The sequence below is a fragment of the Ruegeria sp. SATB027 genome, assembly GCF_059613825.1.
Map to the genome: position 1 here is coordinate 1 of NZ_JBXWTH010000097.1, position 57,671 is coordinate 57,671.

Annotated in this window: 44 protein-coding genes and 1 pseudogene (1 of these 45 running past the window's edge); 9 read left to right on the plus strand and 36 right to left on the minus strand. The window is 61.4% G+C overall.

The features are described 5' to 3' along the window. The 10 genes from AC2FPW_RS22225 to AC2FPW_RS22270 form a co-directional block, all read right to left on the minus strand. Nucleotides 1–2,111, minus strand: a 2,111-nt coding sequence (locus tag AC2FPW_RS22225; protein WP_496815446.1) for a UvrD-helicase domain-containing protein, incomplete at its 3' end; no start/stop codon positions are given. Further along, a complete protein-coding gene (locus AC2FPW_RS22230; protein ID WP_496815448.1) occupies nt 2,108–8,512 on the minus strand; it encodes a DEAD/DEAH box helicase in 6,405 nt (2,134 codons plus the stop codon). The genes AC2FPW_RS22230 and AC2FPW_RS22225, both read right to left, overlap by 4 nt. Nucleotides 8,513–8,538: 26 nt before the next feature. Further along, nucleotides 8,539–9,387 (minus strand): M78 family metallopeptidase domain-containing protein, encoded by an 849-nt coding sequence (locus tag AC2FPW_RS22235; protein WP_496815449.1) that lies wholly within the window; start codon nt 9,385–9,387, stop codon nt 8,539–8,541. Further along, nucleotides 9,384–14,357: an Eco57I restriction-modification methylase domain-containing protein gene (locus AC2FPW_RS22240; protein WP_496815450.1), complete on the minus strand. Its 4,974-nt coding sequence runs from the start codon at nt 14,355–14,357 to the stop codon at nt 9,384–9,386. Before AC2FPW_RS22240 ends, AC2FPW_RS22235 begins: the two co-directional genes overlap by 4 nt. Beyond that, nucleotides 14,311–17,262, minus strand: coding sequence for a DEAD/DEAH box helicase (locus tag AC2FPW_RS22245; RefSeq protein ID WP_496810141.1), 2,952 nt, complete (start codon nt 17,260–17,262; stop codon nt 14,311–14,313). The genes AC2FPW_RS22240 and AC2FPW_RS22245 overlap by 47 nt, the downstream gene beginning before the upstream one ends. Further along, nucleotides 17,263–18,120 carry a BrxR family helix-turn-helix transcriptional regulator gene (locus AC2FPW_RS22250; protein ID WP_496815452.1) on the minus strand — a complete coding sequence of 286 codons (858 nt, stop codon included), beginning with the start codon at nt 18,118–18,120 and terminating at the stop codon, nt 17,263–17,265. 183 nt (nt 18,121–18,303) lie between these two features. Further along, entirely contained in the window at nt 18,304–18,570 is a 267-nt protein-coding gene (locus AC2FPW_RS22255; protein WP_244691431.1) for a WGR domain-containing protein, read from the minus strand. A gap of 84 nt (nt 18,571–18,654) precedes the next feature. Continuing rightward, a complete protein-coding gene (locus AC2FPW_RS22260; RefSeq protein WP_496815454.1) occupies nt 18,655–19,587 on the minus strand; it encodes a DUF2493 domain-containing protein in 933 nt (310 codons plus the stop codon). Between the two features lie 363 nt (nt 19,588–19,950). Next, nucleotides 19,951–20,982: a DUF7146 domain-containing protein gene (locus AC2FPW_RS22265; RefSeq protein ID WP_484174381.1), complete on the minus strand. Its 1,032-nt coding sequence runs from the start codon at nt 20,980–20,982 to the stop codon at nt 19,951–19,953. Between the two features lie 3 nt (nt 20,983–20,985). Then, complete coding sequence (locus AC2FPW_RS22270; protein ID WP_496815456.1) at nt 20,986–25,356, minus strand: strawberry notch-like NTP hydrolase domain-containing protein; 4,371 nt, start codon at nt 25,354–25,356, stop codon at nt 20,986–20,988. A 177-nt stretch (nt 25,357–25,533) separates the two neighbouring features. Here AC2FPW_RS22270 and AC2FPW_RS22275 point away from each other — a divergent pair, with 177 nt between their 5' ends. After that, the gene (locus AC2FPW_RS22275) at nt 25,534–25,830 is read left to right on the plus strand and encodes a hypothetical protein (protein WP_496815458.1); all 297 of its coding nucleotides are present in this window, start codon (nt 25,534–25,536) and stop codon (nt 25,828–25,830) included. Nucleotides 25,831–26,050: 220 nt separating this feature from the next. Here AC2FPW_RS22275 and AC2FPW_RS22280 read toward each other — a convergent pair whose 3' ends face one another. The 9 genes from AC2FPW_RS22280 to AC2FPW_RS22320 form a co-directional block, all read right to left on the minus strand. Beyond that, nucleotides 26,051–26,752: an RES family NAD+ phosphorylase gene (locus AC2FPW_RS22280; protein WP_496815459.1), complete on the minus strand. Its 702-nt coding sequence runs from the start codon at nt 26,750–26,752 to the stop codon at nt 26,051–26,053. Beyond that, nucleotides 26,749–27,150, minus strand: coding sequence for an MbcA/ParS/Xre antitoxin family protein (locus AC2FPW_RS22285; protein ID WP_028095451.1), 402 nt, complete (start codon nt 27,148–27,150; stop codon nt 26,749–26,751). The genes AC2FPW_RS22280 and AC2FPW_RS22285 overlap by 4 nt, the downstream gene beginning before the upstream one ends. Before the next feature lie 65 nt (nt 27,151–27,215). Next, a complete protein-coding gene (locus AC2FPW_RS22290) occupies nt 27,216–27,860 on the minus strand; it encodes a DUF8835 domain-containing pootine (protein ID WP_496815461.1) in 645 nt (214 codons plus the stop codon). Further along, a complete protein-coding gene (locus tag AC2FPW_RS22295; protein WP_496815462.1) occupies nt 27,853–28,272 on the minus strand; it encodes a hypothetical protein in 420 nt (139 codons plus the stop codon). Before AC2FPW_RS22295 ends, AC2FPW_RS22290 begins: the two co-directional genes overlap by 8 nt. 270 nt (nt 28,273–28,542) lie before the next feature. Then, on the minus strand, nt 28,543–28,920 hold the full coding sequence (locus AC2FPW_RS22300) for a DUF6915 family protein (protein WP_496815464.1): 378 nt from the start codon (nt 28,918–28,920) through the stop codon (nt 28,543–28,545). A 10-nt stretch (nt 28,921–28,930) separates the two neighbouring features. Further along, nucleotides 28,931–29,422: a DUF6878 family protein gene (locus AC2FPW_RS22305; protein WP_496815466.1), complete on the minus strand. Its 492-nt coding sequence runs from the start codon at nt 29,420–29,422 to the stop codon at nt 28,931–28,933. A 97-nt stretch (nt 29,423–29,519) separates the two neighbouring features. Then, nucleotides 29,520–30,038 (minus strand): DNA repair protein RadC, encoded by a 519-nt coding sequence (locus AC2FPW_RS22310; RefSeq protein ID WP_496815467.1) that lies wholly within the window; start codon nt 30,036–30,038, stop codon nt 29,520–29,522. A 97-nt stretch (nt 30,039–30,135) separates the two neighbouring features. Further along, nucleotides 30,136–30,636, minus strand: a complete 501-nt coding sequence (locus AC2FPW_RS22315) for a hypothetical protein (RefSeq protein WP_496815469.1) — start codon at nt 30,634–30,636, stop codon at nt 30,136–30,138. A 93-nt stretch (nt 30,637–30,729) separates the two neighbouring features. Then, the gene (locus AC2FPW_RS22320; RefSeq protein WP_496815470.1) at nt 30,730–31,929 is read right to left on the minus strand and encodes a DUF932 domain-containing protein; all 1,200 of its coding nucleotides are present in this window, start codon (nt 31,927–31,929) and stop codon (nt 30,730–30,732) included. 303 nt (nt 31,930–32,232) lie between these two features. Here AC2FPW_RS22320 and AC2FPW_RS22325 point away from each other — a divergent pair, with 303 nt between their 5' ends. Further along, nucleotides 32,233–33,372: a hypothetical protein gene (locus tag AC2FPW_RS22325; protein WP_234988888.1), complete on the plus strand. Its 1,140-nt coding sequence runs from the start codon at nt 32,233–32,235 to the stop codon at nt 33,370–33,372. 139 nt (nt 33,373–33,511) lie between these two features. Here the strand turns inward: AC2FPW_RS22325 and AC2FPW_RS22330 are convergent, their stop codons facing one another. The 9 genes from AC2FPW_RS22330 to AC2FPW_RS22370 form a co-directional block, all read right to left on the minus strand. Further along, on the minus strand, nt 33,512–33,916 hold the full coding sequence (locus AC2FPW_RS22330; protein WP_167646890.1) for a single-stranded DNA-binding protein: 405 nt from the start codon (nt 33,914–33,916) through the stop codon (nt 33,512–33,514). A 726-nt stretch (nt 33,917–34,642) separates the two neighbouring features. After that, the gene (locus AC2FPW_RS22335; RefSeq protein WP_496815472.1) at nt 34,643–36,088 is read right to left on the minus strand and encodes a hypothetical protein; all 1,446 of its coding nucleotides are present in this window, start codon (nt 36,086–36,088) and stop codon (nt 34,643–34,645) included. Between the two features lie 239 nt (nt 36,089–36,327). Further along, complete coding sequence (locus AC2FPW_RS22340) at nt 36,328–36,492, minus strand: hypothetical protein (RefSeq protein ID WP_009574204.1); 165 nt, start codon at nt 36,490–36,492, stop codon at nt 36,328–36,330. Nucleotides 36,493–36,879: 387 nt separating this feature from the next. Beyond that, on the minus strand, nt 36,880–37,353 hold the full coding sequence (locus tag AC2FPW_RS22345; protein ID WP_496815473.1) for a UCP036055 family protein: 474 nt from the start codon (nt 37,351–37,353) through the stop codon (nt 36,880–36,882). Nucleotides 37,354–37,452: 99 nt separating this feature from the next. Beyond that, nucleotides 37,453–39,621, minus strand: a complete 2,169-nt coding sequence (locus AC2FPW_RS22350) for a ParB/RepB/Spo0J family partition protein (RefSeq protein WP_496815474.1) — start codon at nt 39,619–39,621, stop codon at nt 37,453–37,455. Nucleotides 39,622–39,801: 180 nt separating this feature from the next. After that, nucleotides 39,802–41,013, minus strand: a complete 1,212-nt coding sequence (gene repC, locus AC2FPW_RS22355; RefSeq protein WP_496815476.1) for a plasmid replication protein RepC — start codon at nt 41,011–41,013, stop codon at nt 39,802–39,804. 213 nt (nt 41,014–41,226) lie between these two features. Next, nucleotides 41,227–42,156, minus strand: a complete 930-nt coding sequence (gene repB / locus AC2FPW_RS22360; RefSeq protein WP_496815477.1) for a plasmid partitioning protein RepB — start codon at nt 42,154–42,156, stop codon at nt 41,227–41,229. Beyond that, complete coding sequence (gene repA, locus AC2FPW_RS22365; RefSeq protein ID WP_496815479.1) at nt 42,140–43,345, minus strand: plasmid partitioning protein RepA; 1,206 nt, start codon at nt 43,343–43,345, stop codon at nt 42,140–42,142. The genes repB and repA overlap by 17 nt, the downstream gene beginning before the upstream one ends. 134 nt (nt 43,346–43,479) lie before the next feature. Then, a complete protein-coding gene (locus AC2FPW_RS22370; RefSeq protein WP_496815481.1) occupies nt 43,480–44,361 on the minus strand; it encodes a recombinase family protein in 882 nt (293 codons plus the stop codon). A 237-nt stretch (nt 44,362–44,598) separates the two neighbouring features. Between AC2FPW_RS22370 and AC2FPW_RS22375 the strand changes: the two genes are divergently transcribed. Next, the gene (locus AC2FPW_RS22375) at nt 44,599–45,834 is read left to right on the plus strand and encodes a helix-turn-helix domain-containing protein (RefSeq protein ID WP_496815482.1); all 1,236 of its coding nucleotides are present in this window, start codon (nt 44,599–44,601) and stop codon (nt 45,832–45,834) included. An 18-nt stretch (nt 45,835–45,852) separates the two neighbouring features. Here AC2FPW_RS22375 and AC2FPW_RS22380 read toward each other — a convergent pair whose 3' ends face one another. From AC2FPW_RS22380 to AC2FPW_RS22400, 5 genes are all read right to left on the minus strand, one after another. Then, complete coding sequence (locus AC2FPW_RS22380) at nt 45,853–46,161, minus strand: hypothetical protein (protein ID WP_496815483.1); 309 nt, start codon at nt 46,159–46,161, stop codon at nt 45,853–45,855. Nucleotides 46,162–46,234: 73 nt separating this feature from the next. Further along, nucleotides 46,235–47,257 (minus strand): serine hydrolase domain-containing protein, encoded by a 1,023-nt coding sequence (locus AC2FPW_RS22385; RefSeq protein ID WP_496815485.1) that lies wholly within the window; start codon nt 47,255–47,257, stop codon nt 46,235–46,237. Next, nucleotides 47,250–47,423: a hypothetical protein gene (locus tag AC2FPW_RS22390; protein ID WP_496815486.1), complete on the minus strand. Its 174-nt coding sequence runs from the start codon at nt 47,421–47,423 to the stop codon at nt 47,250–47,252. Before AC2FPW_RS22390 ends, AC2FPW_RS22385 begins: the two co-directional genes overlap by 8 nt. Further along, nucleotides 47,404–47,634 (minus strand): helix-turn-helix domain-containing protein, encoded by a 231-nt coding sequence (locus AC2FPW_RS22395; RefSeq protein ID WP_496815488.1) that lies wholly within the window; start codon nt 47,632–47,634, stop codon nt 47,404–47,406. Before AC2FPW_RS22395 ends, AC2FPW_RS22390 begins: the two co-directional genes overlap by 20 nt. Next, nucleotides 47,634–48,164, minus strand: a complete 531-nt coding sequence (locus tag AC2FPW_RS22400) for a hypothetical protein (RefSeq protein WP_496815489.1) — start codon at nt 48,162–48,164, stop codon at nt 47,634–47,636. The genes AC2FPW_RS22395 and AC2FPW_RS22400 overlap by 1 nt, the downstream gene beginning before the upstream one ends. A 147-nt stretch (nt 48,165–48,311) precedes the next feature. Between AC2FPW_RS22400 and AC2FPW_RS22405 the strand changes: the two genes are divergently transcribed. Continuing rightward, a complete protein-coding gene (locus AC2FPW_RS22405; protein ID WP_496815491.1) occupies nt 48,312–49,460 on the plus strand; it encodes a serine hydrolase domain-containing protein in 1,149 nt (382 codons plus the stop codon). 261 nt (nt 49,461–49,721) lie between these two features. On the opposite strand, the gene AC2FPW_RS22410 is transcribed toward AC2FPW_RS22405, so the two are convergent. Next, nucleotides 49,722–50,606, minus strand: a complete 885-nt coding sequence (locus AC2FPW_RS22410) for a LysR family transcriptional regulator (RefSeq protein ID WP_496815493.1) — start codon at nt 50,604–50,606, stop codon at nt 49,722–49,724. Nucleotides 50,607–50,717: 111 nt separating this feature from the next. Between AC2FPW_RS22410 and AC2FPW_RS22415 the strand changes: the two genes are divergently transcribed. Further along, on the plus strand, nt 50,718–51,758 hold the full coding sequence (locus tag AC2FPW_RS22415; protein WP_496815494.1) for an NAD(P)-dependent alcohol dehydrogenase: 1,041 nt from the start codon (nt 50,718–50,720) through the stop codon (nt 51,756–51,758). Nucleotides 51,759–51,830: 72 nt separating this feature from the next. On the opposite strand, the gene AC2FPW_RS22420 is transcribed toward AC2FPW_RS22415, so the two are convergent. Further along, complete coding sequence (locus AC2FPW_RS22420) at nt 51,831–52,661, minus strand: penicillin-binding transpeptidase domain-containing protein (RefSeq protein WP_496815496.1); 831 nt, start codon at nt 52,659–52,661, stop codon at nt 51,831–51,833. A gap of 118 nt (nt 52,662–52,779) precedes the next feature. Here AC2FPW_RS22420 and AC2FPW_RS22425 point away from each other — a divergent pair, with 118 nt between their 5' ends. The 4 genes and pseudogenes from AC2FPW_RS22425 (at nt 52,780) to AC2FPW_RS22440 (ending at nt 57,447) form a co-directional block, all read left to right on the plus strand. After that, the gene (locus AC2FPW_RS22425; RefSeq protein WP_496815497.1) at nt 52,780–53,718 is read left to right on the plus strand and encodes a LysR family transcriptional regulator; all 939 of its coding nucleotides are present in this window, start codon (nt 52,780–52,782) and stop codon (nt 53,716–53,718) included. A 426-nt stretch (nt 53,719–54,144) separates the two neighbouring features. Further along, nucleotides 54,145–55,779 carry a TnsB C-terminal domain-containing protein gene (locus AC2FPW_RS22430; protein ID WP_496815499.1) on the plus strand — a complete coding sequence of 545 codons (1,635 nt, stop codon included), beginning with the start codon at nt 54,145–54,147 and terminating at the stop codon, nt 55,777–55,779. 1 nt (nt 55,780) lies between these two features. Then, nucleotides 55,781–56,659, plus strand: a pseudogene (locus tag AC2FPW_RS22435) (TniB family NTP-binding protein). Next, nucleotides 56,656–57,447 (plus strand): TniQ family protein, encoded by a 792-nt coding sequence (locus AC2FPW_RS22440; RefSeq protein WP_496815501.1) that lies wholly within the window; start codon nt 56,656–56,658, stop codon nt 57,445–57,447. Before AC2FPW_RS22435 ends, AC2FPW_RS22440 begins: the two are co-directional and overlap by 4 nt. Here the strand turns inward: AC2FPW_RS22440 and AC2FPW_RS22445 are convergent. After that, nucleotides 57,444–57,671, minus strand: partial view of a hypothetical protein gene (locus tag AC2FPW_RS22445; protein WP_496815502.1) — the 3' portion only. Its footprint extends 174 nt past the window's final position; the window shows 228 of its 402 coding nt (coding positions 175–402); its start codon lies beyond the right edge, outside the window; it ends in the stop codon at nt 57,444–57,446. The genes AC2FPW_RS22440 and AC2FPW_RS22445 overlap by 4 nt on opposite strands.

The following is a 57,671-nucleotide window of genomic DNA, read 5'->3' on the forward strand; positions in this document are numbered from 1 at the left end:
CGCGTCGCTGCAACGTGCAAAAGCGACTGATATTGGGTAACGATATCTTCTCGGTCGGCAGCGTCCACAGCTGCCTTCAAGGCGCCTGGCGGTGGGAAGGCTGAGTCAGACACGAATGGGATAGCTACTGCGAAGAACTCAAGTCCCTTAGCGCGGTGCATGGTCGTGACACGTACCCCCGGGATTGATCGATCATCCGCACCAGCTTGGAGAGTCACTGTCTCGATGCCACCCGCGCGCAAGGCTTCACTCACCCGATCTACGTCCGATCGACGAGCACAGAGAACACCAACGTCTGACAAATGCATGTCATCGGAGGGGAGAGCTCGCACCCAAGACGCAACACCCTTGAGCTCCTCCTCTTCGGAGGCGCATCCTACCAGGTTCGGTGATACTCCATGCAGAAGGCTCACATAGCCGCGTAGCGTGTCACTTCCCTCATCGAGATCATCCACGCTTACACCCTCAAGAACGGATACGGCCCAAGCTCGAATCTCCTGGGTCGTTCGATAATTCAGGCGTAGTCGCCGAGACCTTCCGCGCACATTGATGCCGCAGGAAGCCATGCTGGCTCTGCGCCCGTAAATTCTCTGGTGCGCATCCCCGACTATGAAGAGAGAATTGCTATCCCCGGACGGCGTCTCCGGCACGATAGCCCTAATCAGTCTAAATGCCTGTTCCCCCATATCCTGCGCCTCGTCGACGATCACCGCCGCATAGGGCAGGCTGGGGGCTTCAGCAGCTAGGATCTCGATCGCTTCGCGGTAGGCGTCATCCGGTTCAGCAAGACCACCACTTATCATTCTAGCCCGGTAATCCGCGAAAATTATCCAAAGCGCGGCCCTCTTGCGGCGATCGAGAGGAGTGCCGCGTCCGGCCCTAGATGCTTTCAGGTAAGACCGCTGGTCGATGAGACCTTTCGCCTGAACGATCTGAGCCCATTCCGCGCGGATGAAGGCCTCGGAGAGCCCATCAGGTAATTCATGATCGTCGAACACTTCTCGCCAGATCTCATCGAGACGATCCCGCGCCTCTCCGAAGAAGGCGACTTCGCGTGCGAAATTCTTCCGCTTGAGGAACTGGGACACCCAACGGTCCAAGTTGATCACTTCGATCCGAGGCGGCCGAGCGTCCAGGTGTTCTGGACACAGAGTTCGTAGGTTCGCTTCGATGTCTTGTGCGAGGCTCGTCGTGAAAGTTGTCAGCAGAACCCGTTGACCTGCCCGCGTCATATCCTGTTCGATCTGATCGGCAAGGTGCTTCGCCCGGTGCATGGCAACGACGGTTTTCCCGGTCCCGGCGCCACCGCGGACCATGGCTGGGCCGTTGTAGTCCCGGTAGGCAATCTTGCGTTGATCAGGGTGTAAGAACACCCGCCATCCCTCGAGCCCCTCTTCAAAAACACGCCTGAGTTCCTTTTCATCCTCTGGGATGAAGATGGTCTGGCGGCTCTCCTCCGTTTCAATCATTTGATCGAACGTCAGGTCAGCAGGTGCGTTTTCCGCCGTGGCTTCCGGTTGTTCCGGGATGCCCGTCAGAGCGTAAACCTCCTCGTCGGAATAGCCTGCGGCGAGGGCATAGAGGATCTGGTAGGTCAGCGGATCGAAAGCCTCTTCTGCAGCTTCCAGCGCATCAATCGAGGCAAGCGCACGGACCGCGGCTATTTCTTCTTGCTGAACACCGAGGGCTTTCAGCCGCTTTTCGGATACAGCCGCGAAGAGACGTGGCTCGTTCGCAGTCTGGGGAGCGGTCTCGACGATGTCCGCTTCCAGTTCCTCGACGACGCGGATCCGGTTCGTATCCGGGTCGAGTTTCACCCGACGGTTTCCGGCCCACCGGTAGGCTTTGTCATGTTCATTCACATGGACGAACATGATGTCGCGGCCCACTTCGAAGGCGATCGCGCGGTAGCCTTGGTCGACACGGAGGGATTTGATCGAACTGTCTTTCGCACCTTCCACGGTTTCAAGGTTCAACCCGTTCGCAGACGGATCAGACATGTAGCGGGTCATCATATCCATGAAGCGCAGCGCCACCTTGTCGGGAAGTTTCCGCAGGCTTTTCATACAACCGATGTCATAGGAGACCCGCTTGTTGATTGCGTCCATCATGTGTTTGTCTCCTGAATCGCCTGAATAACTTTGGTGACCGTCTCGCCGATTTGGTCGCTCTCCGGATCAAACGGGATGAGCCGCCAACTCACCCCCTCACAGAGGGTTTCCGCAATCGCAACGTTGGCCTCCCTCCACCCAAATTCCAACATCCCAACAACCCGCCCCTCGACGAGCAAATCGTCCCCAAAACGGTCCGGGCCGGGCACTTCAGCCGCGATCAAGGCGTCGATCAGAGGATGGAACAGATCATCACATAGTGCCCGGGCTTCACGCCAGGCTTCCGTGTCAGCATCCGTTGGTCCGGTCCCTACCGACATATCGGGTGGAGACAGAGTGTCGAGGCCCGCCAGTTCCACATGGAAACCGCGAACACACTGAAACAGATTGACGAGGCGCCAGAGGCCACGCCACGCTTCAGTGTAGAGCGCCTTCGCAGCAGGCTGATGACCTGGATCCGGGAGTTCAGCTCGCAGAACAAGTCGAATATCTGCGTCCGATCCGGCCCACTCCGTCGGAGATATCTGTTTGCATGCCAAATATAGGTCAAGCGCTCCAGCCCCAACATGATCCGTCAGCCCCGGCGTGAGAAGGAACTGGCGCCCTTCTTCCGTAAGGGAGGCCTGCCGCGGCAGTTGATCGAGCGGCCGCCCGGTCGCAACGAGTCCCCTGGTCAGGATCGAGCGGCTCGGAGCGTCATCGTCCCTTACGCCGTCCAGAAGGTGCCAGAACCCTTCGAGGGAGCTTTCTACCTGGAGTGCGCGGACGCTTTCGATATGAGTCGCGAAGCCCGGGAAGGTGCAGACCCTAGCGAGTCGTCCGACCTTTTCCACGTTGAGGGCCGGTTCCGCGAGTGGATTGAGATAGGCTCGGTTTTGTGCATCGAGGTCTGCCCAGGCGAGGGTCCAGACCCGGACCTGACCGGACCGGATCATCTCGATCCGGTCTAGAAGATCTTGGGCGACTGTGTCCGCGTGATATTCGAGGCCGTCCATTTCGAGCACGACAGGCAAGGCACCGGCTTGGCCCGCCGGTGTAAAGAGAAAGTCGATCCGTTTTCGAGGGAGGTTCTTGAAGCGGGCATCGATCTGCACTTGGGGTTCGATCGTCCAGAGCCGGGGCCGGTCCTTGGGACCAGCGCGCAGCACAAAGCCGCGACGCCCACCTGATAGGACTTGAGGGGTCAGCGCATCGTTCCCATACCGGTCGGCAAGGGAGTTCAGGAGCCGCTTCTCGAGGGCACTCTCCACCATGGCGCCCCGGATCGACTCGTCGATCCCAGTCTCCGTCCGGTTGAGGCTATCCCACTTCTGCAGGATCGTTTCCATCATCTGACGTGCACGATCCCGATCAGGTTCGCCGGGACCGAACTGGGATCGGTAGGGCTTCACGCAACGGAAACAACCGTTTCGGTCTGGTTCCTGGTTACAAGGACAGTCCCGAAGCGCCTCAGCCGCGCGACTGATCACCGCCCGCATCGTGTCAGGGTGCTCTCCGACCTGTCTCAGATACCCTGACCCGCCTGGGACAGCATCATAGAGGTAGAGGCTGCGGACGGTGGTCATCCCGTCGAGCTGGGCGGCGAAGATCGTGGAGCGGAGATGGTCGACCTTCCCCGCGAAATGTCTGCGCATCCCGAGGTTGATCGCAGCGACGAAGCTCTTCAAATCATCATCATCGGCCTCACCAACGACCGGGATCACGATCCGGATCGCTTCAGTATCGAAGTTCCGCATCAGAAAGACGCCGGTCTCCCATTTCTCGCGGGCGAGTGCCGTTTCGCGGATGACCTTGCAGCTCGGTGGGTGGGTTCCGCGATCTGCTTCATCTTTCGCCGCCTTTTGGAGCGTGCCGCAATGGCGGCAGATCAGGAACGGCTGCGCCGGTCGTTTTTCGCCGGCGATTTTCGGCCCTGGAAACGTGGACTTCGGGCCGAAGTTGAAATCCCGGAAGGTGCAGTGCGGCAGGAACTCGAACCCGAACGGCGCGCCATTCTCTCGACTGGTGAACCAGGAAGTGTGGATATGCTCCGGCCCGTGGAATGGCATAAGAACCCGGTCGAATTGTCTCTGGTCGCGCTGATCGCCATCCCGGATCGCCGCCTTTTCCTCGCTGTCCACCGAGATCACGGACTTGAGCTGAACGACATCATGGTTGGACCCGGAATCGGACCACATCTCATCCCCACAGCGCGGGCATGTACTGGTTTCCATGCCTTCAATCCGGTGCGCGACATGTGAGCAGTTGGGGCAGAAGGTCCAACGGCTCAGGTCTTCCTTCCCGATCTCGATCCGCTCGATCTCAACCTGTCGCCCGTTTGCATAGAAGAACTGACCCGGTGCGAACTCCGATAGGGCGGAGCTGGCTGGACGGGAATACTCAACATAAAGAAGCCCATCCTCATCCTTCGATGCGGTCTTGGTCGGATCGTTTCGGCGCGAGAGGATCGAGGTGAGTTTCACCCCCTCTTCCGGGAAGGCGTAGTTTGGGAGGATCCCTTTATCGGTAAGGAACTTGATGACGGCCACATCATCGATCCCGCTGCGGATCAGCCGGTTAATCTCGGTCCGGTCACGCGCGATCTCACCCTCGCGCTTCTCGAACTCCTCATCTGTCAGCTCTGCCCGTCGTTTCCGAAGCCGATTCAGTTCTTTTGTGGCCTCTTCCCGCTTCTCTATCAGCCGCGCCTTCTCTGTGGCTGCGGCATCAAACGCCGCGCCGATCCGCCAACCAATCGACCTTTGATCGCTACTGATCAGGAAACCGCGCACCCGGTCCACGAGATCCGAGCGCGCCTGAACGGCGGGCGGAAGTCCCGCCAGAAACGCGGTCGCCAATTCATGCCCTCTGTCGCGGACCAGGTCCAGCCATTCGATAGGGAACCCCTCCGTCGCTCCGGAGGAGCGGCGCTTCAAGACATCACGCACCTTCCCGTAGTCGCCCGCCTCCGCAGTGGCCGCGACATAGGTATCGAGTGTAAAGGCAGTCACCTGGCGAAGAAGAACTTCTTCGGCCGCAAGGAAGACCCCAGGCGGGCGCACCTGGCCCGCCAGCATCGGGGTCGGATCTTCCCAGAACTGAAGGTCATGAGCTCGCGAATTGGCAAGTACAATGTTCAAGGCATTTCCGTCGCGCCGACCGCTCCGGCCCATCCGCTGCACGTAATTCGCTTCTTCAGGTGGAACCGACCCCAGAAGCAAGGTCGATAGATCCCCGATGTCGATCCCCATTTCGAGGGTCGGTGTGGCGGAAATCAGATTCGGCGCCCACCGGGTCTCGTCCTTGATGAACCCGGTCTCGACACGCAATCGCTCATCGGTTTCGAGGATCCCAGTATGTTCGCGCGCGACCACCCGGTGGTTTCGGTCGGACCGAAGAGATCGGTGCAACGCCGGGCGTGGCGGAGCACCTGCCAGCGCGAAATGCCCAGTACATCCGATCTTGGTGCATGGTGATCCTGCCGCGATCTCCTCGTTCTCCGCGAGGACCGTCTCCTGCCGACCGCAGCGGTCACAAGTGAGTCCGATCGTATGGGTCGAGACCGTGACCTTGTCCGGTTCAATCAGCCACGCGTGCCGGTTCTGCCCATCCGGGCCGTTAACCCGGCGCAGGATGCTGTCGGCTTCGAGACGCTGCAGAACCATCGGATATATCGTGTCCGGGTCCGTTCCGTAGCGGAGATCCTCCACGCCGAGGGTCCGGAAGAGCCAATCCCGATACCAGCTAACCCCCTGCGACCTCGTGATGCGCTCATACCCGATAGGTGGATGACCCAATGTAACTGGGATTGGCGCGAGGCCGCGTCGGCTGTCTGGTATCGGAAGCGTTCCAGTCCTGCCAACACCCATTTGGATTGCGGATGCGAACCAGTTCAGACCCCGCGCGCCCGAGGCTGTTGCCACCGCACTGGCAACATAGGGGTGCGCGACGGAGCCCTGGCGGCGCATACGTTGAACTACACCGAACAGGAACCGGGCGAGAAGCGCAGGGTCGATGTCGGGGGCACCAGGAAGATCGTTCCTGAGTTCGCTTGCGAGCCGCTGTGCGGAAGCGCTCAGAACATCGGCAGAGACATCAGCCGCGACCATGCCGTTCGCTTCGAGCGTATGGCTGAAATGCGACCGATAGCTCAGGTCCACGAAGTACTCCCACCCGAGGCGTAGCTTCATGTGATTTAGGAAGACTGTGTCGGTGATTGATGTTCCGTCCCGGATCAACTCTTGGTACCGACCACGCCAAGTCTGCTCTTTCGGGATGTAAAGGGCCGTAAAGGCGTCCGGTCCATGCAAATCGAGCTGCGCGGCAGGGGTTTTCTCGATCACGTCAGAGAGGCTCATCCCGTCCGTTTCAGCTTCCTGCAGGGCGGTGAATAGTGATTTCTGATAGACCGACAGTGAGTTACGGGTCTCGGCCACCGCCGCACGATGAGCCGCGTCCTGGACGGAATCGGAGAACATAAGAAAGCGCGGTTTCGCCTCTGGCTCTTCCTCGTTCTGTGCCGAGGTGTAGAGGGTCCCTGTGATCCCAGTCGTCAGTCGGGCCGCTCGCATCCCGAAGAGGAGCAACCCGCGCGCCTGTCCACAGACCGGACAGGACCGGTCAATACGCCCACTCGCCGCGTCCGTCGGGTCATACATCCAAACCGGTGCGGAAGGACCCGGCGCAAGGTTTTCATGATCCGACGGGGTGAATTCGATGCTTTCTGCATCGAGTAGCCCCTTCACAATCCGCACACCACCACCGGCCGCCGGGATCATTCGATCGAGCGTTTCGTGATAGAAAAGTCGGATCTTTCCACCTGCGCTCTCGTCGAAGAACTCTTCATAAAGCTGCTCGAGCGGGGCCCAGCAGGAGGTTGAATTCGGGTTCAACCGCCCGACATGGGCGGTGGCCCCACATCGGTTACAGTTCACGATCGGCAGGGAGCGGCGCAATGTGTGTCGGTCGAGATCAAGAGCATGGGACAGGCTCATCTGCGATCGCACACCGGCTGCCTCGGTTCGGGGCAGGTTCGTCACCATCCTCGACATTTCCCGGATCCAGAGCTGGAGCCGGACGTTGAATAGCGGACGTGGGCGTTCTGCCGAACCTGACCGGGCCCAAGCGACCAGCGCCACGACCAGTTCCGCGAGTGCACGATGATCGACTTCGGACCAGTCGCGAAGCACCCGGACCTGTGCGAGCCCTGCGGCGATCGCCTCGAGTGAGGCGGGGCCCTTGTGTTCGGCGATGATTTTGAGAACCCGCTGACACAGATGATGCTCCTTCAGCCGTTCACCAAGCGCGATCCGCCAGGCTTGGTCTGAAGTAGCGCCATCATCAATGAAGGCCAGATCCGGATCGGTCCGGTCCGGGAACAGGGCCGTCGCGAGGCGAAGCGCCGCGTCAGCCTGATCCATTTCCTCGGCCTCGCGGAGCGCAGTGTGGATTTCTGCCGGGTCCGGCCGATCCACATATTCCGGGTCTCCGAACACCTCGTTCGGCGTTTTCCGTGTCTCCGTCACAACCGCCCCTTCATCGAAGGGTTCGCCGAAAATGGTTTTGGCATAACGCCGCAGATCGACCTTCGCGCCTTCACCCGCGCCAAGCGTGGCCGAAGACCCCACGCAGATCAGATGACCTTTCGGAGTACTTAGACGGTGTTTCAGACGGCGCAGCAGGAGGGCGAGGTCCGCACCCTGCGCCCCGTCGAAAGTGTGCATTTCGTCGACCACCAAAAACCGCAGCGATTCCGGATCGTTCTTCTCCCACAGCGGCTTGTCCCGACCACGCAGAAGGAGGTAGTCGAGCATCTTGTAGTTGGTAAGCAGAATATCGGGCGGGTTCCGCCGCATCGTCTCGCGATGGGTGATCACGCTGTCCGCCGTCACCTCATGCGCAGGGTTCTGTGGCTCTGCGTCTGCATAGATGCCGGCCCGCACGCCGTCCAATGACCCGATCTCGGAGATCGCCGCCGCAATCCGGCGCGCCTGGTCGGTGGCCAGCGCGTTCATTGGGTAGATCAGGATGGCCTTGATCCCGGGCTTCCCCTTGTTCCGACGACAGTGGTCGAGGATCGGCCACAAATAGGATTCCGTCTTGCCCGACCCGGTCCCTGTCGCAACCAGTGTCGAGCGCATCGCCTCTCCGCTCAGCCTGGTAAAGGCATCCGTCTGGTGCTGATAGGGTGCAAAGCGCAGTGGCACCTCAGGGAAAGGCTGCCGCCAAGTTCCGTCTTCTGCCCCCTTGATCTGCCGGAACGGCATGTCGACTGAGATCCACGGACCTTTGATGAAGTTTGCTGGCTCGTCGATGAACCGCTCCACCATCCCCTCAAAAGCGGGGCTGGTGCTGTTCAGAGTGGAGTGGACCAACTCACGCAGGCTGTCCTGCACATGGCGGGCAAGGAGAATCGGGTTCATTTTGAAATCACTCCATAAAACTTGGACTACCGGGCATGCTGTTCAATCCTTCCAGCAGCCCGTGCGATCGCGGAATGACTTACAAATTCAATCGTTTTCTCTTTCAAGTATCCATTCAGATATTCAGCCGAGTTCGACTTCAATCCAAATCGCTTGCAGACGATGAAGGTCACCGCCTCCGCCTCGAACTCCCGAACATCGAGTTGAGGAGGCCTCCGGTCCGGCCACTTCTTTCCGTTCCCACCAAGATGCCCGAGATACACATGGGCCAATTCGTGGACGAGCGTGGTGAATTGGGCGTTCGGATTGAGGGTCGAGTTCACCCGGACGACCCATCCCGGCCCGGCGGGTTTCCCCTTGGTCGCAACAGCGCCTGCAACCGCGCGGGCGTCCCCGGCGAGGGTTGAGGCCAGGCTCACGGGTTTCACCTCGATGCGGTCTTCCTTCAGGGCGCGGCGCGCGACGCGGTCGATCAGGCCATCGCGGACCGCGACGGGCTCACCGAACACCCTTTCCAGAAGGGCATCGTCAACCGGGTCCCCGGTGGTATCGGCCAACTCATAGGCGCAGCGCACCGGACAGAACGGCCAGAGGACGACAATAGGGATCGAGGCTGGCTTCACCGTCCGCCCAATCTCCCGCCATTTGTCGGGGAAGGCGACGTAGCGCGCGCCGGGGCGCTGGAGGTCCGCGAGCATCAGGTTGAACGGGGCCATGTGGGTCTGGCCAGCGATCCTGTTGAACAGGTCCATCCACGGCGGGCGCGCGCCCGGTTCGCTGGCGGCGCGGTAGAGCTCGTCAATCCGGTCGGCCGTATCACGCAGGATCGCGTCGATCCCTTCCTCAAGGGGGAGTTCGGCCTGCAGCGCGGTCATTCGGCGGCCTCCACAGATTTCAGCCGCTCGAAATGGGCCCATGCGCGTTTGTAATCCTCGATCCGGTCGCACTGGGTGAAGGGGCCGACGAAGTGACGGGTGACCTCGCGCGGGCCGCCGGGCATCGTGTCGTCGATGGCGGTGCAGGTCAGTTCCGAGGGGTTGTCAGCGAGGATCTTGTCCCAGGCGGCGCGACCGGGGCTTTTGCCGCGCTCGTCGAGCCAGCCGACGCCGGGCAGGCCCTTGGAGCAGGTCCAGACGATCCGACCGTTCTGGTCGTACCAGGTGCCCGCCTCGTTCTCTTGCAGAACCGGGAAGTAGATCCGATAGATTTCGATCAGCTGGTCCAGGGTCAGGCCAAGCGCCTGCGCGACCAGCACGTCAATTTCGATCAGCGCCATGCGGCGGGCAAACTCGGTTCGAAGGCCTGCGGTCCGGTTCCAGTTGACAGGGCCTTCAACTGGGCCTTCGAGCCGCAGGCGAGGGTCAGAAGAAGACCAAGCCGAAGCAACCAACCCAAATGCGTTGTGATTCCAAAGCTCGGCATATGCTGACGTAAGGCAAGCGAGTCGCAAAGAACGGTGAAGGGCTGTATCGGAGGAAACGACCCAAGGCCATCTTTCTACTGTTGCGGAATGTATGTCTTCTTTGCCAGTTATCTTCGTCAGAAAATCACCCAAGATTGAGGCGGAGAAAACGCTGAAGGCAAGAAGGCTTCGGGGATCATCAAAAGCTACACTTTCAACACTGTGAATATGTGTACTTCCACTCGGAATTAGAGCAGAAATCAAAGTCCGCTCCATATTCAGATTTAGACGTCTCCGGAATGCAACTCTGAAAAAATCGGCATGGCTCAGTGTTGGGTTCCAACGGCATCTCGCCATACGATTTCTGTACTCGGCTTTGTCGACAGCGGGGCCAAAGTTTGTTCTCGGAAGATAGTCATCGTCAATCCGACTGTGATCAATCACGTCATAGTCAGCCTTGTTTTTGCAAATGGATCTGGCGGTTTTGTACAGGGGTGTGGCGACGTAAAAAAGAGGGCCTTGCAACACCATCGCGTCTGCAGAACGGAATTTCGTCTCTCTCCTAATGGTTCCATCGTTTTGGCTTGCCGTTTCATTCCAATGAGCGGACATTTGCCAGAGAGGAAACTCCACCGTGCGCTCACCCTGTGCGGTGCTGACTGTTCGTTCGATCTTGGGGATCGCTGCATTTAGCTTTGGAAATCGCGCCATTTCTCGGAAGACGCTTAGCGTCCGCGCCGAATACGGCTGAATAAAGCGCGTCTCTTCGATTGGAACAGAGTCCTCTTCAGCAAGTGCATGAATGACTTTGAGGGCATCTAGGTCGATGTAAATAACGCGATCGCGGTGACCGCGCGTGTCCCATTTTCCGTCGGAGCCCTTAATGTCGGGAATTTGGCCCACGCCGTCGTGTGAGTATGACTCGTCCACTTGCTGGGGAAGAAATGCTGTTGTGAATTGCTCAAAACTCACCTCAGCATCGTTTCCGCGGTATATGTTTTGGCTGAAACGCATGTAGTGCGCAGCGTCGGCAAAGTTCTTAGATTTGATCGTGTTGATGTAGCCGAAATGCTTTACGATCCGTGCATACCAATGACGCCGGAATGCTCCAGCCTTCGGTTCTCCTAGATGCCCATCCTGGTGGATCAGCGCCGCATAGCCCTCCGGCGCGACTAGCCGAAACGACAGATCGATGAAGCAGCGATAGAGGTTGTTCGACCCGCCCCCGGCGAAGGGGTTCATCACCTCGGACGAGGTCACCTCCATCGCCCCTCGGGTCGACACGAAATCCTGCAGGAAGGCCCGTTCCGCCGAGACCATCCGCCCTTCACGCCGTACGGAGGGTGCTTTTGGCAGCGCCTCAGGCAGAACCTTCTTCGCGTCCGACGCCGACAGCCCCGCGTAAAGCGGATCGATATCCGCCAGCACCAGCCCCTCGTTCCACGACGGCTTGGCCCAAGGCGGGTTCCCCACGATCAGGTCGAACCCGCCCCGCGCTTTCATGATGTCGGCAAAGATCAGGTCGAAATGCACAAAGCGCTCGCGCTCGGCAACCCGGGTCGCGACGCCGAGCCAGTCAAAGGTCTCGATCAGCGCCTCGACATTGGTCTCGCGGAACAGCCCGTCCTGCCGCTTGGCGGCAGCCTTGAACAGGTCCCGGGCAGGCGCGTCTGGCTCCATCATGTCCAGAAAGTCAGGAGCCGGATCGACGAACTCATCCATGCTGGGGGCGGCCAGTGATCCGTCCGGGGTAAAACCCCCTTCCAGGATCATCGCCATGCCCTGCAAGAACTCCGCCCGGCTGGGCAGCAGATCCGCCTTATCGAGAGGCCAGAGCCAAAGCGCGCACCATGCGTCCATCGCCGTCTTGAGCCGCTTGTAGGGCAGCGTGTTGGTCGCATGATCAGCCCCGATCAGGTGGGCGTTCAGCTTTTCCTTGGCGTGGAAATCGAGGCCCTTGTTGCCGGGGATGACCTTGTCCGGCCAGAGCGTGATCGCGTCATTTGCCGCGGCGCGGGTCTTGGCCAGATCGTCGGCCACCTGATCAAAGAGAGCCTCCGCAACCCGGCTGAGTTTTTGCACCAGCTTGATCTCGTGCGGTTCCAGCTTTTTGAAGAAGCCGTCCTTCCGCCAGGCCTTGATCTGGTCCTGCGCGTCACCCGCGAAGGGCTTGATCGACTTGTCCTTGTCGAAGTTTGCCATGTCCTTGGCGGGGAGCAGCCACTGCCAGACGTGGTTCTCGGGCAGGCGTTTCCGCCAGCCGATCTCCTCCGGCTTTGCGTTGAGCCAAAGATCCGCTTGGGTCCTGGCACTGAGCCAGGTGGGCGCATAGGAGGCGCGACGGGCGCCGATCAACGAGTTCCCGGAATGAAGCTGATCCCCGAACCATGGCGAGAAGTCGCTGGCATGGAGGCTGTTCAACCAAAGCGAGATCGCCCCCAGCTCCACGGCAATCGGGTTCAGGTCGACGCCAAAACAGTTCCGGTCGGCGATATAGGCCCGTACCTTCTGTTTCTCGACGACAACCTTGTCTTGGGGGATCGTCGTGCCAGTCTCCTTCTGCTTCCGCTCGAGGTAGAGATCGGCAAGCTGATTTGTGGTTTCGACCAGAAAGGCCGCAGAACCCATGGCCGGCTCGAGGATCTTGAGTTCAAGAAGTTCGTCTGCGGTCAGATCCCGGCACCGCTCCATCAGCGCATGCTTGACGAGGAGCCGCGCTAACGGTTCCGGGGTGTAGTAGGACGCAGATTTTTCCCGGTCCCGGCCGGCGAGGCGGTAGATGAAGGTCCCCTTGGGATAGACCAGCGCTTCCGAACCGTTGAATACAATCTCTTCTGGCGCGAACTCGCCGATCCGGCTGCGCGGCACAAACCAGCTTGGGGCGAGCGGATCGACCTTGTCGCGGCGGAACGCCTCGTCCTGTTCGGCTTCCTCATCCCCGAACAGATCTTCTTCGACGTCGTCATCCAGATCTGGCGCGTCCGCATCGTCCCCGTCCTCGGCCGCGTCGTTCGACCGCCCCTTTCGAGGTTTCAGCTCGATGAGGTCTGTCTTCGCAACGACCCCCGTGAAGGAAATTAGCGTTTCATAGACCGCACCAAGCTGACCGATCCCGAGCTTGGCATAGGAGATCCGGCCCGTGCTCTTTCCGGTGGACCGGAGCGAGAGGAGCCGGATTACCTTCTGGATCGCCTCGTTGCGCAGCATCAGCCCGTTCAGAAGCGGCGTGCTCGCCGGGTCGAGAAGAGATACCTTCACCGACGGCAGGCGCAGCCCGCTGCCCTTTTCCTCATCGGCGAGATCAAGCCCCGTGTAGAGCAGAGTCAGCGTCTGTTGGAGACTTTCCCACAGGAAGGTCCCCTCCCGGTCCGCCGTGGTGCGCAGGGGCACAGATTCCAGATCGCGTAGCGTTTCCAAGGAATAACCCGTCGCATAGATCGGGTTTTTCAGGTCCAGGAGGTTCAGTCGCGGGTTCGCCTCAGCGTAGAACAGGAAGAGGAGCCGGTACATGTAGCGCAGACACTCACGCGACAGTTCCGGTCCATCGATCCAGACGTCTTTGTTCTTCCCGCCCGTGACAGTCAGAACTTCCTGGCCGAGGAGTTCGATGGCGTCCCGAACCGTGCGCTTCAGCGAGGTGGTGACAGCGTTGGCATTCCGCTGCGCCTCCTCTTCGAGCCGGTCCGAGATTGGTGCACCCTGTTCCGGCACCCGGGTCTCCCGCGAGATCAAGCAGGCCATGACCGTAAGTGTGTCGCGGTCCGTGCGCGTGAAGATTTCCTGAAGATCGAAGCGTAGGACGGACCGGGCCGGCCATTTCCGCTTGTCGATCAAAACGATCTGGGAGAGCCCCAAGACCATAACATGGCGAGGTCCGTCGGCGAGCTCGAACACCCCCTCCGCCAGAACGGATTCGATCGTCCGGTCAAGAAGTGCCGCTTCGCCTGCATCGGCGGGAAACTGATCCAGCGCAAAACACGCCCCTAGCGGATCCGCCGCCTCGTCCTCGGCGTGCTGAAGGGGCGCCTCGATAATCCAGAGCGCATCCCGACCGGAAGCGTCCGCCACCCGCGAGATCAGCGGAATAACCGGTGCGCCTGCCAGCGCGGTGAACGCAGTCTCTCGTTTCCAGGCATAGCCGAGAGCGCCCAACAGCGCGTGGTGCATCTCCCGGGTCAATTCTGTTCGGCGATCTGCGTCCGAACTGTTCCGGATCTGTCGAAGGGCTTCAATGGTCGAGGTCGCAACCCGGGACAGCCGCTCGATCGGATGGGCGGATTTTTCCAGACCCGCCCAGCGGGCTGTGATGTCGGAAAGCTCCTCCTTCAGAACATCGGAGAGCGTCCCGGACGGGAAGAACTCGGCTTCGTTTTCAATACCGATCAGATCCATCCGCTCACCCCACAAATACCGCTTTGACATCGACATAGGGGTTGGGGTCATCCACCATCAGGCGGGTCCGCTCAAACCACTCTGTCCAGTCCTTGAACAGGTCCTCGATCTTCTTCTCTTTCGCGCGCCGTATCGTCAGTCGTCTCTTTTCAAGCGCGCTGAGACCCTCGGTCGACTCCACTGCCTCGCCGAGATCGAGCGTCAACTGGGCCTGGAACCGGCCCTCCAGCTCCCCGAGCCGGGTCAGGACCGCGTCAAGATCCTGCTGGATCAGGGCCGCGCGTTCTTTCCCGAGCCCGCGCAGATGGGTCTGGAACCGGTCCACAGAGGTTTTGATCGCAGCCTGCGCAGGGCCCAGATCCTCCACCGGACGGCCGGGGGTATCCTGTGCGAGACGGACCCGGGCGATGAAGTCCGGCACCTCTTCGATACGGACATCCCCGTCCGCCCCCTGGATCACGACAGCCCACCGGTCGACAACCGGGGCACCGTTCGCGTTCGGGATCGCACCATGCATCACCACCGCGACCTCTCCCTTGGAGAGGGCACTCAGCGGCGCGACCGGAGCGGAATGCTCCGGGAAAAAGGTGCTGGCCCGGTCCGCGAACCATTCGAGGATCGGGTGACCATCCCAGAGGTATTGCACGGTCGGCCAGGACCGCTCCTGCATCTTCGCATGATCGATCGCCCGGTTGATTACCTGAGCCTGATCAGTCAATTCGATCCGGTCCCCGGCACCGACCGCCTCTTCGGGCATGAAACGACTATCGACCGCGCCTTCACTCGCGTAACCGAAACCATCTCGGGCCCGCATATCATCTGGAATCGCGATCCGGATCATCCGATCCCCCAGGGAGATGTCGGGGGCAGACGGGAAGGCACGCTCCTCGGCGCGAGACAGCCGGCCGATCATTGCGGCAGCATAGCTGAAGGTATCTGGGAAGAGCCGTGGCAGCGCCGCCTCAGCAGCGGGGATCTCATCCGCCTTGGACTCGGCCGGGGCTGCGTAGTCCCCAAAGAGGGCGGCGAACTCGTCATCGAGGGACATCTGTGTCTTGGCCTCGTCCGCGCGGGCATTCATCTGGGCATCGAACGCATCCTCGCCGATCCCGGCAGCAACCGCTTCCGCGACGACAGCCTCTTCCTCGTCAGCGTCCCCTTTCCCGAGAAAGACCGCGGGGTCGCCAACCCCGGACTGGGCCGCTTCATCTTTTTCGACGAGCTTTTCAAGAACCCACATCTGCCGCACCTTCGGGTGCGTGCTCTCCCCCACAAAATAGGTAATCAGCGGTGGGCGGTCCTGTCCGTAACGATCGATCCGGCCGTTGCGCTGCTGGAATCGCAGCAGAGACCACGGCAGGTCGAAATGGATGAGCCGGTGACACTGGTAGTGCAGGTTGAGCCCCTCGGACGCCATGTCAGAGGCGATCAGAATCCGGATCGGGGACTTCTCTTGCCCGAAGGCGTCGATCACTTCCTGGGTCCGGACATCCGCTTCGACGCTTCCCCCATCCACGCGCGCCACTTGCCCCTCGGACAGGTCTAGATCAGCCTGAAGGCGCTCTGCGAGCCAGGACACGGTGGCGATGCGTTCTGAAAAGATGACGATCCTGTCCCGCGGCGCCTTTCCGGTCCAACGCAGGTCCCGCAGCATTTTGAGAAGGTCCTGATACTTCCGGAAGGCCCCCGTATCGATCGCCGCCACCTGATCTGCGAGATCGCGGAGCCGATCCCGGTCCTCTTCCGTGCCACGGGCGGTTCCGTTCTCGATTCCGCGGATGCGCCTCTCTAGAGTCTCGAGGCAGGCAGCCGGGCTCGAGAAGATCGCTTTCGCCAGCGTGGTTCGGAACAGATCAATCGCGCGTCCCCGCGTCGACTGTTCATCGAGGTCCAGACGTAACTCTGCGATCGACTGATAGGCGATTTCCTCTTCGATGCTGAGGGGGAAATTTCTGCGGATGAGTTCCCGCTTGGGGACCTGTTGACCGATATCAGCAGCGACGTTCTTATCAGACCGGAACCGCCTAACCACCAGATCTTCGATATCGGAGCGGTGCAACCGGGTCGGGTCTGGAACCCGGGTCGGGTCCAGCATCTCGATCAGGCTCGCGAAACTCTCCTGCGACCCGTCATGTGGCGTCGCGGTCAACAGAAGCAGGGAGTCGGTTCGCCGAGACAGAAGCTGCGCCAGCTCAGCCCGCTGAGAGTTTGACCCCGCCGCTGCTTTCCGCGCCGCCGCGTTATGCGCCTCGTCAATGATGATCAGGTCCCAGTACGAGTGCTTGATCGCGTCCCGGATCTGGGCGTCCCGCTTCAGCGTGTCGATCGACACGATGGACCGGTCGAACTGATCGAACACATTATAGTGGGCGGGGATCCGGTTCCGCATACGCCGGATCGCCGCGCTGTCCAAGCGCGACAGTGGGATCGAGAACCGGGTCCAGAATTCCTTCTGGAACTGGGTGAGCATCGCCCGTGTCGTGACGACGAGGATCCGGTCCGCCCGCCCGCGTAGTACAAGCTCAGAGGCAATTAGCCCTGCTTCTAGGGTTTTCCCGAGACCGACATCATCCGCGATCAGTAACCGCACCCGATCTTGGGCGAGAGCCCGTTCCACGGGCAGATGCTGAAAGGAAAGATCATCAATCGCGGCGCGACCAAGAGTGAGTGGTTGACGGGTAGTGGTTGGTGTATTTCGGAACGCGGCCTCGAGATGCAACTTGGAGTCAATCAAACCAGAAGACGCGTCTGAGACGAGCTGAATCGCCGCCGGATCCAGAATACGGGCACCCTTTTCCAGATCCCACACAAAACGAGCTTCTTTGTCTCGAACGATGCTTGACAAGCCCCGACAGTGGATCTCGCGATAACCACGTTTAAGTGCAGAGCTGCCAAGCACCTTCCAAGTGGTCGAGCGCAGATGAATGACTGAACCTGGTTGAGGTATCACACCCATTTAGTCTCTTCCCAAAATAGCATTATGATTCAATAATATGATCTGCTGGTCTTGCGGGCGCCGGGCGGCGGGATCTGTATCCAATCCCAAGCGCCTCAGCGCGTAATAGAGCAGCGCGCGACGCACCTTTATCTTCGCGCTGCCGCCACGCATCCCGTAGTCGAGGGCAATGACCTTAGCCTGCGTTTCTGACAGTTCGGGATGAGGAGCCACTTCGAGGACGACTTCTGAATTCCAGTCGAGATCATCATCGGCCGATGTCCCGCTTTCGCGTGAGCCACGAATCTCAATCATCCGGGAGAGAAGGAAATCCTTGAAACACTCGTCGGTTAGACAAAACGCGCGGGCGTGCCAGCGAAATCCATCGAAGGCAATCGCGTGAGGCGCAATCCAACGCCATCGCGGATCTGGGCTGGAAAGGGACTGGTATCGTATCTCTATCTCTTCGGATCGCCTGATCGCTCCCACAACGGACCGAAGCGTCACGGGGTCAACACCACGGACCGGCGTCGGCGCAGAGGCAAAGGACGGAAGATTAGCGATCCAAGAGTCTTCACGGTCAAGAATGTTTTCGGCCACGGACCGTAGCTGAGCTAGATAGCGACTGGCATCAGGTTCCAGAAATTGTGGTTGGAAAGCACTGCCTCGCACATAAGTCCGCGCACTCTTGTCGTAGACCATGTTCGCCGGAGCAAAGCCGATGTAGCGATTCAGGTCAGTGGACGCTTGGTTGACCGAGACACCGAACTGATCCATGAGGTCACTCCGGTTTACATGCCCCTCCCAGAACAAGCGGAACTCTATGAACTCGAGACGTTGCTCGACTCCCCATCGAAGTTCTGACTTGTCGTTATCCACCCTGGCCTCCCGGTATCCCAACGCGCATTGTAACTATGCGCGCCCATTTTCTGGGCCTGCGATAACCTTAGGGAGTGACACCGAGATTATCAATCGAATTTCAAGGCGTTGCCGTGGAAGTCGACCATTCAGGCGTGGATACCCCAGGGACTGGTCTTGGACTATCAGAGCCCAAAAGATCAGCTAGCTAGAACGTAAGTATCCTCGGCGATGCTTCGTCGCTGCGAGCTTCAATAGGGCGGTCACAGCATGCCCCTCGTCCGGGTGCCGTTCGATTAGCATCTGCCCTCGAAACCCGATACGGCCCCATTCCCGCACGAGGCATGCGCCGCCAAACAGGTCCGGCTGAACGCTCATTCGATAGAAGCGCCGCATGTTGAGAGACGGGTCGATCCGCTTGAGATCGACCGTCGTCGGGAACACTTCCATTTGCTGCGATGTGTCGAACATGTTGTTGATGCCTCTCTCCAGACCACAATATCAAGCGCTCTTCGACGTTTCCACAATGTTCTGTCCCGGATTGAAGTCGGGGGCTCACGCCCCCTTCTCGAACTTCATGACCGGGATGCCGAGCTTCTTGGCCTTGTCGGCGAGGTTTTCCTGGATACCGGTTCCGGGGAAGACAAGGACCCCGACCGGGAGCACACCCAGCATCGCGTCGTTGCGCTTGAAGGGCGCGGCCTTGGCGTGCTTGGTCCAGTCGGGCTTGAAGGCCACCTGCGTCACGCCCCGGGCTTCGGCCCATTTGGCGGCGATGAGCTCTGCGCCCTTCGGGCTGCCACCGTGCAGGAGGACCATGTCGGGATATTTGGTCCGGACCTGGTCGAGCTTGCCCCAGATCAGGCGGTGATCGTTGAAATCGGTCCCGCCGGTGAGGGCGACCTTGGGGCCTGCGGGAAGCATTACCTCGGTCTCGGCGCGGCGCTTGGCGGCCAGGAAGTCGCGGCTGTCGATGAGCGCTGCGGTCATGTGCTGGCGGTTCACCATCGATCCGGTGCGGGGTCGCCAGGTCGATCCCGTGTGATGGACGAACTCGGTGGCGGCGTGATCGCGCATCATGTCCATGCAGTTGCGCCGTTCGACGAGTGTCAGGCCTTCAGCCGTCAGGCGCTCGAGTTCGACGGATTTCACCTCGGAGCCGTCCTGCTCGCGCTGGAGGCGGCGCTGCGCCTGCTCGTTCTCATCGAGTGACCGCTCGATCCGTGCCGTGGCGCGGTGGAAGAGGTTGACCTGGCCCCAGAGCACCTCTTCGAGGTCGGGTTCCATACGGGTGTCTTCCAGGGTCGCGACGAGGGCGTCGAAGATGTCGGCGACGGCGACGGCGAGCCGCTGCCCATCGGGCATTGGGCGCGGATCGGGCTCGTCAAAGGGGCGATAGCCATAGAGCTGAAGCTCGTCGAGCGCATGGGCGGTCTGGGATGCGCTATGGGCGGGTTCATACGCGTCGTCGTGGGTCTGGATCGTCATCGGTTTCTTGCCTCCGGGCCTGTCTCGTCCGCGCGTCATCCCGCGCGGCCTTCATGGGCAGACCCGAGCCGTCGGGGCGGTTGCCCCTTCACTCCGGCTTCACCGGGGCCGGAACAGCGTGGAGGAGGTCGGCAGGGAAGCTATTTGTCTCGCGATGCAAAGGCGGCTTTGCCGCCGGCGGAAATAGGTTCCCTGCCGACCTTGCAGGGGCAACCGCTTTGACGGCCTGCCCATCTCTTGAAGGCCGCGCGGGGTGACGGGTGGATGCGCAAGGCCCGGGATGGGGTGAGGACGACGATCCAGAGCCACGACTGGGATGCAGCCCCCTGCCCCGCACTCCCAGCCCCCCCTGCGCGATGTAGCTCAGCTGGGCAGGCGATGCCGATCCTCGGGCCCGATCTGACCTGCCAGATGCTGGCGCAGCGCGTCCTTGCCGTTCGCCCGAAGATCATCGTTGAAATCCCCGAGCCGCGGTTCCAGCACCCGCACACGCACCCCGACCTCGGAGGCTCTGGCGCTCAACCTCCCTGCCGCAAGTTGCCCAGCCGGATCGCGGTCGATGGCGATGTAGAGGCGCTGGAGCCCCTCCGGCAGCAGGACCGCCCCGAGGTGTCCCGACGAGAGCGCCGCCCAGACGGGCAGACCTGGGATTGCCTCGGACAGGGACAGCATGGTCTCGATGCCTTCGCCGACGACGAGGATGTCATCGTGCGGGGTGAGCCTGACAGCATTGCAGAGGAGGTGACCCATAGCCCGACGCTGTGGATTCACTGCCGCCTTCCCCTGTCCGTCAGGCGCCAGCCAGGTGCGATGCACGCCCTGCACGGCCCCTGCCCCATCGGTAACCGCCGCGATCATCGCCGGTCTGGGGATGCTCCGGGTCTGCCCCTCTTCCCGATGCCAGCACTTCGGGTGGAAGCGTAAGGCGCCGTTCGCCCCGAATTGGGTGATGCCTCGGGAACGGAGGTAGGTCTCAGCAAGCGTGCCTGTGATCGGGTTCGAGGCAGCAAACAAGCGCGCCGCTGCCGCGGGAGTGCCACCGGGCGCCTTGGCCTTCCTCGGCTCTTGCTTATCCGGGACGACCGGCTGCGGACGGCCAAGATGCGCTCGGGCCTCGGCGAGAAGGTCGGGGAAGCGCGTGATCCCCGTCCGGGCGCGGATGATGTCCAGGAGATCGCCATGCTCGCCTGTGGCCCCATCCGTAAACTTGCCCGCTGCCCCTGGTCCCGACGCAGGACCCGTCAACCGCACGAAGAGCGACCGGCCGGGGTTGTTCTGCAGATCGCCGACGATCCAGTAGGATCCTTCCCGCCGTCCGGCGGGAAGGTAGGCACGACAGACGCCTTCGGCATTTTCTGCCAGATCGCGCACGAGGTCTTCGGTCTTGGAATACATGGGTCAACAACCTCCGCGATCATGTAGCCTTGCGACAGGACAACGTGCAAGCAGACGATCCAGTATCGCGACGCCATCGGCGTCGGTCGGGCAAAACAGCCGAAGCTTCCAACTAATAATCTCCGAGAAGAAGCCATCGGCCTTGAGCCGGTCCTTGGCGGCCTCGGTGAACCCGGAGAGCTCGATCCGGTTCACGCCCATAACGCGGGACCGATGGAGCTCCATCCCCTCGGCCAGCCGCACCACGGTCTTGCCCTCCAGAACGAGGGCATGGACCTGCGCCGCCGACAGAGTCGGCGCGTCACTCGCAAGCGTGGTCGCGACCCAGGCGGGCGAGACACGGCGGCCGATGATGCGCTGACCGTCATCGGTCTGCAGCCGGTAGACGCGGGTTTCGTCCTGGGGGAGCTGCTTCCAGATCGGCAGCAGCAGGCCCGCCACGATGTGCAGCGTGGATTCCGAGAACTCGGGCACTTCAGCCAGTTCGGAATTCCATGCGGCGGTGAAGGCCGCGCGGTCGGCCTCGAGCCAATGGGTGTCCTCCATCAGCTTGGCCGGGACAGTGCTGGCCTCAGTCGGCCGGATCAGCCTGAGGCGTGGCTCGATGGTGCCATCATCCAGCATTAGGCTGGTGGCGGGCACCTGCACCGCGGCCCGGCCCGAGCGGCTGTTGACCAGAAGCCGCGCCTTCGGGTCATCGAGCCAGTCGAGCGCATCTGCGAGGGACGTCGGCGTGTTCCGCCGCTTCTCCGCGATGGTCAGCAGCTGGGTTTCCGCGCCAGAGCCGGGATGGGTGTAGATCACCCGCGCATCCGTGACGCGGAAGCTTTCGGCGCGCAGCGTCTCAAGCCCGAGGTCATAGACCCCGGCAACGATAGCGCCCTCGATCCGTTGATCGAGGAGTTCTTCGAAGGCTGAGAACAGCACAGCCTGCATGTCGATCGTCAGCGCGAGCAGACGATTGAGGAAGGTCGTGATCGGCGGCAGATCGTCCTTCAGCCCATTGTCATCGGTCAGGCTGAGGCCAGTGGCATCCTCGAAGGCCCCGAGCGAGCAGCCCGCCAGATCGCCGCGATAGATGCGGCGGTAAAGCTGGCGCAGGGCGTCGCGGGCGTAGGGCGACTCGAGGTTATCCTCGGGGCGGAACAACCCCTGGCCTCCGGTCTGGCGCTGGCCGCGCGTGATCGCGCCAAGCGTGTCGAGGCGGCGCGCAATGGTCGACAGAAACCGCTTCTCCGCCTTCACATCGGTGGCCACCGGTCGGAAGAGCGGCGGTTGCGCCTGATTGGTGCGGTTGGTGCGCCCGAGGCCCTGGATCGCCGCATCTGCCTTCCAGCCGGGCTCCAAGAGGTAATGGACCCGCAAGCGCTGGTTCTTCGCCCCGAGATCGGCGTGATAGCTGCGCCCGGTGCCGCCGGCATCCGAGAAGATCAGGATTCGCTTTTCGTCATCCATGAAGGCTTGGGTTTCCGCGAGGTTCGCGGCTCCAGCCCGGTTCTCCACCACGAGCCGTGCCGAATGCCCTTCGCCCTTCCGCACGATGCGCCGCGAGCGCCCTGTGACTTCGGCCACGAGATCGGTGCCGAAGCGCTGGACGATCTGGTCGAGTGCACCCGGCACGGGCGGAAGCGAAGCCAGTTTCTCGATCAGCGCGTCACGACGCCGGACGGCTTCGCGGCACTCCACCGGTTGGCCGTCGCGCATGACGGGGCGCGACGAGAGGTTGCCTTCACTGTCGGTGAAAGGCTCGTAGAGCTGCACCGGGAAGGAATGGGCGAGGTAGTCCAGAACGTATTCCCTGGGTGTGATGTCACAGCGGATATCATTCCATTCGTCGGTTGGGATCTCCGACAGGCGGCGTTCCATCAGCGCCTCACCCGTCGAGACGATCTGGATGACTGCCGCGTGACCCGCAGCCAGATCTGCATCGATGGATGCTATTAGCGTGGGGGTCTTCATCGAGGTGAGCAAATGGCCGAAGAATCGCTGCTTGGCGGTCTCGAAGGCGGACCGCGCGGCGGATTTCGCCTGACGGTTCAACGTGCCGCTCTCGCCAGAAATGTTCGCCGCATCCAACGCCGCGATCAGGTTGTTGTGAATGATGGCGAAGGCCCCGGCATAGGCATCGTAAATGCCGCGCTGCTCGGGGCTGAGCGCATGTTCGAGCATCTCGTATTCGACACCGTCATAGGACAGCGACCGCGCCGTGTAGAGACCGAGCGCCCGGAGGTCGCGGGCAAGAACCTCCATCGCCGCGACACCGCCAGCCTCAATGGCTTCCACAAATTCCGACCGGGTCTGAAAGGGGAAATCCTCCCCGCCCCAGAGCCCGAGACGCTGCGCGTAGGCGAGGTTGTGGACCGTCGTCGCGCCTGTGGCCGAGACATAGACCACGCGGGCATTCGGAAGTTTGTGTTGAAGGCGCAGGCCCGCCCTGCCCTGCTGCGAGGCCATGGTATCGCCGCGCTCGCCTTTGCCGCCGGCGGCATTGGCCATGGCATGGCTTTCGTCGAAGAGGATCACCCCGTCGAAATCTGCCCCGAGCCAGTCGACGATCTGGTCGACGCGGGATTTCTTCCCACCTCGTTCTTCCGAACGCAGCGTCGCATAGGTGGTGAAGAGAATGCCCTCGGTCAGCGGGATGTCGCGGCCTTGTGCGAAACGCGACAGCGGCGTCACCAGCAGGCGCTCCTGCCCGAGCGCCGACCAGTCGCGCTGCGCGTCCTCGAGGAGCTTGTCGCTTTTCGAGATCCAGAGCGCCTTGCGGCGGCCTTGGCACCAGTTGTCGAGCAGGATCCCAGCCGACTGGCGGCCCTTGCCCGCGCCGGTGCCATCACCGAGGAAGAAACCCCGGCGGAAGCCGATAGCATCAGCGGTGTCCTCCGGTGCTGCGGATACCACGTCTCCGGTCTCATCGACGGTCCAAGACCCTGCGAGACGCGCGCCATGCGCCTCCCCCGCGTAGATGACGGTCTCGAGCTGCGCGTCTGACAGCAGGCCGTCGCGCAGGATGGTCGCCGGAAGCTTGGGGCGATAGCTCGGTTTCGGAGGTGCGACAGAGGCCATGGCCGCCGATTGCACAAGCTTGGTCGGGTGTGCGGTCGCTGCGGGGATGTCGATCGCCTGCAAACGGAAGGTCTCGTAGATCGCATCGGACAGACGTGTCGCGTCCTCGGCGTTGTCGCGGAGTTCGTAGCTTAGGTCCTCGACCTCGATCTGCGCTCCAGGTTTCTCCGGTTGAGCCGCAGAGGTCGCGCGCGATCGGTTGACGGGCTTGCATGTTGTGGGGACAGGATTTCCCGGGAAGAGGGGAGAGTGGACCAGACCCGCATTTGCGGCCCGTTCCATCTCGAGGCGCGGCGGAACCTCTGCAGTGACCCTGGACATTAGATGCGCCACGTCGGGGGACGTGGGCTGGTGCAGGTCAGCGGTGATGCCGCCCGGCTCACCGCCGCGGCATTTATCGAAGACAGAAATCCGCGTCTCGAAGCTGGTGCCGTGTTTGGCGAAAGCTGCGCCCGACACCGCGCCGGTGAAGATGAGATGGGCCGTCTCGGTCAGACGGCCGAAGGTCTCGGCCCAGGCCGGCGCATCCGGCGCGAAACCGGCCCCTGTGATGGCCACGAGCCGTCCGCCGGGAACCAAGCGCGCAAGGGCCGAGCGCAGATGTCGGGCCGTCGCCTCGGTCGACCGACCATCGACATTGGCTTGGGCCGAGAAGGGCGGGTTCATCAGAATGACGCTCGGGCTTGAGCAGGCATCGAGATGATCGTCGATCTGCGCGGCATCGAACCGGGTGACCGGTCGGGCCGGGAACAGCAGGCGCAGAAGATCGGCGCGGGTGCCCGCCAACTCGTTCAGAGCCAGAGTGCCGCCGGCGATCTCGGCGAGGATCGCCAGAAGCCCGGTCCCGGCAGACGGCTCTAGGACAAGATCACGGGGCGTGATCTGTGCTGCCGCCACAGCCGCGAGCCCCATGGGCAGCGGCGTCGAGAATTGCTGAAAGCGCTCCATCTCTTCCGACCGCCGGGTGTGCGTGGGCAAGAGGCCTGCCACCTTGGCGAGGATCGGCAAGAGCGCCGCAGGCGAGCCGGCACGCGCAAGCAGCGCCCGACCGAACTTTCGCAGAAAGAGGATCAGCGCCACCTCCCCCGCCTCATAGGCGAGCTTCCAGTCCCAAGCACCGGTCGCATCGGAACCGCCAAAGGCATGTTCCATCTCGCGGCGCAGGCGCAGCGCGTCGATCTGAAGCCCTTGCGCCAGATCGGGCTGCAGCGCTTCGGCAACAGCAACGATCGCAGGGGCAGGACTTGCTGCTAACGGGACAATGGGCGCAGGCAAGGACGCCTGCACAACGGGGGCAAGATGGGTCATCGGGAAACTCCGGAATGAAAGACAGGATCAGGCCCGTACACCCTCTCTCGGGCAGCCTCGGACCTGATCTTTCCCGGTCCCTCTCTCCCTCTCGCACCAAGGTGTTCCCGACGCTTGGCTTGATTGTGTTCTTGTTGTGTTCTATTTTCAGAACCAAGCTAGAAAGGGGGTTCCACCATGGAAAGCACCACCCGCGCCCTGCCCGTAACACCCAAGCAGATTGCCTATGCGCGGTCGCTCGCCCTGCGCAACCGGACGCTCCTGCCCTGGGAGGTTCAGCAAGACCGGCGATCTTTGAGCGCCTGGATCGAGGCTCAGGCCCGGCTGAAGCCGGTATCGGACATGGACCGGCTGCCCACGTCCAAGCAGGTAGCCTTCGCTGAGAAACTCGCCCAGATCAAACGGCGCGCCGTTCCGGACGAATGCTTCCGCGACAAGCGGCTCATGTCGAAGTGGATCGACGGGAACAGGTGACGGGTGTCAGCTGGCGGATGACTTGTCGGCGCAAGAATCCACCAGAGTTTCCCTCCGCCTACGAAACGCTGCTCGTAGTGCGTCGGTCGGTGGGGGCGGACAGTCCAACGCCTCAAAGAACGGCTGATGGTCACATGGCTTCAAGTTCGTGACGTCCGCGCTGTTGTCGTTTGCCTGTTTCATTTCTTCGGCCCCCCCAAGGCGCATGCGCTGTAACTTGTCAGCCGACGGCCGCAATCGAGTAGTGCGGTGTCCCATCCCACACAAGATCCCAAGACGCGCCCGGACGAACGTTCTGAATTGCGTGGGGCTCGAAGCAGACCAGGCAATTCCCGCCCGGTGCAGGAGCCCGGACCGAAGGGTAAATCAGGCCCTTGGATCCGCCCCGACGCAGATGCTGTGCCAGGCTTTGGCCCTCGGGATACCCGACAGCCGGATCCGGATGCAGCGCCGGATGACCTGCCTCATCGGTCATGTCGTTGAAGACGCCGATGAAGTCGGCCAGCAATTCCACATAGCGGGCGCTGTCATGGAAGCTGCCGGTAAAGCCGAGTTCGCGTGTGCGGTGCCAGGCCACTTCGCTGACAGAAACCATCACATCCCATGCGCAGTACCACGCGCCGCGCTCCTCGGCGTTGAAGCGGTTTCCGCCGGCGCGGGTGTAAGTGAAGGCTGCGTTGACGTGACTGTCCCCATAGATGCGCAGATCGCGGCTGCGGCGTTGCCAAGCGAGTTCGCGCGGGTCCAGATGCGGGTTGCGCCCGCGTTCGGCCTGTAGACGTCCACTGGTCATGCCCTCGATCTCTGCCAAGATCTCCATCTCGTCATCGGTATCGACGAGACCGCGCAACGATGGTGGCTTGTGGTAGGTGGCGGGCAGGAGACGAACGAGACCGCGATCGGAAATCTCGGTCTGCTTCATGCCCCACCACGCAACGCATCAAGATAGGTCCGAACCGCGAGGATCTGCGGCAACCCCCCGTCGATGGCGGTGTCGACTGGTCGGCTTCCACCAAAGAGCGGCCCCTTGTTCGGTCGGGTGAACCAGCTTTTTGCCAGAGGCTCCGAGAAGTAGAGTTCGAGCGACTTGAAGATGCCAATTACAGCGCTGAGCCGCAGCAGCTGGTCCTTGGTGAGCTCTCCGGCGAAATCCGGCTTCTTGGCGCGCTTCCACGTGCTCTCTGACATGTCGGCAAGGCCAGCCGCTTCCTTGAGACTGAGACCCCAAGCATCGGCCACGCGTGCATAAGCTTTCAACGCGACAGCGTTGATCTGTGCGGGTTCCCGGATTTTCTCTGCAACGTACATGGCGTCCTCCATTGGCTTCAATATAGTCCATATGGACTTACTGTAAAGATCAAATGAACCTTGCGCTTTGATCTCTGTTACCCGAACCGCCGCCCTCTTTCAGTAAACGTATATGCGTTCGCGATGATCCCCTCCTCGATGGCCTCGTCCGACGTGAGGTGGTCGTATTCGGCCTCAAGCTGGCGGTAGAGCCAGCGGGCCAGATCACGCAGCGCCTCGGTCACGATCTCTTCCGCGTCCTCGGTCGGCAGCTGCCAGGTCGGGCTGTCCCGCGTGACGTCCACCGACATGGTGTATTCATGATAGTAGCGGCCACGGTGGCTGGCCTCGGCCGCGAGCTGGTAGAAGTTCCGCCGCTGGATGGCCTGCAGTCGGTCGGCGATGCCTTGCAGCGTAGCATCCGTGGGCGCGTAGTCCAGGATGCGCGCGGACGCGCCCTTGGCGTGGGTCCAGTAGCCCTCGAAGCAGGCCCCGTCGCCTTGGCTCCAGAACCCTGAGAACCAGATGCAGGGCTTGGCCCGAGTCCCGCCGCCCATCAAGCGGACGGGGTTGGTTTTCAGGCGGATGCCGAGGATCTCGCAGACCCGCTCAAAATCCTCATAGACCGCATCCCACCAATCGTCATGGGGGCCAAGCTCGCGATACCAGCTGCGCGCCTTCTCCTTGGCGGCATCCGAGAGTTCGGGGAACTGGTAGACGGTGGTGCAGATCACCTCAGGCATCGATGTCCTCCCCGTTCAATGCGGCGGCCAGCCATTCTTGCGTGCTGGACCAGCCGATGGATTTGCGCGCGCCGAGATCGATGGCATGCGCGCCGCCACCAAAGGCGTCGAGTCGTGGCCGAGAGCAGGTCAGAGAATACTGGAACCCCCAAGGGCCGGTGAGGTCGAGCTCTTCAGCAATACGCAGGACGAAGCGGATGACGGCTTCGACATCGCCGTTCCCGTCATCATGGATCCAGAGGCTGCTGCCCACGGGCGCGTCCTGGCGCACGAGATCAAAGCCCGCAACCTCCGGGTCGTCGGCGTCCTGATCCGCAGCGCGCAGATCGTGAAACAGCGCGAGTGCACGGGCAGCCTTGTCAGGGCTGCCGACGTCGATCAGGCACGAGAAATGGGTGAAGTAATCCGCCATGGGGACCTCCTGAATGGGGAAGACCCGGCCAGAAGGCCGAGTACTGGATTGGAAGGGTCGGCCGGGAGCGATCAGCCGGTCGGTTTGTCGTCCGCTGCCTGTCGCGCGGCATGCGCGGAGAGCATCTGCCGGTAGAAGCGTTTGCGTGCGGCCCGGAAGCCGCGCAGTGCGCGCGTGTTGGGGTGGAGCGCTCGGACCGCCGCGCGAACCACTGCCAGTGGCGAAGCGGTCGGCGGCAAGCCAAGACTTAGATAAGTGGGATCGGTCAAGTCACGTGACCTCGACCACGGGCGAGACGAGATGCGGATCGACCTGTGCCTCGATCCGTTCGGTCCGACCCATCCAAGGCTCGGGCCGAATGGCCTTCACCCAATCGGCGAAGCTCGGGATGAAGCCGAGGCCCTCCTTAACATGCTGCTCGCCGACCCAGCGGGTCGGGATGACGCGCCCGGTCGAGAGCGTGATGGTCGGGCCGAAAATCGTCTCGGCCATGAAGATGCCCTCCGCATGGTGGCGCAGCGCCCGGTGCCGAAAGTCGGCTGTGATTTCCTTGCTCTGGTCGAACCAGGAATGCACGGCGAGGTAATCCTCGACCGTACCGCCCCATTTCTTCACCGATGACAGGGCGTGGTGATACGGATGTGCCATCGCCGACCCCTCAGAAATCGTGGGTGGTGAGTTCGGACGAGGTGAAGCGCTCGTTGAACTCGAGGTGGATGCAGCGAGCGTTCGCGTCGAAGCAGAATTCGCCGTAAGCCCCGTCGTTGTTTTCCCAACCGCCATGGGTGTCGGAGAGCAAGTCGTAGGCCAGTTGCTCCACGACATCTTCGAGCGAAAGCGCCCGCATCTCGACCTCCGGATCGTCCCAGGTCAATGCGGCATAGGCGATCTGGGTCTTGGGGAAAGTGACTTCGGCGTCGCCAGCGTAGGCTGCGATGCTTTCAACCTGGCCGCTATCGCCATAGCCGTCAAAGCTCACGGTCACATGGGTGATGCCCGCGGCAGTCAGGCCATCGAAGAGGCGCTCCTTGTTGGCCGGACGCAAAGCTGCGATGCGCGCGTCACGCTCGGACTGCCGAGCCAGCACGGCGGCGAAATCAATCTTGGAGGGCGCCATCGGCGCGACCAGGGTGGGTTCGATCTTGGACATTGGAAACTCCGAAATGAGGGAAAGGATCTGAACCCCGAGGCTCTCTCTCGTCCTCCTAGGCTCACATCCTCCCCTGCCCTTCTCTGACTCTCGGGCGTCACGCCGCGATCTGCAGTGCGCGAGACGCGAAGACACGCCAGAGCGGATCGACAAGACGGGCATCGAGAACGTCGGCGTGGTGCCGCAGCCGTCGCGCGAGGCCATGTTCATGCCACTCGGCCGCTCGTATGGCATGCGCGCGGGTCTGGCTGGCCTCGGAGACGACGGCGCGGGCTTCGGCGGCATCCGAGACCGGGTGGCACCATGCGACTCCGCCATCATTGGTAGCCCCGGCCAGAACGAGGCGGCCCTCCCGATCGAGGATTGCCAGGATGCGCGGCGCGTCTTCAGGTGTGATATCTTCGGCGTGAACGATTGCTCCCTGCATGGCCTCGGCCAGCGTGGCAAACCGCTCCAGTACCTTGGGGTGTGCCTGCCCGGACATGAGAGCCGCGGGCGCATGGCAAGCCGTCGTGAGTGCGAACGGCAAGTCTTGATCTGCAAAAACGGTCAGGAGGCTCGGCGGCAAACCTGTTTTCTGCGTTTCCGGCTGAGTTTGGAGAGGAAGGTCGAACATCGGCATATCTCCGACGGTGCAGAGAGCCTCTCTCCCCGCTTCAAACCGTCAAAGATCAAACCGCCCCCCTCGGGCTCTCTGTCGCTGATCGGGTCGATCATTTCGGCGTTGGTAAATCGCTCCATCGAACCCGTAAGTAGCGCCCTTCGCGCTTTGGGAGATCTTTTCGGTCGATCATCCGACCCGAGACCTGAAAATCCTCGTTGATCTTTACAACCAAGAGCTTGTTGAAATGCCCATTGGTATCGACCACAACCACATCCTTTGTCTTGAATGGCGTAATGGTTTTGACCTCGACATGATCATTGCCAAGTCTTCCGTCAGCACCCTGGGCGTAGGTCTTGTTCAGCTTGATACCGTACGTGATAGCACCGAACAGCTCACCGATATCGCTGTAGACAGAGAGGTGAAGGCCGGTCTCGAGGTGATAGCTTTCCGCGAGGGACAGGAGATCCTCAAAATATGGGATCATAGACCGGATCGCGTTCGGGTATTTAGCGCCCCACTCCTTGTAGCGAAGCTGCTCGTCGATTTCCGACCAGGTAACCCATTCGCCGTCATCATAAAATGCACGATCTGTCCAATCGATTTCTTCCATGCGCGTACTTCCAATACCTAAACATGTCGGGCACGGTAGCAGATCGATGAAACAGGGACGAGACCGGAGGCGATATCGCCTCCGGTCGCCACCTCAACCAACGCGGTCGAGAAGCTTCTTGGCGCGCCCTTCCATATCAAGGCGGGCATCCTGCTGGGTCTTGTCGCGCGCAAGCCGCGTGATGCCCTGCACAAAATCGAAGATGCTCTCGGGCGGGCGGCCTTCCTCCATCAGAACCTTCTCGATGATCTTGCCGGATTCGGCTTTCGAGAAACCGCGCTTCCGCAGGAAATCGGCACGGTCCTCATCGCTGTGCGCCACGACCTGCTGTCGAGCTGCCCGGATCCCGTTCACGAACCCCTGCGGCGAGGAATTGGCAAACCGCGTCAGCGCCGGCGCCGCCTCATGTGCGAAGCGCGACGCGGCGTATTTCGAGTGACGGATCTTGATCTCTTGGAAGTCCTCGACACCCCAGAGGTTGCGGTTCTGGCACACCGCCCGCAGATAGAAGCTCGCCATGCCAAGGGTCTTCGCGCCCACCTCGGAATTCCAGCAATAGAAGCCCCGGAAATAGAGATCGGGGGAGCCGTCGGGTAACTTGCCTGCTTCGATCGGATTGCGATCGTCGACCAGGAACAGGAAGACATCGCGGTCCGAGGCGTAGAGCGTGGTCGTGTCGCGGCTGATTTCGACATCGGGGTTGTAGACCCCGGTCGACCAATCCAGCACACCCGGTACCTTCCAGCGCGTATCGCCCGTGCCATTGCCCGCGATGCGCTGAACCGCCTCGACAAGCTCGAAGTCATGGATGCGGCCGTAGTCGGGACCGGTCACGGCGCGCAGTTCCGTGCGGCCATCCTCGGTCTCGAAGGTCTTCACCTGCTCGGCGCGGTGGTTGGTCAAACCGTATTGCAGGTTGATCCCCGCCAGAGGCGCGGGAAGCTGCCGCAGGTAGGATGCCGGGGCACCGACGATGCTGGCAAGCTGGCCGAAGGCCCAGTGCGTGGGCGCGACCGGCTCATGCGCTTTCGGCAGGACCAAGTGCAGCCGCTCTGCACTGTCGCGCGCTGCCTCGACGCGGATGTCGGCGGTTTGCACCACCCGGCTGCGGCTGCGCTCAGAGCGACCCTTCACATTGGCCCAGAGATCGTCGAGCGACAGGTACCGCTCGTCATCCGGCCTGTTGAACCATTCGGACGACACCCGCCCATTCCGGTCACCCCGGCTCACATCCACTTTCCAGCCACCAGCCCGCGTCGGCTGTACCGCATCCAGAACTTCCACAACGCCCATCGGCATTCCTCCGCGACAGGCGCCGGGAGCCACTCTCCCAGCCCTCAACCCGTCACCGGGAAACCGGCCAACCTCAAACTCTCTCGGGCAAACGGCGCTAAGTCGGAGGCGCCGCACGCCCGCAACTCGCTGGTGTTGACCTGCGTTCAAAAATGGCAGAGGTTAAACAAGGCCTTTCTCGCAGGCCGGTGTGCCCGCCACGCGAAGCTTTGCAGCGATCTTGATTTCGAACAGCAGACCTCATGCCATCGGCGGGTCTGATTAGCAGCGGGCACCTAGTCAGATCCGGCTTGGACATGGATCATGACAGAGAACACTAAGCTTAAGACTTTGAAACTCCTGGCGAAGCGTTACGCTAGGGCGACGGGTCAACCACAGCACGTAGCGCTCGACTTTGTTGCCAGTCGAATGGGCTTTGCTCATTGGAATGCGTTGACAGGCAGCGCCAAAGGAGAGTGGGTTCCCTCCGAAGCACAAGTTGCCACGATCAAGGCCTTCGTGGAACGGATCACTTCCTACGAGGGTGCGACCTTCGACCATATCTTCGGAAGCCCCGATGCCGTCACTCGAGGAGAAGTACGGGGGCATCCATACGAACTGAAAACAATGCTTGGTGACGTCCGCATGGATGGTGAGGGTTGGCAGATCGTGCTGCCAGAAAACCCTTTGGCCGCCCCTCGTGTCGAGATCGACATCAAGCATGCCCAGACCAGCCCGATGAACGATCGCGTGCTACGTGAAGAAGCCATCGGGATTGCGAGGGAATTGATGCAGAGCGTCAAGGCGCGGCGATTTGCCGATTGGCCACGGCGCGCCACAAAGCCGGATGCGGAAGGAAATGTGCGGCACCCGTTCTTGGAGATGGAGGAATCGAACCTCTGGTACTGCCTTCACTGCAACTCAGAGATCACCGGCCCACAGATCGCTGGAAACCAATGGCACTGCCCCAGCTGCGGCGCATCACCAATCAACATTTTTCCAGAAGCCTTCTGGCTGGAACCGACCGATGAAAAACCAGTGCCAGTCCAATCCCGCGCCGAAAGGCAAGAGATTGAACCCATCGTGTCAATTATAGATCCGCGGCCAAGGCTTGACCTCAACAGTGACCAGGTGACCCATTTGATCCGGGCTGCCCTGTTCGAGGATGCGACCAATGCCAGCGAGCGCATGGGAGCGAGTCTGGCCGAAATCTGGGTTGATGCCGATCTCGATGTGGTTGTTTCCTTCGAGGATCACTACTGGCCCGAGGACAAGGAGCCGACTGCTGCGATCGAAGTGGCCGCACTGCTTGGAATCGAGATTGAGTTGGAAGTTACTTGGTCGGATCCGTTGTTCGCATGGCCCGGTTTGGGCACCGTGACCCAGAGCACGGCCGAATATACGCGGTTGATGCTCGACGCGTATCGCAGTCACGGCGCGACCAGAACCAAAGACGAAATCTAGCTCGTGCGCACGTTGAACAATTAGGCGCATTCAAGGCGCTCAGCACCGGAAGGCAAGCGTGGGTGCCTTTTCCAGTGACCCGAAGAGACTTTTAGCCCGGCGGTTTAACCCGCCGGGCCCGAGGGGGAGACCCCGTTCCTCAGAACGGGATCTCATCGTCGCGGTCGACCAGCTCGGGGTTTTCGTTCTCGGCCGACTTCGGACGGCTCAGGAAGTCGACCTTCTCGGCGATGATCTCGCAGCCGTAGCGGTCGTTCCCCATGCTGTCGATCCACTTGGTGTAGTGAATGCGGCCGTGGACGAGGACCTTCATGCCCTTTTCGCAATGCTCGGCGACCGTCTTGCCGAGACCATTGAAGCAGGTGATGCGGTGCCATTCGGTGTCCATGACCCGGTAGCCGTTCTCGTCGCGCATCACTCGGCCTTCCGAGAGGCGGGGGCGCGAGGTGGCGAGGCTGAAGTTGGTAATCTTGGTGCCGCTCTGGGCGGTGCGGACTTCGGGGGTCTGACCGATGTTGCCGGCGAGGATGACGATGTTCTGCATGATAAGCTCCTGTGTTTCCTGTCTTCGGGACCGTCCCTTCGACAAGACCCTGAAAAAGCCCGTCGGGTGACGCGTGCACGGTGGACAGCATGGACACCGGACACCCCCAGAGGACCGGGGTGGAGCGGGCAGGACGCCAAAGGCGTCCAACACGGCCCGGACTGACGCGGGGTTGCGCGCAGGAGACCGAACGGGATTAGGGGATTGTCAGTCGAAGGGATGGCCCAGAAGACAGAGAGATGCGGGGAGCCCATGCCAGACCATGTCTCCTTGCCAATCGGGACTGTTTGACCCAAAGCCCAGCACACCGCTAGCGGCCTAAGTGGCTATCACCAGCTGTCACCCCTGCCCTTGCCTGCCGGGAAATGCAGGGCCCTACCGCGATGGGTTATCGATACCGGGAAATCCAGGACACGGACCGCACCAACGGCTGCTTTCGATCTCGAGGCACCGACGCTTAGCGAGCTGAAGAAAATGCAGAATGACGTCGCCAAGGCGATTGCCACATTCGAGGATCGTCGGAAGGCGGAAACCCGCCCCAAGGTGGAAGCTTTCGCCCACGATCTGGGTTACACTCGGACCGAACTTGTCGGCACCGAGACGAAATCCTCCCGCGCGCCTGCAGCGGCGAAATACCGACGCCCCAAGAACCTGTCGCTTGCCTGGTTCAGCCGGGGTTGCAAAGAAACGAGAATGGCGAACGCACCGTCAAAACAGGGCGCACCATTAAGATTTTTTCCAGAATCGGATTGCCGGACCTTCGAAATTCGCGAGCGCTTCAGCGACATTCACGCCGCCTAGGATTTCAGTACTTGATGCCAGAGGATGGAAGCGGGGGGCCGTAGTTGTCCAATTGCCTTCCGCGTCGCAATGGTGATGCGCGGCTCCAGGTACGAGGTGTTCCTCAAGCGGAATGATGGCGCGCGGGTTATGATAGACGTTGAGTCCTTCCACCCAGCTCTCATGGTATCCTTTGACGTTCACGATCGCTTTGAAGAGCAGCGGGTCCCTCGCTTCGGGATCGGGGTCGACGACAGTGCCAGTGCGCGTCATCAATACGTTGCCCGCGTCAAACCCGGCCAGAATCCCCATTCGATTGAATTTTGAGATCGTGCCAGCGGTTGTGGAGATAACGGCGCTGACATGTTGCGAGTCCGGAATGTCAAAGAAGCCGGAGGGCACCACCTTGTCCCCCCAACGGTGCTCAATGATCTTTATGGGCTGTGCTACGGTTCTTCCTTGCTCGTCGCGTCCGGCGTCAAAGGAGTACCCGTAGAGATAACGCTCGAGTGCGGATCGGGTGTGGATCATGGAGCCGGGCGATGAGAAGTCCGCGATTGCAAACACCAGCGGTACACCAGCGATCGGCTCCTTTTCCCAGTATTTTTTCCTTAGCTTGCTGAACAATGGGCTGCCGAACTTTATCGGCATATAGTCCTGCAGATACGCTTCCATCTGTTCCTCGGTCTCAACGGGCGGTGGCGGAACTATTTCAACGCCTCGCCGGGTTGGCCCAACCGTCACCGCTTCGACGGCGATGGACCCAAACAAGCTTGTGCCGATGAAGTCGGGCACAGCATGCGTCGCATCCAGAGAAAACCCGAGTTCGATGAGCGTCGCGAAAAGATAAAGTTCCCAAATCCGCTGGTCAAAAGCGGTGGACTGGAACTGCTCCACGAAGTTTCCATCTAGATCCTCGTGCCACCGCATCATGGGTTCGATTATGCCCCGGGCAGGAAAGAAACCAATTTCGGATGCGACCTGCTGGAAATCCGGGTGCAAGACTTCTGGTGCGTGAATAGGAGTGAAGAAATCGACTGGCTCCCCTTTTTCATCGCCTTGGTGATGAAACTCTTCCGGCTCATCGAGCAAATTGGTCATCAGTTTTCTCAATGCCCCGTGCGCCAGTTCCGGGCTCTCGAGGAAATCGGTCATGGAGGTCCACCGGAAGCGCAATTTCGCGTCCCGGCCAAAGGCCATTCCGGCAAAGTCACCGTCTGTTCGGTCCCTGATGAGCAGGCCGAGAATGCTTCCATCCTCTGACTCGTAGTAAGCCAGTTCCTCACCAGTCAGCGCTGCTCTCGGGTGCCGGGCGTAGCCAGCGATTGCATTGAAACGGAGTTCGGAAATTTCCTTCAAATCAAGTCCTTTAACACTGCTGTCGATGTTCACGTACGGTGTCAGATTGGACGAGTGTTGCAAAGGTCGGCTTTGGTAGGGCCTGCTGATAGTCTTTGATGGCTTCGCCGCAACTGCGCATGTTCGCTCCCCGCCGAACCCGTGCGCACCACGATCTGCTCAGGGCCGCAGATCGGCTTTCCTTAGGCCGGCAACGCCGTTGTCTTTGTCGCTGATAGGCCCAGGGGCACACCTGTGCCACGCCTGGGCCCTCGGGAAGTGAGGCCAAAGCCTCACCCGAAGGGATCGTATTCCGAGACGATCACGACCTCGTCTCCGTCGATTTCATCTGCGGGGACGGCGCCATAGGTTCCATCACCTGCCTGGAAGACGACGATCGAGACCATGAGCGTGGCGGCGAGAGAGGCGGCGAAGGCGTGAGCATCTTTGCGGGACATCTGATTGGCTCCTGTCTTGGAGGCGGAGGACCATCCCCCGCGCGACAGGTCCCCGCAGGCCCGAAGACTGGCTGACATCACCGGGTGCGTTCGGCTCGTCCGAATCCACCCGGCGGCACGGGTTCGCCCGTAGTCCGACCCCTTGCGGGTTGATCTCGAAGACAGGATTCGGGGCAAGGAAGGGAATGGCGAGCGGGGGATGGTGCGACCGCTGACTGGAGCCGGGTGTCCCACTGATGCTATCGCGGCCAGCCTCCCGGGCAGGCTCTTGGGTAAGATCTCTCTCCTTGATGGATTGGTTCCTATGGTGCTCCGCGATTTCGCGGGACAGGGTCGTGATGGGTGAGAGGCCCGCGCTTTGGCGGGCCCCTTGGGTTCTACGTAGGCTCAGGCGGCAAGCTCCGCGCCCCCTGCCCTAGCAGCGCCTTCTTCGCCGACAATCTCCAGCCGCGCATTGCGATAGCCTTCTCTGGCGATCCAGAGCTCGGCAGCCGCGACAGACTCGACCAGGTGGAGCAGCTCCGTGCAGCCGCCAAAATCCAGCAGGACGCGCACCTGTCCGGGCCTCGGTTCCTCTGCTACCTCGAAGGTCAACGCACTGTCAGCCGAATGCGTTCGCATGATGGTGACGAGAATGACCCCGTCCGAGGAGAAGTTCCCCTCGTGCAGCGTAAACGACGCCGGCGCCGTCCAGGTTGGATAGGGCCGCGGCGGCTCCTTCTTGACGAGACGGCCGAGGCCGTTCGAGCGTTCCCAGGCCGCGAGCTTCTTCGTGAACCGCGCAGGAGGTTTCGGACTGTTGTCGGTGTAGCGAATGAGCGCCCCTAGCGGCGCGGTGTCGAGAATGGTCGTTGCAGACATGATTCCTCATTCTGAATGCACAAAATTGCATTCATCACATTGATATTGTTGATTTTTATTTGATTGAGGGCGGGTTTCCCCGCCCTCGGATGGCGCGGATCATTCCGCAGCCATCATCGACGCATCATCACCCGGCAGGTCAGCGGTGAGGAAGGCGGGAAGGTCGACATCCTCGGTCTGGCCGGCGTCGGAAACGGGCTCAGGCGCCCCCTGCCCTTCCGCGTCGTCGAGTGCTGCCGGATCGTGACGGCGAAAAACCTCCGGCAACCAGCCGCTGCCTTTCAGCAGACGCTCGGCTTCGGTCGCCATCTCGCCCTTCTTCAGGTGATCGAGGAGTTGCGCCGTCCCCTCCCCTTTCGCCTCGCGCACGGCCTCGAGTATCCGTGCCTTGGGCACGCGGTTCAGGTAGGTATCGGCCGTCGGCTCCCAACCCGCCTCGACCATGTCGAGTTCGACCGCCTGTGCGACCAAGTCGGACTGGGTCATCCGCTTGGTCAAGCCGCTGGCGGAGATACCGGCACCATAGGGGTTCACCTTCTCATGGAGCGCGTTGATCCCGAAACTGAGGCAATGCGCGAGCAGCGAAAGCCGGCTCCCTTGATCGAGGGAAGCCAGGTAATCCCAGAGAGCGGCACCGTCGCCGAGCGGCAGGTCGGCCTCCCACTCCGCATGACGATCGTCAACCAGCTTGGCTACCACGCTGTCCTTCAGATCGCTCGCCTGCGCCGACATATAGACGTGACGCACCGAGGCCTCGAGGCAGCTGCCGGCCGAACTGGACGTCCGGAAGGTGTCATTGACGAGCTTCAGGAGCAGCAGTGTCAACGCGACGTCAGGTGAGCGCCCGACAGCTTCCCGCAGTGCCAATGTCCGGTGCGCCGTCAACTCCATGATCAGCCGCTCAGGCAAGGGCTTCAACGCACCATCGTCCTCGTCGTCGGGCATGTTCGCGCCAAGCGCTTGACCGGCAGAGGTGATCACCGTGCCATGGCCGATACCATCCACTTTGCTTCCCGTTGAAAGTTCAACGCCCTGCCCGTCTGCCGCCTGTTCACCGCTGTGGACGTCGGCATCTTGCCGAGGTTCATCCTCGGGCCGGACAAAGCCCCGATAAACGGCAAGCTCGCCATAGCGGTCAAGCGTCACGAAAGCCCCTGCCCGTGCGATCTCCTCATCGTCGAAGATCAGCGGCCGGGCCTCGAGCTTCTCCATCGCGACTTCCAACTCGCCAAGTCGCACGTCGATCTCTTCGGGGAATTCATCCTGGCCCTCGTATTCCTCTTCGAGCGCTCGGTATTCGGCAAGCAGCTTGGCATGGGCGGCGCCTTCGTCATCCGTCATCGGCGCCGGGTCGCCGTTGAGCCGCCGCAAGCGGTGGCTGTAGCCATAGGGCAGGTCGAGCGAGACCTCGATCCATTTCCACCCTTCGGCCGCGATGGCTTCGGCTTCAGCCTGAAGCTTCTCGCCGACCAGACGATCGAGCAGCGCAGGGTCTTCCAGCCAGCCGCCGTCATCGCCCTGGAAGAGGTCATGCAACATGGTGCCGCCAGCAGCCTCATAGGCATCGACGCCGACAAAGACGGCACGACGATCGGAGGCCCGCACCGAGGTTTCGGTCAGCATGCGTCTGATCTGATAAGGCTCCTTGTTCCAGGACGACTTGATCGCATCACAGACCTGAACCTGGCGCTCATGATCCGGATTGACCGTGAAGGCCATCAGCTGCTCCAGCGTCATTTCATCCTCGGCATAGAGCTCAAGCAGGGCAGGGGCCACGGCGGCGAGTTTCAGGCGCTGCTTGACCACCTGCGGGGTGACGAAGAAGGCGGCTGCGATCTCTTCATCGCCCTGACCATTCTCCCGCAGCGCCACGAAGGCGCGGAACTGATCGAGCGGATGCAAGGCAGCGCGCTGCATGTTCTCAGCGAGCGAGTCGTCTTCGGCAAGGATCGTGGACTTGGCATCCCGAACAATGCAGGGAATGGGCGTCGTCTTGGCCAAGCGTTTCTGCTTCACCAGGAGTGACAGCGCCTGGAAGCGGCGACCGCCAGCGGGGATTTCGAACTTGCCGGTCTCGGAACCATCCTCGGCCAGAACGGGCCTGACGCTCAGGCTCTGCAGCAACCCGCGGCGGGCGATGTCTTCGGCCAGTTCCTCAACCGAGATGCCAGCCTTGATGCGCCGGACGTTGGACTGGCTCAGCACGAGCTTGTCGAAGGGAATGTCCCGGGACGGGGACAGGGTGATGTTCTGGGCAGATTTCGCCATCAGATCTTCTCCACGACGGGCGCCGGAAGCCACTCTTCCGATCTCACTTCCCGTCACCCCTCCAACCAACAAACCTTTCCCTCTCCTGTTTTGACACTCCCGAGACAGGACCTTAACAGCTGTTAAGTCGTCAGTCCCGAGGTGGCGGAACAGTACGCAGTCTCTCAACCTTAACAGCTGTTAAGCTGCAGATCGTCGTCCGATCAATGCCATGACCATCGGCCCACAGGAAAACTCACCGGCCACAGCTTTGGCAGTCAGAGCTCGCAAGTATCCACCAGGCGATCTGATGTCCTCAAAGCGTTCCAGCATGGCAGAAACGACGATCGACGCTTGCTCCGGACCCATGAACCGCTGCGCTTCTTCCCATGCAGATGCACTGATCCCCATGGCTGGTCGCACATGGCATGCCGCATCGAAAAGCTGGTGCCAATGCCGGATTTCGCCTTGGTAGAAGGTCTTGAGCGAGGGACATGCCGCGATCACTAGGTGCAGCGGGATCTTTGGTAGGTGTCTTGTGTCCTGTTCATCGACGTCAGCCACGGGCTCATCCCTGTCCACATCTGGCACGCCGGCCGCCGCCCCGCTTCTTTCTAAAGCAGGTTCAAGATCTATAGATTCTTTATTTGAATTATGATGGTGACGCTCAGATCGAGCATCATTGGTGTTCATTTCTTCTGTTTCAGAGCCATCAATGATGTTGCGTGCCTGATCGAGGAGAGCTTCAAGATCGGCTCGATAGGCCGCGAGGTCCTCAATTGAAAGCTTGCGGCGAAGCGCGCGCGCTGTGAGGATAGCCTTGTCACGAAGCTGGTCCCAGATGCCTAGGCCTGGCTGCATCTCGTCTCCGAACTCCGCGAGGGCCGCGAGATCACGCCGCATGAGGCTTACAACCTCTCTCAGACGCCTGACGCGCTCCTCAGCCTCACGTACGGCCTCTGCGGCCCGTGCTATCTCCTCGGACTGGCAGTAGAGCGGGGAAAGATCGAAGCCAAAGGCGACGCGCTCTTCGCCGTGCTTGCGGACATAGCGCTTTCCATTGGGGCTATCACGCCGCTGGAGCAAACCAGCCTCGACAAGACGCGCGAGGTGACGACGCATAGTGGAGCAGGGCATACCATTCAGGCGCTCACAGATCGCCTTGTTCGAGGGGAAGACTACCATCTCGGCGTTCCCGCCAAGTGCATCGTCTGGAAAGAAGCTGAGGAGCCCCTGCAAAACAGTTAGATCACGTTCTGACACGCCAAAGGCCGCTTGCGCCTTGGAGAGCTCGCGCAGGAGTTCCCACTTGTTGACGGGTCTGCCCGGAACAGATGCCTCGGGTCGCTCGATCACGCGCAGATGGGCGTGCGAGATCGGCCGCATAAACGGCGAAATCGGTGTGTACTCCATGAAAACGTTCACGAAGGCAAAATTTCTGCGGCCCGCGAATCGCTTTGCGCTTGCGGGGTAGGGGCCAGAACGCTACATTCAGAGGTGCGAAAACTGAGATTTTGTAGCGGGCTGATCCCGGTGCGAAACCTTACAAAGGTCTCGTGAAGCTAGCTTCTCGGGGCCTTTTTCTTTTTGCCTGTATCGTGCCTCCTTCTTGTTGGTTGCTCTTCCTCAGTCTCCTGAACGCTTCCAGCGCTCATGAAGCTCGGTAATCAGCTTTGGGGCATTGCCCTCCAACCAGCTGATAAAATCAGGTTCATCCGTAGTCAGATCGAGTTTAAGCTGCATGCCTTGGCGGCCGGTCTTAACCGTCGCAGCTCCGACACCGGGGATAGCCAAAGCAGGCACGCCCTTTCTAGACGGGTTTGCTTTCTTCTCTGGGCTCTTCGCAGCTGCCAGAACTGCGAGAAACGCACGCTCAGAAACCTCATCGACCGAGCCGGAACTTTCGGACTTGGCTGCATGAGCTACCGCTTGCAGTTGGTCTCGATCACCGTCGTAGGTACCCAAGGCCTTTTTGAGCTCTTCCCATCTCGGGCGACCAATCCCGGGAGCCGCACCAATTGCCTGGATGAGTTCCTCGCCGACCGTCCGAACGACACTCAAGAGTTGTGAAACCCCGGCTTCGTGGAGGTTAAGGACTTCGGCGACACCTCGATTGGTGCGCTCAGCCCCTTCCAAATGGTCACCGTCCAGAAGCGCCGTCGCAACAAGCGCCCGTTCAATAAAGCTCAGATCACGACGCTCTTGGTTCTCGAGAAGCTGATCTCGAAGCGCTTGATCACCATCAACTTCCGTGACGATGGCTCGAACTTTGATACCGAGTTCGCGACATGCTTCCAGGCGTCTGCGGCCATAGATCAGGTTGTAGCGATCGCCTTCCAGTGGGCGGACCAAGACAGGCACACGCTGACCGTTCTTGGAGATTGAATTCTTCAGGCCCTCAACTTCAATCTGAAGCCTGTCATCCAATCGCCCTTCGGTCACAATCTGCGCCGGATCGATCTCGAATACACCGCCACGCAGTCGGCGCCCTTCAAGAGCGTCAGGAGCGTTGCGAAGGGTCTGCAGCGGCAGGCCAAGTTTAGGCTTTCTTGCCATTCGCCCCCCCATTTCGGCCCCATGTGTTCTGGATGATTTCAGCGATCTCATCGTTGACTGCGTTCATGGATTCGATCGCACGATCAAACGTCTGACGCGTGAAGTCCCTTTTGTCAGCTTCGTAGAGCGTTTGCTTGGTCAAGCCGGCATCAGAAATTGCGGTCGATTCAACCATGTGGTTGGTCAGGACCGACCTCCCAAACAGCCCGCGAATGAAAGCGATGACTTCGGTTTGTGGCGCGTCGCCGACTTTGTATCGCGTTGGCAAAAAGCGCAGCCAATCGAAGCGCAGATTTGCGCCTGCATCCCTGATCACTCCCAGAAGATCCGCAGTCATTCGCAGGAATTGGGACATCGACATGAGGTCAAGCATCTGCGGGTGAACCGTCACGAGGACACCCGAGGACGCGGAAAGTGCTGACATCGTCAAGAAACCAAGCTGCGGCGGGCAGTCGATCACAACAACGTCGTAGTTCGCTTCAACACTATCGAGAGCATCACGAACTCTCGCAAAGAACGCCTTCGCTCCGCCTCGCTGGATAGCAGCAGGCGTCTCGTGCTCGAACTCCATGAGTTCAAGGTTGCCCGGGATAAGATCAAGGCCGCGGATGTAGGTCTTGCGGATCACTTCGCCGATCGGAACCGGATCGTCATAGCGAACGGCATCATAGAGGGTTCCGCCCTCCATAAGGTCAAGTTCCGGCTGGATTCCGTGAAGAGCCGAAAGAGATGCTTGGGGGTCGAGATCGATCGCAAGAACCCTGTACCCCTTCAGCGCCAAACGCTGAGCGAGGTGAGCAGACGTCGTCGTTTTGCCGGACCCGCCCTTGAAGTTCACCACTGAAATAACTTGAAGCTCGTCACCGTCGCGACGCCCGGGCACGTAAGTTCCAGACTTCTTTGCGTTTCCTTCAAGCGTCTGACGGATTTCCCAGATGTCGTCGAGCGTATAGCGGCGATGACTTCCAGCCGTCGTCTCGACGTCAACGATCTTTCCTTCTCGATGAAGCTTCCGAAGATAGGTATGGTCGACGCCAAGGAGCTCAGCAGCTTCGCCGCTGGTCAAAGTGCGCATCACCTTCTTTGCATCCGGAGGGAAGTGTGCGGCGCGCTGAGCATGCAGGTTCGACGCGAGAAGTTCCGCGTAGTGCCCGATGGCGATGTCTAGATCCTGCTCTACTTCGCTCATGTCTGCCCCGATCCGTGGGCGCGTTTTTTATGTGACCGCGCGTTATTTTTCGAGACTATTGCCCGACCAACCAGATTCGTGCAAGCACTTTCTAGATTTAGTGGCAATCGGTTAGGCCAACACAAGTGTGATCCTCAGAGGAGCCCCAGCTTTTCAGCACGCTCCAGCAGCATTCTGACTGAGGAAGGCTGCCAGCTGGTGCGACCGCGAGGGGTGCGCTCACGCATGGATTCCAGTCGGTCGCAGATTGCCTGCAAGGTGATCTCGGGGTCAGCACCTTTGATTGCGGCGACAATCGCAGGCAGGCGATCGTCGGTTTCGCGACGTCCAGCGCGTCCAAGCACTTCAGCGGGCAGGAACCCGTCCGCCACGTATGCCTTCACGGCGCGGAGCAGGCGGCTTTGCGTCCAGCGCCGATCATGGGGCAGGGGGCCATTGATGATCCGCAGGACGTCTTCCCAAGCCATATCGGGGCGCAAACGGCGCACATGCGGCACCCAATCCTGCGCAGTTTCGTTCAAGCGTTCCATGTAGCCGTCCTGTCGCGCCAGCCGCACCTTGCGCAGCGCTTCAGGGTCCTTGGCGCGAAGACCTGGGTTGCCGCCGACGCGGCCCTTTGAGCGTGCCGAGGCAAGTCCGGCTTTGGTACGCTCGCGGATCAGAGCGCGTTCGAACTCAGCCGCAGCGCCCAGAACCTGCAACGTGAACTTGCCCTGGGGCGAGGCAGTGTCGATCGGGTCCTGGAGCGAGCGGAAGAACGCCCCCTTGCCCTCCAGTTTTTCGATCACCTCAAGAAGGTGCGACAAAGACCGCGCAAGCCGGTCGATCCGCACGACGACCAGCGTGTCGCCCTTGCCAATCCGCTCCAGCACACGTGCAAGCACGGGCCGCGCGCGATTGCCGCCCGAGGCGTGCTCTTCAAAGATCTCGGCGCATCCCGCAGACTGCAGTGCCTCAGACTGGGGCAGGGGTGTCTGATCCTCGGTGGAGACGCGCGCATAGCCAATCAGGGGCATGAAACCGGGCCGTTTGCAATTTAATATATCGCCAATAAACGACCGTTTGTAAACGCTTGCAAGGGGCGTTTCCCTTGTCGCGCTGAGTTCGGGAAGCCTTGTATCTATGGCTGAAGCCCACGAGAGGCGCTCCATCGCTCTCGAGAAGACAGCATCCTCGGGCGCCTCTATAGTAGAGGAGAACGCAGTCCCTCAAACTTCATCGCCAAGCGCGCATAATGGCTGTATAATGCGCGCATGAGCCGACTACGCCTGACATACATGGACGATGAGGGGGTGTCTCTCGAAGACCTGGAGGCGTCCGACGCCGAGGATGACGCCGACCTCTGGTTCCTGCCCGGGCCGCTCGAGGACGAACCGGATTATCTGCCGCCCGGACCTGCGCCTGAGGCGAAGGAATCCAAAGTCGTCGATGCCTGGCGCGCGGCCGAGGCCGGGCAGGCGGCGCAGTTCGCCCGTGTTGCTGCCCGGTTGGGGATCCTCGATGAGCGCCTGCGCCGCGGCCCGGCTGGCTGGCGGCAGCGGCTCGCCCTGATCGAGGCTGCGGACCTGAGCTGGCTCACGCAGGACCGGATCGGGCTCGACCGGTTGTCTCTTTACATGGCGCTGCGGGTCTCGACCGTAACGGATGATGCGCAGGCGCTGTACCGGATCGGCTGGACCGTGCGGCGGCTGACCGGCGGACCCGCGCCGTTGGCGCGTCGTTGGGGTGTGGGCGACCTCGAAACCTTCCTTGATCGGCGCGACCGCCCGGGGCAGGGGGAGCGCTTTGACGACGCCAAGGCTCCCTCGCGCGTGGTCGAGATGGCAGAGCGCGACGCCTTCGAGGACCGGGCCGCCGGATGGCTCGCGATAATGGATCAGGCCGACGACCTGCACCCCGTTACGCGGGCCTGCATGGGCTTTCATCTCTGGCATGTCGCGGAGCTCTCGCCAGTCGACGATCCGCTGGAGGCCGCGGTGACGGCTGCGCGTGTCGCGGTCGCCGATCTCGCGCCGTCGGGGAGCGCTCCGGGCGCAATCTTCGCACCCATCGCCATGGGCGGGGGAGGGGGCTTCCGCGCAATCGGGGACCCGTCCGCCCGGTTAGCGCGCTGGCTGAGTGCGATGGAGAGCGCGACATTCGCAGCCCTGCGCAGGCTGGAGGAGATCGAAGCCTGGGCGGCGGCGGCGGAGCGAACGATGGCGCCGCTCTCGGGCAAGACTCCACCGATGCTGCGGCACCTCTTCAAAAGCTGGCCGTTGGTCTCAGTACAGATGGCCGAGAAACTAACGGGGGCGCACCGGGCGACGGTTCAGCGCAACATCGACTGGATGGAGGAGCGAAGCCTGATCCGGGAGGTCACGGGGCAGGGGCGGTATCGCATGTGGCGAATCGTCGAGACACGGGCGACAGAAGCAAGGTCGACCTCTGATCGAAATGATGAGCTGTCGGCGGAAGATCTCTTCGAAGTGGTGGCCCCACGGCAGTGAGACCCGTATACGGGTCAATCAGGCTTCCGCGTCTCGCAGCTCGCGCAGAGCAGCCAGATAGCGATTCATGCGGCGCATGTCCTTTTCGGTAAGCACCAACCATCGCGACCCATTCAGGTTGTCGAGAATGTCGGCTGTCTTGACCCGCCACGCGATCTTGTTGCCCTTGGCGCGCCGAGCGAAGGCCACGTAGACAACCTCGCTGTCGCCTTCATCTTCGGGCCGCTTCGTGACATGGCGCAAGGCGTTTAGCACAGTCATGGCGACCCCTTTCTTCAGGCGCTCGAATGCCCAGCTTGAACCGTCTTCAACAGTGTCATGCGACACGTCGAAAATTCGTTCGTCACCGGTGCAAGATCTGAGGAGCTATGCCATCCGTCCTTTGACTTTCCTTTCGGCTCTAAATCCTGATAGCTTGAGTCAGATGACGCGTGATTTTCGACATGCCCGCATCGCTGTTTGCAAGTGCGCCGACGACCCGTCCGGTTTCCAGATCAGCGGTCATCAGTGCGCGAAACCCATGATTTGTCCCATCATGCCAGATGGCCGCGCCCCTGTCAGAAAACACCCCAAGCGCTGCGCGACCTTGGACCGGGGTGATCATCCGTTGCGCGAGATCCAGTGGAAGGATCGCGCCGGTCTCGCCCCGGACGGATGCAACGAGACCACGCATGACTAGCGCCAGATCCACCGCGCGACACCAAAGGCCCGCAGCGGCACTTTCGGGGTACCTGTGGAAGCCGCCGGCCACTACACTCCCATCTTCGAAATGGCCGAAGGCGATGGATCCGATAGGTTCCAGATCGAAGGTTGCGCCGGAGATCCCAAGAGGCTCGAGAACGGCTGTGCGAGCATAGTCGGCGAAGCTCTGCCCGCTGACCTCCTCGATCAGCAATTGTAGAACGGTCGTACCGCCGCCCGAGTAGCGGTGCCATCCGCAGGCCAGGCGATCTGCGCGCACCGCTTCGGTGTTTGCCGGCGCCGCACCGTCGAGGACCTGCAACAGGGTCGGAATCGGTGTGTCGGCCGGATAGCCCGGAAACCCGCTCACTGACGTTCCGGCTGTGTGGGACATCAGCGCCGCGGCTGTCGCGCGCCGGGCGCAGCGGCCATGAAGGTTCCAGCGCGTCAGGTACTCGTTGACCGGCCTGTCGAGGTCGAGAAGGCCATCCCGGACAAGCGTCATCGCCGCCAGTGCCGCCACTGGCTTCGAGCAGGATGCGGCCTGAAACAGCGTACTATCCGAAACAGGACGCCCCGGCGCGGCGAGCCCGCCATGGGTTTGCTCGATGGTCTCTCTGTCGCTGACCGCGATCTGATAGCCGGTGTTGTCGGGCCGTGCATCTGCGGCGAGCGGTCTGATCGCGAACAGACCGGCCATTCCGGTCAGCGCCATGAGCCGCCTGCGCGTCATGTCAGTCATAGTCCCGGACCACACGGTCGCGAACCCAGACGAGGAACAGCCCAACAAGTGTCGCCGTAATCCATTCACCGCCGACCAACAATGCGAACGTCAGTATCGCGGCGAAGGCCTCATACGCTCCGCGCCGTTTCATCATCCGTTCCGCATTACGCTTGAGGTGTTCCATCGGAATCCTCCTTTTCGTATTCGAGAAGGTCGCTAGGCTGGCAGTCGAGTTCGCGGCAGAGCTTGGCCAACGTCTCGAACCGGACGCCTTTCACGTGACCGCGTTTCAGGAGCGAAAGGTTCGCCTCCGTGATGCCGATGCGCGCGGCCAGCTCCTTCGAACTGATCTTGCGCCGCGCGATCATGACGTCGAGACGGACGACGATCGGCATCAGACGAACGCGTCGTTCTCGGCCGCGATGGCGCGCGCCCGCGCCCAGACCCGCCCGAGCGACCAGAAGGCGAGGCCGAACAGGATCGCCAGAATGCCGTTGCTCGAGAGGCTCACCGTGAGCACGCGCGCGCCGGGGGCGGCGTTCAGCGACAGGACAAGGCCGAGGGCCGTGGGCACGACGATGGCGAGCGCCCCGGCCATCATCAACCAGCGCCCGGTCCCTGCCAGTGCCTCGGGTTGACGGGGGCCGAACCAGTCGCCGCGCGTGAAGCCAGTGAAGCAGCCCGCCAGACGCATGAGGGCCATTGAAACGGCGAGCGCGGGCATAAGCGACAGGAGGCTGGCCGAGATCAGTTGTGGGCTTGAGAGCGGGTGATCGGGAGGCAGTCCCAACTGCGACAGGGCCGCGCGCTCAGCCTCGCCCACGGTCCACGAGACCAGCAGCAGGACGGGGATGGCGAGGGCCGTCAGCCGACAGCCCCATGCCGCGATGGTCGCCTGGCGGGAGAGGCTGTCTTGGTTCGTCATCGTTGGAGTCGTCATGGCACCCCTTGCGCTTCGGCTCTCTTATAGGCAGATTATTTCTGTAAAACAATAACGAATCACCGCTCTGCAAAAAATTCGCTCCCCGACTTTCCGGTATGATCGGCGGGCGCAAGAACCAACGGACCCCGAATGACACGACGATCGACGCTCCTCGCCCTGGGCCTGCTTGCCGCCGGCTGCACCAGCATGGACCTCGCCCGGCCGACCCACGAGACCTGCACCGCGGCGGTGGCCTATTCCGGTGCCGATCTGCGTGCGCCGCTGCCCGCGACCGCAACGCGGCTCATCCCTGGACCCCAAAGCGGATTGACCCTTGGCGAGACCGATGCGCTCGGCAGCGCCGTCGCGATGGCACTGAGCGAAACCGGGGCGCCCAGCCTGTCGGTCGCGGTCTGGCAGTCTGGCGGCGGCCCTTGGACGGCGCGCCATGGAACGGCGCCCGGGACGCTTCATTACTGGGCAAGCGTGGGCAAGATCGTCACCGCCGCGGCCATTCTCCGGCTCGCCGAGGACGGGCGATTGACGCTCGACGACCCAATCTCCGCCTATTTGGAGGGCGTGCCAAACGACAACGTCATCACGCTGCGGATGCTGCTCGATCACACATCCGGGCTCTACAGCGCCAACGAGGATCCGGTCGTGCGGTCGAATGCGGTATCGCTCGACCGTGAAGGTCTGCTGGAGGTCGTAATCCGACAGCCGCCCTACGCCTGTCCCGGCGCGGCATGGCGCTACTCCAACTCAGGGTACACCTTGCTCGGTTACGTCGTCGAGGATGTCACAGGGGAGCCCTTCCATAGAGCGGCGGCCGACCTCGTGCTGTCGCGCAGCGCTGCTCGCGCCATTCGCATCCTCGCACCCGACGACCCGATGACCGATGTCGCGTCCCCGAGCGGGGGCACCGACCTGCCGGCCTTCGGTCTCCGCGCCCATCAGGGCGCGGGCGGGGTCGTAGCGGACGCCGAGAGCATGGCGCTGTTCCTGCGCGACCTCCTGGCGGGGCGCATCGTGTCGCAGGCGACCGTGGCCGACATGACCGCCGACCTCTATCCAATGTTTCAGGACGGCCTGTGGTACGGCCTTGGGCTGATGGTCTACGACGTACCGGACCCGAACGGCGGCGCGGTGTGGATCGGGCATTCAGGCGGTGTGCCCGGAGCGCGGGCTCTTGTGGCTTACGATCCTGACCGCGCGGCCATCGTCGCGGTCGCGATGACGGGCGAAGGCTCTTCGGAAGCGACCTCAAATCTTCTCTTCAACGCCTTGGAGGCGGATTGATGCGCGGCACCGCGGTCTTCTCGTTCGTCATCATGGCGGTGCTCGGGCTGGTGGGTTGCGATCACGTCAACTGGCAAGCGACATTCGATGCCTGGGAAGAGTCTCTCTGTCGCGATGACCCGAGCGCTTGCGATGCTCGGTAGGTCACGGCGCTGGCGAAGGCGAATGTCGAGCAGCCACGCCTTCGCTTTCGAGATCGCAAGCGGAAGCGCCGCGCGATCAGGCCAGTGTCGCGGGTCGGCAACCCGGCCAAACCGCACTTCAGACAGGGGGCGCGGCAGGCGCCGGCGGATGGCTGAGTGCCTCGGCCAGCATGTCGAACACCACCCGCACGCGGCGGGAGGTGCGCACCTCGCGGTGGGCGACCAGCCACAACGGCACCGGCACGCTGAACCCCGGCACCGCGCGCGCGATCTCGGGGTCGGCCAGCGCGATCTCGTCCATCATCAGCCCCACGCCCATGCCGCGCCGGACATAGGCCCATTGCACGAGATGCGCCTCGCACAGGATGCGAAACTGGCGTGCCTCGACCGGGTAGCCGCGCTCGGTAAGGGCGCGGGCCATGTTGTCGCTGCCCTCGAAGCCGATGAAATCGGCGCGCGAGAGGTCACCGCCGAGCCGCTCGAGATAGTCGCGCCGCGCGAACAGGCCCGCCGGGCGGTCGGGCGTGCGGCGCGCGATCAGGTCGTCCTGGGTGGGCCGGGCGTTGCGGATGGCGATATCGGCCTCGCGCAGTTGCAGATTGCTTTGCTGACCGGTGGCCACGATGGTGATCTCGATATCGGGATGGGCGGCGCGCAGAGCCTCCAGCATAGGGGACAGGATGTAGGCGCTGACCGCCTCGCCGGCGGTGATGCGGATCGGTCCATCAAGGCTCTGGCTCTGTCCCGAGGCCGCCAGCGCCACCCGCTGCGCCGCCTCGCCCATGTCGCGCACATGGTCCAGCAGGTCGAGCCCGGCCGGGGTCAAAACCAGCCGCTTGCCGATCCGCTCGAACAGCGTCACGCCCAGTTCGCGCTCCAGTGCCTCGACCTGCCGGCCTACGCTGGGCTGGGCCAGCTTCAGAACCCGGGCCGCGCCCGACAGGCTGCCGGTCTCGACCGTAGCGAGAAAGGCCCGCGCGCGGGCCCAGTCGAAGCGCAGCATGTCCCAATTCATGCATTTATGCATAACTATACTGCTCAGTCAGTCAATTCTTCATGCGTATAAGAAGGCGTATGCCGGGGTCAGTCGTAATTTTGCGTCACGGAGACACCCATGCCTTTCCAGTCCCAGACCCTTCCCGAAACCATGACCGCCGCCACCATCCGCCGCTATGGCGGGCCGGAGGTGATCGCGCTCGAGACTATGCCCGTCCCGCGCCCCGCCCCGGGCGAGGTGCTGGTCCACATCTATGCCTCCGCCGTCACCACGGGCGACTGGCGCCTGCGCGGCGCGGCCTATCCGAGGGGCCTGCGCCTTGTGGGGCGGCTGGCGACGGGCCTGTTCCGCCCCCGGCATCCCGTGCCCGGCGTGACCTTTTCCGGCACTGTGGTCGCCACCGGCGAGGGCGCGGCGCGGTTCGCGGTCGGTGAGCCGGTCTTCGGCGCGCTGAACCGGGGTGGGCACGCGGACTACATCGCCGTGTCCGAGACCGCCGCGATTGCCGCCAAGCCGCTGAGCCTGAGCCATGCGCAGGCCGCAGCACTCCCCTTCGGCGCCGCCACCGCCGATCACTTCCTGCGTCATCTTGGCAAGCTCCGGACCGGCGAGCGGGTTCTGATCACCGGCGCCTCGGGCGCGGTTGGTCATGCCGGCGTTCAGATCGCGAAGGCTCTGGGCGCGCATGTCACCGCACTGACCTCATCCGCCAACGTCGATTTCGTACGCGGTCTCGGCGCTGACGAGGTGATCGACCGTACCCGCGAGGATGTCACCACGGTTGACGCCCGCTTCGACGCGGTGTTCGACACCATCGGGCACCTGGATTTCGGTCGGGCCCGCGGGCTGTTGCAGCTTGGGGGGCGCTACCTGACGACCGAGGGCGGCTGGCGCGAGGCGCGTCAGATGCTGGTCCCAATGCGGCGCCACGGCCACGCGGTGCGTTTTGGTGTCTCCGAACCGGATGCGGCGCAGCTTTCGCGCCTTGCGGAGTTGGCCGACACAGGCAAGCTGGCCCCGGTTATCGAGAAGAGTTTCCCTCTGACCGAGATCGCCCGCGCTCACAAAGCGGTCGAAACCCGCCGTCGCCACGGCGTGATTGCGCTGGACGTACAGGCATGCGAAGCAAAGCTGGCATCGTCGTCTTTGGTACGATGACCGCTTCTCTCCGTCGCGGATGATCGGGTGGCATCTTCGATCAGTAATTTGCCCTAGTGGCCGGGCGCCGGTTCAGAATCCACAGGCATCAAGCAGGATCATGCTATGGTCTCTCCGAAATGTCCTGAGATCCGCGTACGTCTGCGCACGAACGTAATGTGCGAGGACAACAGGTTCTTGGCCTTGACGCGTCAACCACCCGACATACCAGCCCTCGAAGGCGCCGTCGAAGTTTCCGGCCTCGATGGGCCCAGAACCAGTTTTTCCGTGCAAGACACCGTTGTCGAGAATGTCGTCCTGGCTAGCCGCTGTAATAGCGTCGATAGTCGTTGGGTCCACGTCTAGCCCGCCAGTGAGAAGCGCAGAAACGAACTCAACTTGCTCCTCGACCGAGATCGCAAGAGGACCTCCGAGCCAAAACCCGTCATTTCCGTCAGGAGCATTCGCGTTCCCGTAGTTCCAAGCACTGAGGATCCCGCGGTATTGGCGTCCCCCGACTTCCTGAGCGACCTCCTGAAAGTACCACGCTGCCGACCTCTGAAATGCGGTTTGAAGTGTCTGCCCCTGTCGCCATGCGTCGGGCCAGTAGCGGGCAGGGGGGCGGGCCACGGGATCCCAGTCCCTCCATTCATGCGGGTCCATTGTCGTACCCGTCTCCAGCGCAATCACGAAGTTCGCGATCTTGAAACTCGACCACGGAGCGTGTCGGCTCGTGAGATCGCTTCCGGAAAGCTCGCAGCGTTCTCCATCGCCGAGATCGACGGCGAGAAAATCTGAGGTTCGCCCTTCAAGTGGGGGAATGAGGGCCTCCCGTTCAATAATACGCGTCTCTGCGACAGCGGACGCTGGGTGTAGCAGTACAGCAAGGATTGCCGCGATGAGGGAATATTGTTTTGCGTTCATAGTCGTCCTTCCGAAGTGCAAATCGCAGGTTGCCCAGCTTTCGCGCATGGACTAGGCACGCGAGGCGAATGAAGCAAATGATGCTTTTTCAGTACGTCATGAATTGGATTCACGCGCGATGGATTTGTCTAAATTTGACCTCAACCTGCTTCGCGTATTTCGCGAAGTCTTGAGGAGTGAAAGCATCGCGGACGCGGCCGCGCGCCTCAACGTAACGTCGTCTGCCGTCAGCCACGCCTTGAGGCGATTGCGCGATGTGACCGGTGATCCACTGTTTGTCAGGCACGGAAATGATATCACGCCGACGCCGAAGGCTATCGCGCTCGGGCGGATCGTTGGGGTCACGCTGGACCGTCTTGCCGATGGCCTGAAGGGATTGTCAGAGGATCCAAATGGCGAAGCGCCTTGGAATCTGCCTCGCGTTTTGCGCGTGGCAGCACCTGGAGCTTTGGAACCCACATTAATTCCTATGCTGGCCGAGATACTTCGTGCAAATGCGCCGACATGGGGGCTCGAGATCTTTTCCTTCGAGCGACGAAGTTATGAAGCCGATATTATTGCGGGGGCCGTCGATCTTGTTTTTTCGGTCGGCGGCCATACGCCGCCGAGTTCATCTCTTTCGTTCGATGAAATATGGCAGGACCGCGTCGTCTGTGTCGTTGGGCCTCGCCATAAATTTGCATGCCGGGCGACGATTGAGATGGAGGAGTATCTCTCGTGCGATTTCATCTACTCGTTGCCTTGGCGAGCAAAGGATAACTACCTAGACGTATGGATGGCACGCCAAGAACGGCACCGAAACCGCGTCGTAACTGTACCCAGCTACGCTGGTGTCGGAGCGATGCTTGCGACAACGGATCTCGCTGCATCAATGCCGGACCGAACGGCGGTCGCTATGAAAGCAATGTATCCCGCACTCTCCATCTGCTTGCTGCTGCCTGAATTGAAGTCCGGCCTCCGCGTCGAGACCCTTTCAGAAGGCAAGCGGGACGCTCAAACCGATTGGATTTTGTCTCGATTGAAGGAGGAAGCTGCATCTATTGCTGCGTTAGGTTAGTCTGGCTGAATGCATTGGTTGGCTAAGGCGGAGCGTAAGTATTTGGCGCATTCCGTGTCTATGTAGCAGTGACAGCGCTTTCGAATTTATCTGCTGGTTTCCCATTCCACAGAACACGGTCGTTCAGGCATGAGGCGTGCGTATCAAAGACACGTGGCTCAGCAGCGATTAAGACCAATGGTCGGACAGAGCCTTTTGCGGGAGGTATCGTAACCCGCGCCTGACGTCTCGGCCACATTGCCATTCCTCCGTCATCGCGAAACCTCGCCGGCCAGCACGGCTGTCGCGTAGCCCTTAATTCTGAGAAGACGAATTCAATAAAATCAATGGTACACCGTTGCCCTTAAATGTGAGATGTTGCCTTTAATTCTGAGATTCTTGCCGTTAAAGGTGAGACAGGGTTCACAGGGCAGGTCTGCAGCGACGATGCAAGCCGATCGCGAAGAAGTCGGAGTTGTTGGCGCGGAGGACCAGCGCCGGGCAGCAGTATTGCGACCCTTGGTTCAGGCCTATCTGTCCGGGGCCGATAGCCTGGAGAGCGGCATCCGTGACGCGGTCTGGGAGCTAAGTGTAAGCCGTGCGACGGTCTGGCGGTGGATCCGGAGGCTTGCCGAAGGAGGCGGCCGAACCAGTGCGATTGTTCCGAAAAAACGTGGCCGTCCAACGGGAACCGCCATGGTGCAAGACGAGGTTGAAGCCATCATCGAAGATCACCTCATGCGATACTACTTGCGCCGGGAGCGTCCCAGCTTGGCGCGGGTGGTCAGCGAAATCCGCAGTGCTTGCGGTGAGCAAGGGTTTCAGAGGCCGACGCGCCGGACAGTTCAGCGCCGTCTCGATGCGATGGATGTGCGCGAAGTCATGAAAGCGCGCGAGGGGGCGAAGGCGGCACGGCAGCGTTTCGCGCCGGTGACAGGGCAGAACGCGGCAGAGCGGCCGCTGGACGTCGTGCAGATCGATCACACACCGGCCGACATCATCCTTGTCGACAGCTTCGAGCGTAAACCCATCGGCCGGCCTTGGGTCACCCTCGCGATCGACATCAACACACGCATGGTGACGGGATACCACGTGAGTTTCGAGGCGCCATCGCGCCTTTCGGTGGCCTTGTGTCTTACGCATGCTGTCGCCTCAAAAGCAGAACTGGTGGCTGACCTTGAATGCGCTGTACCGTGGCCTGCCCAAGGCAAACCGCGCAGCATCCATGTCGACAATGGCCGCGATTTCCGGTCCCAGGCTTTTCAGTCAGCTTGTGCGGAATGGGGGATCAACCTGGTCTACCGACCGCCAGGAAGCCCTCATTTCGGTGGGCATATCGAACGGCTGATCGGCACGATGATGGGCGCAGTGCATCTCCTGCCGGGAACCACCCAGTCGTCAGTTGCGGCCAAGGGCGGCTACGATGCCGAAGCCAATGCGGCGATGACCCTGCGAGAGTTCGATCGATGGTTTGCCCTCGAAATCTGCCGTTACAACAACAGCATTCACTCAAGCCTCAGCTGCACGCCCGTTGCCAAGTGGGATGCGCTCGCAGGGGAAATGTCCGGCGACATCCCCTTCGACATGGAGGCGTTTCGGGTGAGTTTCCTGCCAAGTGAGCAGCGACAGGTTCGGCGCGACGGCATCCATCTGTTCGACTTGCGCTACTGGTCCGACGCCCTCGCAGGTTATGTCGGTCGTCGGGACGGAAAGGTGGTGGTCCGCTACGATCCCCGCGATCTCTCGGCCGTCTGGGTCGAGCTGGATGGCGGCAGATGCGTCGAGGCCCGATACCGAAATCTTGAGATCCCGCCGGTGTCGCTCTGGGAGTATCGCGAGGCCATGCAAAAGGCACGCGCCATGGGAAAGGTGGGCACGAATGAATTGGTCCTCGCCGAATTGATCCGGCGGCAACGCCAGATCGAGGGTGAAAGCCGCGCTTTGACCAAGTCAGAGCGCCGATCCCGTGAAAGGAATTCTTCGATGAAGGGTTTGGCCGCCGATGATCGGGCGTCGGAGGGGCTGCGACCGGTCGACACAAGTGATACATCGCGCCCCATGTTCAAGGTGGAGCGCTGGTGAATTGAGGGCAGAAACTGAAGATGACGGCCGTATCGCTCTCATTCAGTCGGACATCTGGATCGGCTTTCCCCGGGCGGAGCAAGTGCTGGACCGGTTACAGGGACTAATTGAGATGCCGCGGCAGACCCGCATGCCTGGCCTTCTGGTGCATGGAGCGTCCGGCATCGGCAAGACAATGATCGCCCGCAACCTGTAGCGACGCTATGCGCCGGAGTACGACTCGGAGTCCGGCGTCACCCACACCCCGTTACTTCTGTTGCAGGCGCCACCCGCTCCCGATGAACGGCGGTTCTATATGCACATCCTTGCAGCAGTTGGTGCCCCGTCGTCGGCGCTGAGCCCGAAGGCCCAGAGTGTTGCCTCGCTGGAAGTTCGGGTCGTGGGCCTTTTGCGCGACCTCGGGCTGCGGATGATCATGATCGACGAAGTCCACAACCTTCTGGCGGGCACGCACAGGGAACAGCGCCGTTTCCTCAATGTCTTGAGGTATCTCAGCAACGAACTGGAAGCATCCTTGGTTTGCTTCGGCGTCAGCGAAGCCGTCGATGCCATTCGCGGCGATGTCCAACTCGCCCGTCGGCTTGATGAACACCACCTGCCGAATTGGCGCGATGATGCCGAGTTCTCGGACATGATTCAGACCTTGATTGCGGCCATGCCGCTGGAGAGAAAATCCAATCTGAAAGTGCGGTCGCTAAAGCAGATACTCGCGCTGACAGGCGGGGTGACGTCCCGCATCTTTGCCTTGGTCAAGGATCTGTCCATCGACGCGATCATCAGCGGTGACGAGTGCGTCACTGATGATGCCATTGCAAAATGGACACCGGTCTGGTCGCGCCATGCAAATGCCCAGCGACGGCTCGAGAAGTCGGGGGCATGAAGCATCGCCCACTGCCCATAACGGTGACGCCAGTGCCGGACGAGCTGCTTTCCGGTTGGTTGTCACGCCTGGCCGCTTCAAATCATTGCAAGGTAGTAGACCTTCTCGTCCATATCGGGATCGACGCAAAATATGCTGCCGCCCTCGATCATGGTATCGACATGCTGGATGCGGACAGGATTTCCGTTGCTGCACGCATAGACCCCGCACTCGTGCTGTCGATGACTTTCGCGGCGATGCCGGAACCAGAGTTGCGGTTGACCGCGCAGTTGCCCTTCCAGGCTTGCCCAAACTGCGCTGATGGCGGCGTTGCGCTCAGGCACTGGCGAAGGGCCTGGGCGTTCGACTGCCAGATGTGTGGAGCCCGGCTTCTTCCAAAGGCCGAGAAGCAAAATGGCGCCGCGGTCTCCGAAAAGCTGATTCATCGTGCTCGGAGCGGGGCACAGGTGCTGGAGCGCGTCGCGATGTCCGGCAGCCCGCGTGAACTACGTCGAGCCATGCGGGCGGTCACCTTCGCGATGGGACTGAATGCCTTGCGTGGAGATCCGTTCTTCGCCCTTCAAAGTCCCCGGCCAAACATAAGGCTCTTCTGCCTTGCCGCTATTGTCTCCGCCCAATCACGTCCACTGGTAAAGGCTGCGTTGTGCAGCATGGACATCGACGTCTACGCACGAGTTGCCCTGCTACGCGCCTATGAAAATCAGCCCCGGCTGCTTGCGGCCATAGACAAGATAGTTCAGCAAATGCGACCACGCGACGGCGCTTCAGCCACTTCATCTCATATTTAAGGGCAAGAAATGCCGGAAAGCGCGCCGTGTCTCGGATTTAAGGGCAACGCGACATCGAGGATGTCGGCTGTTTTGACCCGGCGCGCGATCTTGTTGCCCTTGGCGCGTCGGACGAAGGCCACGTAGACGGCCTCGCTGTCGCCTTCATCCTCGGGCGTCTTCGTGACAAGGCGTAAGGCGTCGAGCACAGTCGGCGAGAAACCTTCTTCCTCAAGGCGCTCGAA

Bases quoted from the DNA above. Each gene is read 5' to 3' on its own strand.
- AC2FPW_RS22270 (WP_496815456.1), bottom strand. From the start codon at position 25,356: ATGACCCATCTTGCCCCCGTTGTGCAGGCGTCCTTGCCTGCGCCCATT.
- AC2FPW_RS22300 (WP_496815464.1), bottom strand. From the start codon at position 28,920: ATGGCACATCCGTATCACCACGCCCTGTCATCGGTGAAGAAATGGGGC.
- AC2FPW_RS22290 (WP_496815461.1), bottom strand. From the start codon at position 27,860: ATGCCTGAGGTGATCTGCACCACCGTCTACCAGTTCCCCGAACTCTCG.
- AC2FPW_RS22315 (WP_496815469.1), bottom strand. From the start codon at position 30,636: ATGGAAGAAATCGATTGGACAGATCGTGCATTTTATGATGACGGCGAA.
- AC2FPW_RS22305 (WP_496815466.1), bottom strand. From the start codon at position 29,422: ATGTCCAAGATCGAACCCACCCTGGTCGCGCCGATGGCGCCCTCCAAG.
- AC2FPW_RS22370 (WP_496815481.1), bottom strand. From the start codon at position 44,361: ATGCCCCTGATTGGCTATGCGCGCGTCTCCACCGAGGATCAGACACCC.
- AC2FPW_RS22400 (WP_496815489.1), bottom strand. From the start codon at position 48,164: ATGACGAACCAAGACAGCCTCTCCCGCCAGGCGACCATCGCGGCATGG.
- AC2FPW_RS22280 (WP_496815459.1), bottom strand. From the start codon at position 26,752: ATGAAGCAGACCGAGATTTCCGATCGCGGTCTCGTTCGTCTCCTGCCC.
- AC2FPW_RS22390 (WP_496815486.1), bottom strand. From the start codon at position 47,423: ATGGAACACCTCAAGCGTAATGCGGAACGGATGATGAAACGGCGCGGA.
- AC2FPW_RS22385 (WP_496815485.1), bottom strand. From the start codon at position 47,257: ATGACTGACATGACGCGCAGGCGGCTCATGGCGCTGACCGGAATGGCC.
- AC2FPW_RS22430 (WP_496815499.1), top strand. From the start codon at position 54,145: ATGCAAGCCGATCGCGAAGAAGTCGGAGTTGTTGGCGCGGAGGACCAG.
- AC2FPW_RS22265 (WP_484174381.1), bottom strand. From the start codon at position 20,982: ATGTATTCCAAGACCGAAGACCTCGTGCGCGATCTGGCAGAAAATGCC.
- AC2FPW_RS22325 (WP_234988888.1), top strand. From the start codon at position 32,233: ATGACAGAGAACACTAAGCTTAAGACTTTGAAACTCCTGGCGAAGCGT.
- AC2FPW_RS22440 (WP_496815501.1), top strand. From the start codon at position 56,656: ATGAAGCATCGCCCACTGCCCATAACGGTGACGCCAGTGCCGGACGAG.
- repA (WP_496815479.1), bottom strand. From the start codon at position 43,345: ATGAGCGAAGTAGAGCAGGATCTAGACATCGCCATCGGGCACTACGCG.
- repB (WP_496815477.1), bottom strand. From the start codon at position 42,156: ATGGCAAGAAAGCCTAAACTTGGCCTGCCGCTGCAGACCCTTCGCAAC.
- AC2FPW_RS22405 (WP_496815491.1), top strand. From the start codon at position 48,312: ATGACACGACGATCGACGCTCCTCGCCCTGGGCCTGCTTGCCGCCGGC.
- AC2FPW_RS22350 (WP_496815474.1), bottom strand. From the start codon at position 39,621: ATGGCGAAATCTGCCCAGAACATCACCCTGTCCCCGTCCCGGGACATT.
- AC2FPW_RS22255 (WP_244691431.1), bottom strand. From the start codon at position 18,570: ATGTTCGACACATCGCAGCAAATGGAAGTGTTCCCGACGACGGTCGAT.
- AC2FPW_RS22415 (WP_496815494.1), top strand. From the start codon at position 50,718: ATGCCTTTCCAGTCCCAGACCCTTCCCGAAACCATGACCGCCGCCACC.
- AC2FPW_RS22345 (WP_496815473.1), bottom strand. From the start codon at position 37,353: ATGTCTGCAACGACCATTCTCGACACCGCGCCGCTAGGGGCGCTCATT.
- AC2FPW_RS22395 (WP_496815488.1), bottom strand. From the start codon at position 47,634: ATGCCGATCGTCGTCCGTCTCGACGTCATGATCGCGCGGCGCAAGATC.
- AC2FPW_RS22235 (WP_496815449.1), bottom strand. From the start codon at position 9,387: ATGACCGCGCTGCAGGCCGAACTCCCCCTTGAGGAAGGGATCGACGCG.
- repC (WP_496815476.1), bottom strand. From the start codon at position 41,013: ATGGAGTACACACCGATTTCGCCGTTTATGCGGCCGATCTCGCACGCC.
- AC2FPW_RS22330 (WP_167646890.1), bottom strand. From the start codon at position 33,916: ATGCAGAACATCGTCATCCTCGCCGGCAACATCGGTCAGACCCCCGAA.
- AC2FPW_RS22260 (WP_496815454.1), bottom strand. From the start codon at position 19,587: ATGACGATCCAGACCCACGACGACGCGTATGAACCCGCCCATAGCGCA.
- AC2FPW_RS22245 (WP_496810141.1), bottom strand. From the start codon at position 17,262: ATGGGTGTGATACCTCAACCAGGTTCAGTCATTCATCTGCGCTCGACC.
- AC2FPW_RS22320 (WP_496815470.1), bottom strand. From the start codon at position 31,929: ATGGGCGTTGTGGAAGTTCTGGATGCGGTACAGCCGACGCGGGCTGGT.
- AC2FPW_RS22375 (WP_496815482.1), top strand. From the start codon at position 44,599: ATGAGCCGACTACGCCTGACATACATGGACGATGAGGGGGTGTCTCTC.
- AC2FPW_RS22275 (WP_496815458.1), top strand. From the start codon at position 25,534: ATGGAAAGCACCACCCGCGCCCTGCCCGTAACACCCAAGCAGATTGCC.
- AC2FPW_RS22295 (WP_496815462.1), bottom strand. From the start codon at position 28,272: ATGGCGGATTACTTCACCCATTTCTCGTGCCTGATCGACGTCGGCAGC.
- AC2FPW_RS22420 (WP_496815496.1), bottom strand. From the start codon at position 52,661: ATGAACGCAAAACAATATTCCCTCATCGCGGCAATCCTTGCTGTACTG.
- AC2FPW_RS22230 (WP_496815448.1), bottom strand. From the start codon at position 8,512: ATGAACCCGATTCTCCTTGCCCGCCATGTGCAGGACAGCCTGCGTGAG.
- AC2FPW_RS22285 (WP_028095451.1), bottom strand. From the start codon at position 27,150: ATGGAGGACGCCATGTACGTTGCAGAGAAAATCCGGGAACCCGCACAG.
- AC2FPW_RS22425 (WP_496815497.1), top strand. From the start codon at position 52,780: ATGGATTTGTCTAAATTTGACCTCAACCTGCTTCGCGTATTTCGCGAA.
- AC2FPW_RS22340 (WP_009574204.1), bottom strand. From the start codon at position 36,492: ATGTCCCGCAAAGATGCTCACGCCTTCGCCGCCTCTCTCGCCGCCACG.
- AC2FPW_RS22310 (WP_496815467.1), bottom strand. From the start codon at position 30,038: ATGTTCGACCTTCCTCTCCAAACTCAGCCGGAAACGCAGAAAACAGGT.
- AC2FPW_RS22410 (WP_496815493.1), bottom strand. From the start codon at position 50,606: ATGCTGCGCTTCGACTGGGCCCGCGCGCGGGCCTTTCTCGCTACGGTC.
- AC2FPW_RS22240 (WP_496815450.1), bottom strand. From the start codon at position 14,357: ATGACCCCAACCCCTATGTCGATGTCAAAGCGGTATTTGTGGGGTGAG.